The organism is Kitasatospora sp. NPDC088351 (genome assembly GCF_040685575.1).
Taxonomy (GTDB): Bacteria; Actinomycetota; Actinomycetes; order Streptomycetales; family Streptomycetaceae; genus Kitasatospora.
This window is the reverse complement of the sequence record NZ_JBFBIL010000048.1, coordinates 1-57,671: the sequence shown is the minus strand read 5'-3', so window position 1 is coordinate 57,671 and position 57,671 is coordinate 1. Positions and strand designations below refer to the sequence as shown.

46 protein-coding genes (1 of these 46 running past the window's edge) are annotated in these 57,671 nt (G+C 71.4%); 18 read left to right on the top strand and 28 right to left on the bottom strand.

The genetic code is table 11. From position 1 onward, the window contains the following. The 3 genes from AB0P06_RS27570 to AB0P06_RS27560 form a co-directional block, all read left to right on the top strand. Window positions 1–2,331 carry the 3' portion of an AAA family ATPase gene (locus tag AB0P06_RS27570; RefSeq protein ID WP_363611885.1) on the top strand. The gene continues 396 nt to the left of window position 1, outside the view, so the window shows 2,331 of its 2,727 coding nt (coding positions 397–2,727); its start codon lies beyond the left edge, outside the window; it ends in the stop codon at window positions 2,329–2,331. A gap of 157 nt (window positions 2,332–2,488) precedes the next feature. Then, window positions 2,489–3,460 (top strand): helix-turn-helix domain-containing protein, encoded by a 972-nt coding sequence (locus AB0P06_RS27565; protein ID WP_363611883.1) that lies wholly within the window; start codon window positions 2,489–2,491, stop codon window positions 3,458–3,460. A gap of 49 nt (window positions 3,461–3,509) precedes the next feature. Further along, window positions 3,510–4,550 (top strand): helix-turn-helix domain-containing protein, encoded by a 1,041-nt coding sequence (locus tag AB0P06_RS27560; RefSeq protein WP_363611881.1) that lies wholly within the window; start codon window positions 3,510–3,512, stop codon window positions 4,548–4,550. Between the two features lie 43 nt (window positions 4,551–4,593). On the opposite strand, the gene AB0P06_RS27555 is transcribed toward AB0P06_RS27560, so the two are convergent. The 6 genes from AB0P06_RS27555 to AB0P06_RS27530 all read right to left on the bottom strand — a co-directional run bounded on the left by AB0P06_RS27555 (window position 4,594) and on the right by AB0P06_RS27530 (window position 10,883). Continuing rightward, window positions 4,594–5,517, bottom strand: a complete 924-nt coding sequence (locus AB0P06_RS27555) for a glyoxalase (protein ID WP_363611879.1) — start codon at window positions 5,515–5,517, stop codon at window positions 4,594–4,596. Window positions 5,518–5,628: 111 nt separating this feature from the next. Continuing rightward, a complete protein-coding gene (locus AB0P06_RS27550) occupies window positions 5,629–6,348 on the bottom strand; it encodes a YoaK family protein (protein WP_363611877.1) in 720 nt (239 codons plus the stop codon). Next, the gene (locus AB0P06_RS27545; RefSeq protein WP_363611875.1) at window positions 6,329–6,853 is read right to left on the bottom strand and encodes a DoxX family protein; all 525 of its coding nucleotides are present in this window, start codon (window positions 6,851–6,853) and stop codon (window positions 6,329–6,331) included. Before AB0P06_RS27545 ends, AB0P06_RS27550 begins: the two co-directional genes overlap by 20 nt. A 48-nt stretch (window positions 6,854–6,901) precedes the next feature. Then, entirely contained in the window at window positions 6,902–7,564 is a 663-nt protein-coding gene (locus tag AB0P06_RS27540) for a hydrolase (protein WP_363611873.1), read from the bottom strand. A 68-nt stretch (window positions 7,565–7,632) separates the two neighbouring features. Then, window positions 7,633–9,507 (bottom strand): amidohydrolase, encoded by a 1,875-nt coding sequence (locus AB0P06_RS27535; protein ID WP_363611899.1) that lies wholly within the window; start codon window positions 9,505–9,507, stop codon window positions 7,633–7,635. Window positions 9,508–9,815: 308 nt separating this feature from the next. Then, entirely contained in the window at window positions 9,816–10,883 is a 1,068-nt protein-coding gene (locus AB0P06_RS27530; RefSeq protein ID WP_363611871.1) for a hypothetical protein, read from the bottom strand. Between the two features lie 325 nt (window positions 10,884–11,208). Between AB0P06_RS27530 and AB0P06_RS27525 the strand changes: the two genes are divergently transcribed. The 5 genes from AB0P06_RS27525 to AB0P06_RS27505 all read left to right on the top strand — a co-directional run bounded on the left by AB0P06_RS27525 (window position 11,209) and on the right by AB0P06_RS27505 (window position 19,255). Continuing rightward, window positions 11,209–13,977, top strand: coding sequence for an AAA family ATPase (locus AB0P06_RS27525; protein WP_363611869.1), 2,769 nt, complete (start codon window positions 11,209–11,211; stop codon window positions 13,975–13,977). 81 nt (window positions 13,978–14,058) lie between these two features. Continuing rightward, entirely contained in the window at window positions 14,059–14,751 is a 693-nt protein-coding gene (locus AB0P06_RS27520; protein WP_363611867.1) for an alpha/beta hydrolase, read from the top strand. 86 nt (window positions 14,752–14,837) lie between these two features. Continuing rightward, complete coding sequence (locus tag AB0P06_RS27515) at window positions 14,838–15,788, top strand: ribosome-inactivating family protein (protein ID WP_363611865.1); 951 nt, start codon at window positions 14,838–14,840, stop codon at window positions 15,786–15,788. Between the two features lie 259 nt (window positions 15,789–16,047). Continuing rightward, complete coding sequence (locus tag AB0P06_RS27510; RefSeq protein WP_363611863.1) at window positions 16,048–17,751, top strand: thiamine pyrophosphate-binding protein; 1,704 nt, start codon at window positions 16,048–16,050, stop codon at window positions 17,749–17,751. A 13-nt stretch (window positions 17,752–17,764) separates the two neighbouring features. Further along, window positions 17,765–19,255, top strand: a complete 1,491-nt coding sequence (locus AB0P06_RS27505; RefSeq protein WP_363611861.1) for a multicopper oxidase family protein — start codon at window positions 17,765–17,767, stop codon at window positions 19,253–19,255. A 57-nt stretch (window positions 19,256–19,312) separates the two neighbouring features. Here AB0P06_RS27505 and AB0P06_RS27500 read toward each other — a convergent pair whose 3' ends face one another. The 3 genes from AB0P06_RS27500 to AB0P06_RS27490 form a co-directional block, all read right to left on the bottom strand. Next, window positions 19,313–20,518 carry an FAD-dependent oxidoreductase gene (locus tag AB0P06_RS27500; RefSeq protein ID WP_363611859.1) on the bottom strand — a complete coding sequence of 402 codons (1,206 nt, stop codon included), beginning with the start codon at window positions 20,516–20,518 and terminating at the stop codon, window positions 19,313–19,315. Then, entirely contained in the window at window positions 20,515–20,712 is a 198-nt protein-coding gene (locus AB0P06_RS27495) for a ferredoxin (RefSeq protein WP_363611857.1), read from the bottom strand. Before AB0P06_RS27495 ends, AB0P06_RS27500 begins: the two co-directional genes overlap by 4 nt. A gap of 197 nt (window positions 20,713–20,909) precedes the next feature. Continuing rightward, window positions 20,910–22,112, bottom strand: a complete 1,203-nt coding sequence (locus AB0P06_RS27490; RefSeq protein ID WP_363611855.1) for a cytochrome P450 — start codon at window positions 22,110–22,112, stop codon at window positions 20,910–20,912. A gap of 230 nt (window positions 22,113–22,342) precedes the next feature. Here AB0P06_RS27490 and AB0P06_RS27485 point away from each other — a divergent pair, with 230 nt between their 5' ends. Next, on the top strand, window positions 22,343–22,888 hold the full coding sequence (locus AB0P06_RS27485; protein WP_363611853.1) for a MarR family transcriptional regulator: 546 nt from the start codon (window positions 22,343–22,345) through the stop codon (window positions 22,886–22,888). Between the two features lie 231 nt (window positions 22,889–23,119). Here AB0P06_RS27485 and AB0P06_RS27480 read toward each other — a convergent pair whose 3' ends face one another. The 3 genes from AB0P06_RS27480 to AB0P06_RS27470 all read right to left on the bottom strand — a co-directional run bounded on the left by AB0P06_RS27480 (window position 23,120) and on the right by AB0P06_RS27470 (window position 27,530). Further along, window positions 23,120–23,872 (bottom strand): hypothetical protein, encoded by a 753-nt coding sequence (locus AB0P06_RS27480; protein ID WP_363611851.1) that lies wholly within the window; start codon window positions 23,870–23,872, stop codon window positions 23,120–23,122. Between the two features lie 128 nt (window positions 23,873–24,000). After that, window positions 24,001–27,042 carry a hypothetical protein gene (locus AB0P06_RS27475; protein ID WP_363611849.1) on the bottom strand — a complete coding sequence of 1,014 codons (3,042 nt, stop codon included), beginning with the start codon at window positions 27,040–27,042 and terminating at the stop codon, window positions 24,001–24,003. Continuing rightward, the gene (locus AB0P06_RS27470; protein ID WP_363611847.1) at window positions 27,042–27,530 is read right to left on the bottom strand and encodes a DUF2690 domain-containing protein; all 489 of its coding nucleotides are present in this window, start codon (window positions 27,528–27,530) and stop codon (window positions 27,042–27,044) included. The genes AB0P06_RS27475 and AB0P06_RS27470 overlap by 1 nt, the downstream gene beginning before the upstream one ends. A 674-nt stretch (window positions 27,531–28,204) precedes the next feature. On the opposite strand from AB0P06_RS27470, the gene AB0P06_RS27465 reads away from it, so the two are divergent. Together AB0P06_RS27465 and AB0P06_RS27460 are read left to right on the top strand one after the other, a co-directional pair. Further along, window positions 28,205–32,179 (top strand): SGNH/GDSL hydrolase family protein, encoded by a 3,975-nt coding sequence (locus tag AB0P06_RS27465; RefSeq protein WP_363611846.1) that lies wholly within the window; start codon window positions 28,205–28,207, stop codon window positions 32,177–32,179. 122 nt (window positions 32,180–32,301) lie between these two features. Then, the gene (locus tag AB0P06_RS27460) at window positions 32,302–32,751 is read left to right on the top strand and encodes a hypothetical protein (RefSeq protein ID WP_363611844.1); all 450 of its coding nucleotides are present in this window, start codon (window positions 32,302–32,304) and stop codon (window positions 32,749–32,751) included. A 356-nt stretch (window positions 32,752–33,107) separates the two neighbouring features. Here AB0P06_RS27460 and AB0P06_RS27455 read toward each other — a convergent pair whose 3' ends face one another. Together AB0P06_RS27455 and AB0P06_RS27450 are read right to left on the bottom strand one after the other, a co-directional pair. Then, window positions 33,108–35,438 (bottom strand): collagenase, encoded by a 2,331-nt coding sequence (locus AB0P06_RS27455; protein WP_363611842.1) that lies wholly within the window; start codon window positions 35,436–35,438, stop codon window positions 33,108–33,110. Between the two features lie 318 nt (window positions 35,439–35,756). After that, window positions 35,757–36,338 (bottom strand): TetR/AcrR family transcriptional regulator, encoded by a 582-nt coding sequence (locus AB0P06_RS27450; RefSeq protein ID WP_363611840.1) that lies wholly within the window; start codon window positions 36,336–36,338, stop codon window positions 35,757–35,759. A gap of 85 nt (window positions 36,339–36,423) precedes the next feature. Between AB0P06_RS27450 and AB0P06_RS27445 the strand changes: the two genes are divergently transcribed. Both AB0P06_RS27445 and AB0P06_RS27440 read left to right on the top strand, forming a co-directional pair. Further along, the gene (locus AB0P06_RS27445; RefSeq protein ID WP_363611838.1) at window positions 36,424–37,101 is read left to right on the top strand and encodes a DsbA family oxidoreductase; all 678 of its coding nucleotides are present in this window, start codon (window positions 36,424–36,426) and stop codon (window positions 37,099–37,101) included. Beyond that, window positions 37,089–38,285: a hypothetical protein gene (locus AB0P06_RS27440; RefSeq protein WP_363611836.1), complete on the top strand. Its 1,197-nt coding sequence runs from the start codon at window positions 37,089–37,091 to the stop codon at window positions 38,283–38,285. The genes AB0P06_RS27445 and AB0P06_RS27440 overlap by 13 nt, the downstream gene beginning before the upstream one ends. 320 nt (window positions 38,286–38,605) lie before the next feature. Here the strand turns inward: AB0P06_RS27440 and AB0P06_RS27435 are convergent, their stop codons facing one another. Both AB0P06_RS27435 and AB0P06_RS27430 read right to left on the bottom strand, forming a co-directional pair. Then, a complete protein-coding gene (locus AB0P06_RS27435) occupies window positions 38,606–39,631 on the bottom strand; it encodes an alcohol dehydrogenase (RefSeq protein WP_363611834.1) in 1,026 nt (341 codons plus the stop codon). 271 nt (window positions 39,632–39,902) lie between these two features. Continuing rightward, window positions 39,903–40,091, bottom strand: a complete 189-nt coding sequence (locus tag AB0P06_RS27430) for a hypothetical protein (protein WP_363611832.1) — start codon at window positions 40,089–40,091, stop codon at window positions 39,903–39,905. Between AB0P06_RS27430 and AB0P06_RS27425 the strand changes: the two genes are divergently transcribed. Further along, window positions 40,090–40,827 (top strand): hypothetical protein, encoded by a 738-nt coding sequence (locus tag AB0P06_RS27425; protein WP_363611830.1) that lies wholly within the window; start codon window positions 40,090–40,092, stop codon window positions 40,825–40,827. The two genes, AB0P06_RS27430 and AB0P06_RS27425, sit on opposite strands and share 2 nt — an antisense overlap. Window positions 40,828–41,289: 462 nt before the next feature. On the opposite strand, the gene AB0P06_RS27420 is transcribed toward AB0P06_RS27425, so the two are convergent. The 7 genes from AB0P06_RS27420 to AB0P06_RS27390 form a co-directional block, all read right to left on the bottom strand. Next, the gene (locus AB0P06_RS27420; RefSeq protein WP_363611828.1) at window positions 41,290–41,787 is read right to left on the bottom strand and encodes a GNAT family N-acetyltransferase; all 498 of its coding nucleotides are present in this window, start codon (window positions 41,785–41,787) and stop codon (window positions 41,290–41,292) included. Further along, entirely contained in the window at window positions 41,784–43,109 is a 1,326-nt protein-coding gene (locus AB0P06_RS27415) for a DUF6271 family protein (protein ID WP_363611826.1), read from the bottom strand. Before AB0P06_RS27415 ends, AB0P06_RS27420 begins: the two co-directional genes overlap by 4 nt. A gap of 33 nt (window positions 43,110–43,142) precedes the next feature. Next, window positions 43,143–43,946, bottom strand: a complete 804-nt coding sequence (locus AB0P06_RS27410) for a DUF6271 family protein (RefSeq protein ID WP_363611824.1) — start codon at window positions 43,944–43,946, stop codon at window positions 43,143–43,145. Between the two features lie 652 nt (window positions 43,947–44,598). Next, a complete protein-coding gene (locus AB0P06_RS27405) occupies window positions 44,599–46,140 on the bottom strand; it encodes an ATP-binding protein (RefSeq protein ID WP_363611822.1) in 1,542 nt (513 codons plus the stop codon). A 23-nt stretch (window positions 46,141–46,163) separates the two neighbouring features. Beyond that, entirely contained in the window at window positions 46,164–47,669 is a 1,506-nt protein-coding gene (locus AB0P06_RS27400; protein WP_363611820.1) for a hypothetical protein, read from the bottom strand. Between the two features lie 236 nt (window positions 47,670–47,905). Then, window positions 47,906–48,136: a hypothetical protein gene (locus tag AB0P06_RS27395; RefSeq protein ID WP_363611818.1), complete on the bottom strand. Its 231-nt coding sequence runs from the start codon at window positions 48,134–48,136 to the stop codon at window positions 47,906–47,908. Window positions 48,137–48,414: 278 nt separating this feature from the next. After that, a complete protein-coding gene (locus AB0P06_RS27390) occupies window positions 48,415–49,218 on the bottom strand; it encodes an exodeoxyribonuclease III (RefSeq protein ID WP_363611816.1) in 804 nt (267 codons plus the stop codon). 271 nt (window positions 49,219–49,489) lie between these two features. On the opposite strand from AB0P06_RS27390, the gene AB0P06_RS27385 reads away from it, so the two are divergent. After that, complete coding sequence (locus AB0P06_RS27385) at window positions 49,490–50,263, top strand: GntR family transcriptional regulator (protein ID WP_363611897.1); 774 nt, start codon at window positions 49,490–49,492, stop codon at window positions 50,261–50,263. Between the two features lie 118 nt (window positions 50,264–50,381). Further along, a complete protein-coding gene (locus tag AB0P06_RS27380) occupies window positions 50,382–50,813 on the top strand; it encodes a hypothetical protein (protein WP_363611814.1) in 432 nt (143 codons plus the stop codon). Here AB0P06_RS27380 and AB0P06_RS27375 read toward each other — a convergent pair whose 3' ends face one another. Then, window positions 50,814–51,992, bottom strand: coding sequence for an ROK family protein (locus AB0P06_RS27375; RefSeq protein WP_363611812.1), 1,179 nt, complete (start codon window positions 51,990–51,992; stop codon window positions 50,814–50,816). Between the two features lie 377 nt (window positions 51,993–52,369). Here AB0P06_RS27375 and AB0P06_RS27370 point away from each other — a divergent pair, with 377 nt between their 5' ends. Continuing rightward, window positions 52,370–53,314, top strand: a complete 945-nt coding sequence (locus AB0P06_RS27370) for a DUF5996 family protein (RefSeq protein ID WP_363611810.1) — start codon at window positions 52,370–52,372, stop codon at window positions 53,312–53,314. Between the two features lie 15 nt (window positions 53,315–53,329). On the opposite strand, the gene AB0P06_RS27365 is transcribed toward AB0P06_RS27370, so the two are convergent. Continuing rightward, complete coding sequence (locus AB0P06_RS27365) at window positions 53,330–53,656, bottom strand: hypothetical protein (protein ID WP_363611895.1); 327 nt, start codon at window positions 53,654–53,656, stop codon at window positions 53,330–53,332. Between the two features lie 236 nt (window positions 53,657–53,892). Here AB0P06_RS27365 and AB0P06_RS27360 point away from each other — a divergent pair, with 236 nt between their 5' ends. Beyond that, entirely contained in the window at window positions 53,893–54,582 is a 690-nt protein-coding gene (locus AB0P06_RS27360) for a 50S ribosomal protein L11 methyltransferase (RefSeq protein ID WP_363611808.1), read from the top strand. A gap of 41 nt (window positions 54,583–54,623) precedes the next feature. Here AB0P06_RS27360 and AB0P06_RS27355 read toward each other — a convergent pair whose 3' ends face one another. The 3 genes from AB0P06_RS27355 to AB0P06_RS27345 all read right to left on the bottom strand — a co-directional run bounded on the left by AB0P06_RS27355 (window position 54,624) and on the right by AB0P06_RS27345 (window position 57,277). Continuing rightward, window positions 54,624–55,325: an SUMF1/EgtB/PvdO family nonheme iron enzyme gene (locus AB0P06_RS27355; protein WP_363611806.1), complete on the bottom strand. Its 702-nt coding sequence runs from the start codon at window positions 55,323–55,325 to the stop codon at window positions 54,624–54,626. Window positions 55,326–55,645: 320 nt separating this feature from the next. Continuing rightward, window positions 55,646–56,005 (bottom strand): hypothetical protein, encoded by a 360-nt coding sequence (locus AB0P06_RS27350; RefSeq protein WP_363611804.1) that lies wholly within the window; start codon window positions 56,003–56,005, stop codon window positions 55,646–55,648. Between the two features lie 15 nt (window positions 56,006–56,020). Further along, complete coding sequence (locus AB0P06_RS27345; protein WP_363611802.1) at window positions 56,021–57,277, bottom strand: helix-turn-helix transcriptional regulator; 1,257 nt, start codon at window positions 57,275–57,277, stop codon at window positions 56,021–56,023. Between the last annotated feature and the right edge of the window lie 394 nt (window positions 57,278–57,671).

Sequence of the window (57,671 nt, the reverse complement as noted above, 5' to 3'; positions counted from 1 at the left end):
ACCGCCCCCGTGCTGCTGCTCCTGGACGACCTGCACTGGGCCGACTCGTCGAGTGCGACCGTGTTCGCCTTCCTCCACCGGCGCGGTGCCGGGCTGCCACTGGTGATCGCCGGTGCCAGCCGCCCTGACGGCCCGGCCGCGCGGACGTGGTCGGCCGAAACCGTCGACGTACCGCCCCTGTCCCGGGCGGACGCGGCCCTCCTGCTGGGTACCTGCTACCCCGAACTGGCGGCGGCCACCACGGCCCGGGTCCTGGCGGAGGCGGCCGGCAATCCCCTGGCGCTGGTGGAGCTGCCCCGGCAACTGACGGGAGCCCAGCGGCGGGGGGCCGCTCCGCTGCCGGACCAGCTGCCGTTGGGGCGGAAGCTGGAGCGGATGTTCGCCGGGCGGCTGGAGGCGATGACGCCGGAGGCCGGCCGCCTCCTTCTGCTGGGCGCGCTGGCCACCGGCACGGACTTCGGCAGCGAGGCGTGGCTGCGTGCCGTCGCGGGCGAGGACGTACGGGTGCCCCTCGAACGGATGGAGGCGGCCGGGCTGGCCCGGCTCGACGCGGCCGGACGGCTGGTGTTCCGGCATCCCCTGGTCCGCACCGCGGTGATCTCGGCGGCCTCGGACGCCGAGCGGCGGGAGGCCTACCGGACCCTCGCCGGTTCCCTCGCACCGGAGGACCCCAGACGGCTGGTCCACGAGGCGTCGGCCGCGCTGTCACCGGACGACGGCCTCGCGCGCCGCCTTCAGGAGGCCGGCCGCGACCTCGCCCGCCGCGGCGGCGACGCGGAGGGCGCGCTCCTGCTCGAACGCGCCGCCGTTCTCAGCACCAGCTCCTGTGATCGCGCCCGCCGGCTCACCTGGGCCACGGTGATGGCGGCCCGCGGCGGGCAGCTGCGCCACGCCGTCTCCCTGGTGGGGGAGTTGAAGGCCAGTACGGTTCCGTCGGACGTCGCGCCACTGTTCGCGTACGCGGTGGTCTACGCCGACCAGAGTCACCACGTCGGCTTCGAGTCGTCCGCCGCACTGCTGCCCGAAGCCCTCGACACGCTGACGGTACCGGGCGCCGATCCCTTCGGCGGGCTGGTGGAGCAGGTCTACTTCAAGCTGCTGCTGGCCGCCACCTACACGGATGATCCCTGCGCGTGGCGGGCCCTCGAACGGCACCGGGAGAACGTGTCCGAGGCGGGCCGGCTCTGCCTGCGGGCCTGGACCGATCCGGGCCCGGACATGGCGGCCGCGCTGGTGGCGGTGGCCGAGGGCATGACGGAGGAGCAGGAGGCCGGTGTGGCCTGGCTCCTGCTGTGGACCGCCTCGGCGCTGGACTGCCCCGAGGGCGATCTGTGGCAGCGCTTCGCCGGACTGCACGGCTACGCCACCCAGGGCGCGGTGGCGAAGGCCAAGTGCCACCATGACTTTCTGCTCGGCCGCTGGGACCGGGCGGCCGTCTGTCTGCGCGAGGCCGAGGCGGCGGACGAACTCGGCTACCACTGCAACGCCCTGATGTTCCGTCAGTACTACGCCCACTTCCTCGCGGGCCGGGGCGACGAGACCGGGCTGCGGGAGATCGACCGGATTATCAGGCCGACCGCCACGCGTGCCCGGATGCGGTTCGTCCTCGACCGCCTGACCCACCTGCGTGGCCTGGCCGCACTCGCCCACCGGCACTACGAGGAGGCGTACGCGCACTTCTGCGAGATCACCCCGCCGGGGCGGCTGCCCAGTGGCCCGCCCTGGCATCACGCGCTGGTCTTCGACCTGGTGACGGCCGCCGTGCACACCGGCCGGCGCGAGGAGGCGCGGGCGCACGTCGCGGCGGGGCGGGCGGCGCGCTCCGCAGAGATCTCCGGTCACCACGCCTTCCTGCTCGCGGCCGCCACCGCCCTGGCCGCCGAGGACGACGAGGCCGAGGCCGCCTACCGTGCCGCGTACGACGTGCCGGGCGCCGAGCAGTGGGCGTTCGACCTCGCCCGGCTGCGGCTCGCCCACGGTTCGTGGCTCCGCCGGCGCCACCGGTCCGGGGCCAGGACGGTGCTGCGGGTGGCACACCACGTGTTCCGCCGTCTCCGGGCGGATCCCTGGGCGCAGCGGTGCGAGGAGGAGCTGCGGGCCGCGGGCGACCCGGTCGCTCTGCCGCCGGGTGGACCGGGCACGGAGCCGTCCGGGTTGACCGGACAGGAGCTGCGGATCGCCCGCCTGGCCGCGACCGGCCTGAGCAACAAGGAGATCGGCCGACGGCTCCAGCTGTCGCCCCGCACCGTCGGGGCCCACCTCTACAAGATCTTCCCGAAGCTCGGCATCACCTCACGGGCCGCGCTGGCCCATGCCCTCGGTACCCGCTGACCCGCCGGGCTGCCCGGCCCCGCCACTCCCGGGCACCGGGCCGGTCCGCGGCACACCACCGCGACCGAGGCAGGACGAGGCAGTCAGATGACCTAACGGGCCGCCCCGCCCGGGGGCCAGGCTGACTGCGGAGGGCTTCGGGAGGAAGGGCGGTCAGGTGGACTCGCAGGTGACGGCCGCGTCGGTGCCGGACGACGGGAAGGCGGCGTTCTGGAGTGGGGCGATGTCGCGGACACTGGTACCGGTCGAGGTGGTCCCGCTCTCCGGGCGGCCCTTCGACGGACTTCTGGTGTCGCACCGGCTCGGGTACGTGGGGATCTCGACCCTGGAGGCGGACGCGGCCAGGGTCTCGCGCACGGCGGCGCTGATCGCGGGAGCCCCGCGGTCCGAACCGCGGGTCGGGGTCGGGGTGCAGGTGGCGGGCCGGGCCGTACTGGAGCAGGACGGGCGCCGGGTGGAGGTGCCGGAGGGCGGGCTCGTCCTGTACGACACGGCGCGACCGTACTCCGTCGACTACCCGGAGCGGTTCCGCACCCACCTGTTCCACCTGCCGCGCAGGCTGCTGGGCGTGCCGGAACGCGACCTGCGGCTCGCGGCAGGGGCGGCCGTCGGCCCGGCGGAGGGCTGCGGGTCGGTGCTGCTGCCCTTCCTCGGCACGCTCGCCGTCTCCGCGCACTGCTACTCCGCTCCGGTCGGCGACCGGCTGGCCGGCAGCGTCGCCGACCTGCTGAGCACGCTCGTCGCCCAGCTGGCCGTCGGACGGGTGGCCGACGGGCGGGGCGGTCCGAACGAGCACCTGGTCCGGCGGGTACGGGAGTACGTCGACCGGCACCTGGGTGATCCGGAGCTGTCGCCCGAGCGGATCGCGGACGCCCACCACATCTCCGTGCGGTACCTGCACCGGCTCTTCGAGGGCGAGGGGGTGACGGTGAGCCGGTTCATCCAGCGGCGCCGGCTGGAGGCGTGCGCCCGTGAGCTGGGCCGTCGCGGCCGTACGGCGCCGACCGTGTCGGCCGTCGCCCAGCGGTGGGGCTTTGTCAACCCGACACACTTCAGCCGGACCTTCCGGGCCGCCTACGGCGTCTCGCCGCGGGAGTGGCGCGCACTCCGGACCGACGAGGCCGGCTGACGCCGGGACAGGACCGGCTGTCCGGGTGGCAGCCGCTTGAGGAGGACCGATGTCCGTCGTTGTCGACACCGCGGGGGTACCGCCCGCCGACCGCGCCGAGTACTGGCACGAGGCGGTCTGCCGCACCTTCATCCCGCTCGACGTGGCCCTGCTCGAAAGCGAGCCCGCCCCCGCGACCATCACCAGCCACCGCCTGGGCTCCCTGCAGGTCTCCCTGGTGCGGGCCGGCCCGCAGCGGGTCGAGCGCGGCGCGGGCCTGATCGCCCGCGGCGGCGAGGACCACCTCACGCTGGCGCTCCAGCACCGCGGTACCGCCCGGCTGGTCCAGGACGGCCACCAGGTGGAGCTGCGGCCGGGTACCTTCGCGATCTCCGACGCCGGGCGGCCGTTCGCCAAGGAACTGCCGGAGCCCTTCGTCTTCACGGCCTTCCACTGGCCGCGGTCGGCCGTGGGCGTCTCCGAGGAGGACCTGCGGGTGCTCACCGGGACGGCCTTCGACACCGGTGGCGGCACCGCCGCGCTGGTGGCCGCCTATCTGGAGGGCCTCTCCCGGTCGGCCGACTCGCTGGAGCCATGTCTCGCCGGCCGGCTCGCCACCACGGCCCTGGACCTGCTCGCCGTGCTCGCCCACGAGCGCCGCGGCCGGTCGGTCCCGGAGGCGCCCGAGGCGGCCCTGGCCACCCTGGCGCGGGTGAAGGACCACATCCTGCGCCACCTGGGCGACCCGGACCTCTCACCGGAGCGGATCGCGGCCGTCCACCACGTGTCGGTGCGGTACCTGCACAAGCTGTTCCGGTTCGAGGGGGTGACGGTGGCCCGCTGGATCCAGCGTCAGCGGCTGGACATGTGCCGGCGGGACCTCGTCGGTTCGACGGCGCGGCGGGCGACCGTGGCGGCGGTCGCCGGGCGTTGGGGGTTTGTGAGCGCCAGCCACTTCAGCCGGGCCTTCCGGGCCGTCTACGGGATGTCCCCGCGCGAGTGGCAGGCCGTCACCTGGGCGGGCCCCGCGCCGGGCCCCGTGCGCCTGCTGCTCGCGGGTCCCGCGCCGGGGCGGAACCCCTCCTCGTCCGGATTCGGCGTCGCGGTGTGACCCGCCGGCCGCGCGGCTGTGCGGGGCCGGCGGCGGTCGCCTCTCACCGGTCGGTGTGGATCTCCGCGACGTAGCCGCCCGGGAACCGCACCATCGCGCTGTCCCGGCCGCCCGCCGAGACCGGACCCCAGAGCACCGACGCGCCGGCGGCCCTGGCCCGGTCCAGGGTGGCGCCGAGGTCGGGCACGCCGTAGCCGGTGAGCTCCCGGCCGAACGGGTACGGCAGGTGGCCGTCCGTCACCGTGACCGTCGTGGTGCCGAAGCCGGAGGTGAGGCGGAGGAGCCGGTACGTCGTCCCGGGCAGACCGGTCGAGGCGCCGTCGGCCTTCCGGTCGTCGGAGACGATCCGGCCCCCGGTGAAGGAGAGGTAGCTCCGCAGGAAGGCGCCGACCGCGTCCGGCGACAGGTAGAGCCGGTTCTCCGGCACGTCGGCCAGATCGGGGTAGGACGGCGGGGTGGTGTGCACGTAGAGCTGGGCGCTGATCCCGCCGGGGAACTGGACGACGGCGTCCCGGCCGATCGGGTCGGCGAACGGTGCCACGGTCACGGCCGCGCCGTCGGCCCGGGCGGTCCGGACCGCCCGGTCGAGGTCGGTCACCAGCCAGCCGGTGCGCTCGGTGCCGAACGGGTACGGGACGGGCGTGGTGTAGTCGAACACCGACAGCGTGCCGACCGGGGAGAGCACCAGCTCGGACAGGGTGCGGCTGGGCGTCGGGGTCACCTGGGTGGAGACCGGCCCGATCGTGGTGCCCCCGAAGGTGGACACCCAGCTCGACACGAACTCCTGCTCCGTGCCCGGTGCGACGTACACGTGGGTGGAGTCGTACTGCGGGCCGACGGCGAGCTGCCGGTGCGGGCCCGGCGGCCCGGTCGGGGCACTCTGGGCCACCGAGGCGGTGGGGACCGCCGTCAGCGCGGCGATCGCGGCCACCAACGGAACCACCCGTCGGACGAAGCCCTGCGTCATGGGGGACCTCCCGGTCGTCGTTCGCGCCCGGCGTCCGCTGTGCCGGGCACCGGGCGCGGGTCTGTCGCTGGTCGGAGGAGTCGATCGATGGTGCGGGCGGCGCGGAACCGCTCAGGTCGTCGGCGGGGCCCAGTGGGCATCGGGGGCCGAGACCCGGTGGGCGATCAGCGCCGTGGTCAGGAGCAGCAGTGAGGCCAGCCCGAGGGCCACCGCGAGGTGCCCGTGCAGGACCAGCGCCGCGCCCGCGGCGCCGCCGAGCAGCATGGCCAGCGTGGAGAGGATCCGACGCCCCCGGCGCGGTGCCGCGCCCCCGGCCGGTGTCGGGTCCGCGGCCAGGCCGGTCAGGGTGAGGGTGAGCACGGTGGTGGTCAGGTCGGGCACCCCGAGCCGCCGGGCCACGGCGTTCTGCAGTCCCATCCCGAGGCCCAGCAGGACGATCAGGGCGTAGCCGGCGCCCCCGGCCGCGGCGGTGGCGGTCGCCGCGGCCGTCAGGACCGTCTGGAGGCCGGTGGCGAGGGCCAGCAGGCGTCCGCGGTGGGCCGCCGGCCGGCTGCCGAGCCGCCCGCCGGCGAGCGCACCGGTCAGGAACGCCGTCAGCGAGACGAGCGAGGCCGTCGCCGACAGGCCCGAGGCCCCCGCCAGGGCGAACCCCAGGAAGACCACGTTGCCGGTCATGTTCGCCACGAACACGTGCCCGAGGCCGAGGTAGCTCACCGCGTCGACCACTCCGGTGGCCACCGTCAGCAGCAGCATCAGCGGCGGCAGCGGTCCGTGCCGGTCGGTGCGCGGTGGGGCGAGGGTCCGGAGGGCGTCAGTCAGCAGGGCGCGCAACGGCTGCCGCCTCCTCCGACACCGGCGGACGGTGCAGGACCGCCCGGGTGAGCAGCCCGCCGGCCGGACCGAGCACGGCGGCCGCGGCCGACAGCCAGAGCGGCCAGACGGTCAGGCCGACGGCGTGGTCCACGGACCAGCGGCCCGGGCCGGTGAGGGCGAGCGCTCCGGTGGCGGCGACCAGGACCAGCGGGTACTCGTAGCCGTCGTCCTGCACCCAGAGGCCGTGCGGCAGCTTGACGGTGATCGCCACCGTCATCACGCCCATGGCGACCATGGCCGCCGGCGGCGTGAGCGCGCCCAGGGCCAGGAACAGGCCCGAACCGATCTGCCCGGCGCCCGCGGCGAGCGCGGTGAGCGTCCCGCCGCGGAAGCCGTCGTGCCGGAACTCCTCCGTCCCGCCGGCGAGGCCGTGGCCGCCGAGGCGGTGGCTCACCTTCTGTGTTCCGTGTCCGGCGATGAGCAGGCCCACCACCACCCGGAGGATCAGCAGTCCGGTGTCCATCGTGTCCTGTCCCTGGTCCCTGTCCTGATGCGGTGTCGGTGGTGCCGGTCAGCCCGCGGCGTGTTCGCCGATGACGGCCTGGGCGTAGACGATCCCGAGGCCGTACGCGCCGCCGTGCTCCTTGACGATCTCCGTGACGACGCCGTAGGTCTCCGTCCGCGCCCAGTCGCGCTGGAGCTCCAGCAGTACCTGTACCCAGGTGACCGGTACCGCGCCGGCCTGGCTCATCCGCTGGACGGCGTGCTCGTGGGCCTGCGGGGAGACGCCGCCGGAGGCGTCGGCGACGACGTAGACCTCGTAGCCCTGGTCGATCATGGACAGCACGGGCATGACCAGGCAGACCTCGGTCCACAGGCCGGCTATGACGACCTTGCTCCGCCCGGTGGCCCTGACCGCCTCGACGACCGCCTCGTCCTCCCAGGCGTTCATCGAGGTGCGGTCGAGGATCTCGGCCTTGGGGAACACCGCCGCCAGCTGCGGCAGCAGCGGGCCGGAGAAGGACTCGGAGGCGACGGTGGTCAGGACGGTCGGCACGTCGAAGGCCCGAGCGGCCTTGGCGAGGCCGACGGTGGCGTTGATGATCGCGGTGCGGTCGCCGCTGCCGGTGCCGAAGAACATCTGCGGCTGGTGGTCCACGAACAGCACCACGGCGTTGCCGGGGGTCAGCAGGTCGGGGCTCGGGGTGGCGCTGACCTGGGTGAGGTCGACCATGACGGGGTCCCTTCGGATTGTCGGTAGCTCCTTCGCGCGGTGATCCCGCGCGGGGCCGGGGGAGGAGGTCAGAGGAGGAAGCAGGGGTCGAACGGCTGGTGGTGTTCGGTCGCCTGGCCGCGCGCGACCCGCCACCGGTGGTGCAGCTCGGACTCGGCGACCACCTGCCCGAGCAGCTCCGCCTGGCGGGCGCCCGTGCCGGAGGTACGGCCGGAGACCTGGTAGCCGCCGAAGTGGGCGACCGGGCTCCAGGCGGGGCTGACCGGCGGGAGTTCCTCGTCCATGCCCTCGTACTCGGCCGCCGCGTGGACGATCCGGCCGCCGACGACCGTCAGCAGGGACTCGATGTGCGGGATGTCCTGCTCGGGCACCGTGAAGTAGTCGTCGGTCAGGACGGCCAGGTCGCCGTAACAGCCGGTCCGCAGCACACCTTTGACGTTCTGCTCGCCGGTGAGGGCGGCGCCGGCCGTGGTGTACATCGCGAGCGCGGTCGCCCGGTCCACCCGGTTGTGCGGCGGCCGGATCGCCGGGCCGCCGACCGTACGGCCGGAGACCAGCCAGTGCAGGGCGACCCAGGGGTTGTACGAGGACACCCGGGTGGCGTCCGTGCCGGCGGCCACGGTCAGGCCGCGCTCCAGCATCGCGCGGACCGGCGGTGCCTCGGCGGCGGCGCCGAGGCCGTAGCGGCGGGTGAACACCTCGCCCTGGAAGGACAGCCGGTTCTGCACCGAGAGCGCGCCGCCGAGCGCCGCGATCCGGTCGAGGCTGTCCCGGGAGACGGTCTCCGCGTGGTCGAAGAGCCACCGGTTCCCGGCGGGGAAGAGCCCTTCGGCGGCGAGTTTCTCGAAGACCGCGAGGTCGCGCCGGATCGTCTCGTCGTACGTCGCGTGCAGCCGGAAGCCCCAGCCGTGTTCCATGAGCAGGCGGACGGCCTTCTCGAACTCGACCTCGTAGGGCCCGAGTTCGGGGTGAGGCTCGGCGAAGTTCTCGAAGTCGGCGGCGGCCCAGGTGAGGTTCTCCCCGGCGCCGTTCAGCCGCAGCCACGCGTCGCCGTCCCCGGGACGGACCGTCTCGGTCCAGCGGGTGAGGTCGTCCAGCTCCTGGCCGGGGGTCTGCGGGAACAGGTGGTAGGCGATGCGGAGCGTGAGCAGGCCGTCCCGGGCGAGTTCGGTGACCGTGGCGTAGTTCTCGGGGAAGCTCTGGAACCCGCCGGCGGCGTCGATCGCGGAGGTCAGCCCGAAGCGGTTCAGCTCGCGCAGGAAGTGCCGGGTGGAGGTCGCGCGGTCCTCGCCCTCCAGTGCCGGGGCCCTGGCGAGCGTGGAGTAGAGGACCAGGGCGCTCGGCGCCGCCAGCAGCATGCCGTTGGGCTCGCCGCCGCGCCCCCGGACGATCTGCCCGCCCTTCGGGTCCGGGGTGTCCCTGGTGCAGCCGGCGGCCTTGAGCGCGGCGCGGTTGAGGATCGCCGACTGGTAGAGGTGGAGGACGAACACCGGGGTGTCCGGCGCGGCCTCGTTCAGTTCGGCGGGCGTGGGGAGCCGTCGCTCGGCGAACTGCTCGGCGGACCAGCCGCCGACGACGCGCACCCACTGCCCCCTGGGGGTGCGGGCGGCCTGCTCGCGCAACATAGCCAGGGCGTGGCGCAGCGAGGTGACGCCGTCCCAGCGCAGCTCCAGCACGTAGTTGAGGCCGCCCCGGATCACGTGCAGGTGCGCGTCGTTGAGGCCGGGCACCACGCGGCGGCCGAGCGCGTCTACGACGGTGGTGGACGGTCCGGTCACCGGGGCGACGTCCGCGTCGTCCCCCACGGCGGTGATCAGGCCGTCGCGAATGGCGAGGGCGCCGGCCCGCGGACGGCGGACGTCTCCGGTGTGGATCCTCGCGTTGCGGACGACGACGTCGGCGGCGTCCCCGACGGCGCGGGGGACCAGCCCGCCGACCGGCATTGCAGGCACCTCGAAGCCTCCTGTGATGGGGGGTCGGACCGCCGCACGGCGAGGGCGGCGGGGCAAGGAGTTCGAACCGGACGGGCCCGACGGATTCCTGACGAAACGTTAGGTGTATGACGGGTGCCGGACTTGGCCCACAGCGCACCGGCTCCGGTCCCGGAGCGCACCGGTCGGCCGGAGCGGCGACCGTGCACGGGCGGTCGCTTCGCGAGGAAGGCCGCCAGCTCCGGGGTGGCCTCCTCGGCGTGGGGAACGCTGCCGAGTGAGGGTGGGCCTCGGGTGCCGAACCCGGCTCTGGGCGGGTGTCACATGACGCGCTTCATCACGATCATGTGCCGTTTGAAGGGCGCGGTTTCGCTGCCCCAGGACAGCACGGCGAAGACCTCGCCGCCGGGGAAGCCGTGGATCTCGGGCGCGGCGCCGGAGGGGGAGGGGCCGCCGGAACTGTGGGCCCAGCCGGACCAGTTGTTGCCGCCGTCGGAGGAGCGGTTGAGGTAGAGCTGGTGGTCGTTGGGGCTGATGCAGCCGATCGCCATGTTCTGCTGGGCGGCGTAGCCCGGGTCGAAGGCGCTGGTCGCGAGGTGTGCGGGATCGCCCCCGCGGCCGATCGCCACCGACTCGCACTCCCCGCCGCCGGGCAGTTCGGTGTAGTGGGCGTTGGCGCGGTTCCGAGGGGACGTACGGGCGAGGTAGACGCGGTTGGTCAGGCCGCGTGCGGCGTAGAACTCCTGCTCCCCGGTGGTGAAGGTGAAGTTGTTGGTGGAGTCCAGGGACCAGACGCGGGGCTCCTGTTGCGGCATCCAGCCCGTGAAGTGCAGCTGGCCGAGGGAGCCCCGTATCTCCTGGTCGTAGACGCGGTTGTTCACGACGGTCGACAGGAGTATCTGGCCGGGGCCCCTGATCACCCTGATCTCGCCGTAGGTCCTGAGGGCGCTGTCGATCCGGGTCCAGCCGGACCACCGGTTGGCGTTCAGGTCCTGGACGACGTTGTAGTACACGAAGCCGTCGTCGCCGACATGGAAGGCGATGAGGCGCCGGGTGGGGCTGTCCCCGGCGAAGGACACCACCTCGGGCCGGTGCCGCGTGTGGGCATTGCCCGGCACCGGTTGCCAGGCCCCGCCCCCGTAGCGCGACCAGATCCGGTTGTCCTCCCCGCGAGTGACCTCGAAGACCTGGCCGCCGTACCAGACGGCCGACAGCGCCTCGGGAGACCTCGCGGAGCCGCCCTCGTTGATCCAGTTGCCCTCGGTCGCCGCGGCGGCCGGCGAGGCCGAGAGACCGACCGCCAGGGCGAGCCCGGCCAGCGCCGTCCCCACCGCGCGCGGCGTGCGAGCGGCTACGGCACGGAGGTTCCGGGTGCGTTCCGATCCCATCGGACCATCTCCCTCATCGGTGCGCGCCGGGGCGAGGCCTGGCCGGGGCGCGGGGGGACGCCGTGGTGGGGATTTCCGCCCGGCACCCGGCACGCTATCGACGCGCGGCGCCCGCGATGGTGCTGAGAGCGCACGGAGGCTTGCCTCCGCAGGCACGCGGCGGCCGTCCGGGCGGTCACCGCTTCGCGCCCGACGACCATGAGCTGCTGAGCACCTCCGAGGCCCTTGGCCGCCGTACGTCGACTCGCCGGGTGCCAGTGACGATCGACGCCCCTCCGTGCCCGATTTCCCGGTGGCGTCGTCCTCCGGGCGATTGACTTGGGGGATGAACGAAACACTGGTCGGTCGCGAGTACGACGTGGGGCGGCTCGGCGAGTTCCTGGCCGATCTCCCGTGCGTCGGCGGGGCGTTGGTGATGGTGGGGGAGCCGGGCGTCGGGAAGACGGCGCTGCTCGCCGAGGTGGCCCGGGCAGGCGAGGCCGCCGGGATACGGGTGCTGCGGACCGCGGGCGCGCAGTACCGGGCGCAGGTCGGCTACAGCGCCCTGCGGCAGTTGGTGACATCGACGCCCGAGTGCCGGGCGGCGGCCGCGGACTCACCGGACCTCGCCGCGGCCGTCGGCCTGGAGCGGGGAACGGCGCCCGGGCATGAGGAGGTGGCGCGGGCGCTGCTGCGCCTGGCGGTCTCCCTCTCGGCCACCAGGCCCACGCTGATGGTGCTGGACGACGCGCAGTGGCTCGACGGGGCCAGCGCCGTCGTCCTGGGGCGGGTGGCGCGCCGGCTGCCCGGAACGGGCGCAGGGATGGTCTGTGCGGTCCGGCCGGGGGAGGAGAGCTTCTTCGACCACGGCGGACTTCCCCTGCACGAACTGGGTCCGCTCAGCGAGTCCGCGTCCGAGGAGTTGCTCACCCGGCGCTTCCCGGCGCTGGCCCCACGGGTCCGCCGGCGCCTGATGGCCGAGGCCGAGGGCAATCCGCTGGCGCTGCTGGAGCTTCCGACCACCCTCACCGACGCGCAACGGGCCGCGTCCCGGGCTCTGCCGAACCGCCTTCCGCTGACCCAGCGCCTCCAAGCCGCGTTCGCCTCGCGGATCAGGGGCCTGCCGGCGGTCACCCGGCACCTCCTGCTCGTGGCGGCCCTGGAAGGCACCGGCAACCTGCTGGTGCTGCGCCGGGCGGTGGCCGGGCGGTGCGACCTGAAGCACCTGGCCCCGGCGGAGCGCGGACAACTCGTCCGCGTCGACGAGACGACCGGCCGGCTGGAGTTCCGGCATCCGCTCGTGCGATCGGCGGTCGTCGACCTGTCGACCAGCGATCAGCGGCGTCATGTGCACCGGGCGCTCGCGGAAGCGTGGAGCGCGGTCCCCGAGCAACGCGTCCGGCACCTGGCACAGACCGCGGTCGAGCCCGACGAACGCATCGCGGCACTCCTGGAGGAGACCGCCGACGTCGGTGCCCGCCGCGGCGACGGCCCGAACGCGGTGGCGGCCCTGGTCCGTGCCGCCGACCTGAGCCCGACCGGGGCGGAACAGGCCCGACGGCTCGCGAAGGCCGCGTACGTCGGCGCGAACCTCACCGGCGAGCTGCGTGAGGTGCCGCGGCTGCTGGACACCGCCCGGCAGGCCGCCCCGGAGACGGCCTCGCCGGCCGCCGCGGTGGCCACCGCGATGTACCTGCTCAACAGCTACGGGGACATCGACACCGCCCACCGCCTGCTGCACGGCGCGATCACGCTGCTGCCCGAGCCGTACGACCTGAGCGACGCCACGCTGCTGGAAGCGCTGTCCACGTTGCTGATGGTGTGCGTCCACGGCGGCCGGGGCGAGTTGTGGGCGGACTTCGACGACACGGTGGCGAAGTGCGTCGCGGTCCCCGACACCCTGCGCCTGCTGCGGGCCACCTTCGCCGACCCGGCCCGCGCCCGCCCGTCCGACTGGGCCCGGCTCGACGCCGCCATCGCGGCCCTGCCCGGCACGTCCGACCCGGTCCGGATCGTGCGGATCGCCACCGCCGGCGCCTACGCGGACCGGCTCGGCGCCATGGACGAACCGCTGCGGCACACCGCTCGCGGCGGTCGCACCGGGGAGAACAGCTTCACCGCCATCCAGGCGTCGTTCCTGTGGGGCAGCCACGCCTGGTTCACCGGGCAGTGGCCGGAGCTCCGCGAGGTGGTCGGCCACGGTCTGGACCTGTGCGACGAGTTGCAGTACCCGCTGCGCTCCTGGACCGGGAAGTTCCTGCTCGCCTGCGTGTCCGCGGCCTGCGCCGACTTCACGACGGCCGGGAGGCTCGCGGACCGGCTGGACCAGTGGGCCGGATCCCGCCGCGGCCACGCCGTCCGCTGCTACGCCGCCCACGTCAGGACGCTGATCGCGCTGTCGCAGGGCGACTTCGACGGGGCCTACCACCATGCGTGCGCGATCTCGCCGGCCGGATCGTTCGCGCCCTTCGCCGGGCACGCGCTGTGGGCGGTCCTCGATCTGGTGGAGGCCGCGGCGCGCAGCGGTCGACGCGAGGAAGCCCTCGCCCACGTCGCCGCGGCCCGGGAGGCCGGCCTGGCGGCCGTCTCGCCGAGACTGGGCATGGTCCTCCTCGCCTCGGGCGCGCTGGCAGCCCGGCACGACCACGAGGCCGCCGCCGGCTTCGAGCAGGCCCTGGCCGTGGACGGCGCCGAGCGCTGGCCCTTCGATCTGGCCAGGATCCACCTCTACTACGGTGAGCACCTGCGCCGCGCGAGGGCGGCGGCCCTGGCCCGGTACCACCTGTCGGCCGCGGCCGACACCTTCCGGCGGCTGGGTGCGACCCCGTGGGCGGAGCGGGCGGCTCAGGAACTGCGCGCCACCGGCGGCCACCGGGACGGCGGGTCGGCCGGTTCCGGCGTCCCGCTGACGCCCCAGCAGCGGGAGATAGCGCACCTGGCCGCGGCCGGCCTCACCAACAAGGAGATCGGCGAGCGGCTGTTCCTGTCCCCGCGTACCGTCTCCACCCACCTCCACCAGCTCTTCCCGAAGCTCGGCGTGACGTCCCGGGCCGCCCTGCGTGACGCGCTCGACCGGCTGGAGACGCCGGGGCCCGGGCCGGACTACGTCGAATGACGGAAGCGACCGCCCGGGGGCCTGCTCTAACGTCGGCTGGCGCACCGTCACGTACTCGGCGACGACAGGAGAACCGAACCGATGAGTGAGCAGGAACACCGCAAGAACATCGTCCTCGTCCACGGAGGCTTCGTGGACGGCTCCGGCTGGCAGGGGGTGCACCGGCGGCTGACCGAGGCCGGGTTCCGCGTGAGTGTCGTGCAGAACCCGACGCTGTCGCTGGAGGGTGACGTCGCCGCCACCCACCACGTCCTCGATGCGCTGGACGGGCCCGCCGTCCTGGTCGGCCACTCCTACGGCGGCGCCGTGATCACCGAGGCCGGCAACCACCCAAGGGTGACGGACCTCGTCTACATCGCCGCGTTCGCCCCCGACAAGAGCGAATCGGTGAGCACCCTGATCGCCGACCCGGCGCCGGGCGCCCCGGTGCCGCCGATCCTGCCGCCCCGGGACGGCTTCCTGTTCCTGGACCGGGAGAGGTTCGCCGCCTCGTTCGCCGCCGACGTCCCCGCCGAGACGGCCGCCTTCATGGCCGACTCCCAGGTCCCCTGGGGCGTCGACGCCCTCGGCGGCGCCGTCTCCCAGCCCGCCTGGCGCACCAGGCCGAGCTGGTACCTGGTGGCGTCCGACGACCGCATGATCCCGCCGCCCGCCCAGCGCGCCATGGCCGAGCGGGCCGGCGCCCGTACCGCCGAGGTGCCCGGCAGCCACGCCGTCTACGTCTCCCGGCCCGGCGAGGTGGCCGACTTCATCCGGCAGGCCGCCGAGCACTGACGGCGTGGCCGCCCGGCCCGGACCATCCGACGCGCGGGCGGCGAACGGTCGTCCGTCGCCCGCGCCCGACCCATCGAGGAACCGCCATGAGTTCGGAAACCCCCCGTTCGTCCGCCGCTCTTCCGCTGCACCGTCGCGCCGTCGCCCTCGCCGTGCTGCTCGTGGCCCTCGCCGCGTCCTTCCTCGCTCCGGGTCCGGCCAGGGCGGACGTGAACGATCACGACATCGGGCACGTCTGGCTCAACGTCGGTACGCCGGGAGCCTCGGCCCAGAACGCGTACGCGACGTTCATCAACAGCCTGCGCCAGGCCGCCGGGCACGAGTTCCGCAACGGCGTCTGGCAGACCCAGTCGCAGCCGACCAGTCGGCTGATCCGCATCGACCTCACCTCGCCCAACGGGAACACCGTGTGGTTGTGGGTCACGCCGCACGACCTGTACCTGCGCGGGTTCACCAGCATGGCGAACGGGACGACGTACTTCTTCAACGACTTCGCCGACTTCCCCGCCCTCTTCCAGACCCTCAGCGGCCACCCCCTGCTTCCCCCGAACCACAACCTCAGCCAGCTCTCCTTCGGCTCCAACTACAACGCGATGCGGCAGGCCGCGGGCCGGGGCCGCGAGTCGATGCCCATCGGCTGGTACGACCTCATGGGATCGATCGACAACCTCGCGACCATCGGCTACCCCTACGGCGCCAACCAGCAGAACGTCGCCAGGTCGCTGATGTTCATGATCCAGTTCACCTCCGAGGCCGCGCGCTTCTGGGACGTCTACGGCGTCACCCGCGACATCCAGGGCGGCAACACGCCCTTCTACAACGGGCTCCCCCTGCCGCAGCAGTACCTGGAGAACTCCTGGGACCAGATCTCCCAGTACGCCTACGACGTCACGAACAACCCCAACACCCCGCCCGCCAACGTCACCGGCGTCGGCATCTTCTACAGCTACGGCGACGTCCAGCGCTGGATGGCGATGCTGATCGGCTCCACCAGCCAGGTCAGCTCCACGGGCGACTGGAGCCGCGCCGAACTCTGACCCGAGGGTGCGGTCGGCTGTTCGCCTTCCCGTGCGTCCGGTGCGATCGACCGCCGACCTGTCCACGCGTGCGTGACGCCGACCGCCCCGTCCCGGCCCGTCCGTCCCGCAGAGCCCCTCCCGGCTCGAAGCGGTCATGGGACCACGCCCGCCCCACCTGGTCACTCCGGCGGCTGCCTCCCGGTCGCGGGGGTGCTCCGGGCGGGTTTGCCTGGGAGGGGCACGAGGGGGCTCGGGAAGCCGCGAGACAGGGAACCACATGACGATCACGACCGCGCGTTCGACCATGACCATCGGCGACTTCCTGCTGCGCCGCCTGCGGGAGGCGGGCATCTCGCACCTGTTCGGAGTGGCCGGCGACTACAACCTCGAGTTCCTCCTGCAGATGGAGAACCGCGACGAGTTCACGTGGGTCGGCAACTGCAACGAGCTGAACGCCGCCTACGCGGCCGACGGGTACGCGCGGCTCAACGGCATCTCGGGACTGGTGGTGACCCGCGGCGTCGGCGCCTGGAGCGCCATCAACGGTGTCGCCGGCGCCTACAGCGAGCGCGTTCCCGTCGTCTGCGTCTGCGGGTCGCTTCCGCTGAAGGCGCTGGACCGGAAGCTGCTGATGCACCACACCTCGGGCGACACCGACCACGACGACGTCATGCGCGGCTACGCCCAGGTCACGGCGGCACAGACCAGGCTGACGCCGCGGAACGCCGTGACGGAGATCGACCGGCTCATCCTCACCGCCTGGCAGCGCAAGCTCCCCGTCTACCTGGAACTGCCCTCCGACATCGCCTACCTGGACGTCGAGGTCCCGCCGGAGCCGCTGGAGCTCGTCATGCCACCGAGCGATCCCGAACGGCTGAGCACGTGCGCCGACGCGATCGTCGCCCGGCTCACCAACGCGCGCTCGCCCGTGATCCTCGTCGACATCGACGCGGACCGCTTCGACGTGACCGGCGAACTGCTGGAACTGGTAGGCAGGATGCGGCTGCCGATCGCCGCCGTCAACACTGTCAAGGGGCTCATCGACGAGACCAGCCCGTACTTCCTCGGCCTCTACGCGGGAGCGGGCAGTAAGCCCGAGATCCGCGAGACGGTGGAGAACAGCGACTGCCTGCTGGCGATCGGCGTACGGCGCGTGGACACGACGTCCGGGGGGTTCAGCGACGCGCTCCCCGCCGGACGGATCGACGCCCGCGGTGACGCCGTGGACATCGGCCCGGACAACTACCAGGCCGTCTACCTCAAGGAACTGCTCCGCCGGGTCGCCGACAAGGCCCCGGCCAGGACCTCGGGATACTTCCGGCAGGCCGGGACGCCACAGGAGCCGAGCGCGGTCGTGATGTCCGACCCGCTCACCCAGGCGGCGTACTGGAGCATGGTCCAGGACTTCATCCGCGAGGGCGACGTGCTGATCGCCGAGGACGGCACCTCCGAGGCGGGCTGCTGGGGGCTGCGGCTGCCGCCGAAGTGCTCCATCGTCACCCAGGCCGTCTGGGGCTCGATCGGCTACAGCGTGGGATCGGTCCTCGGCACGCTCCTCGCCGCGCCGAAGCGGCGGCACCTGCTCTTCGTGGGCGACGGGTCCTTCCAGCTCACGGCGCAGGAGGTGTCGACGATCCTCCGGCACGACCTCAAGCCCGTCATCTTTCTGATCAACAACGGCGGTTACACCGTCGAGCGCGCCATCTGCGGCAAGCAGGGGCACTTCAACGACATCGCCAACTGGGCCTACGCCGAACTGCCGAAGGTCCTGCACCCGGGAACGACCGCCCGGACGTTCGTCGTGAAGACGCCGGCCGAACTCAAGGAGGCGCTGGCCGCCCCGCACGACAGCATGATCTTCATCGAGGCGGTCATGGACAAGTACGACGCCCCGCAGCTCGTCATCGACTCCGGTCACGGTATGGCGGAGGTCGACTACGGCCCCCGCGGCCCGCAGCACCGGCCCGGCGTCCAGCTCTGACGGGAGACAACCCATGCGGCCCCGTGCGTCCCTGTCCTTGCTCGCCGCCGGTCTGGTGTTCATCACGGCGGCCGCCACCGGCGGTGCCGGCACATCCTGGGCCGTGCAGTCGGTCAGACCCGCGGCGCCGCCGTCCGCGGACCCGCCGCACTCACCCGCGGCGTCCCCCACCGGTACCGGCCGACCGCTGCAGGACCCTCCGCAGCTGGTGAGCCATGACGGCGTCCTCAAGGCGCGGATCACCGTCTCCAGGCGGAAGGTGGCCGTGGGGGACAGCGAGCTGTTCGCCCTCACCTACAACGGCTCCTACATGCCGCCCACCCTCCGCATCCGTCCGGGCGACCGGGTGGAGCTGGACATGGTCAACGAGTGGACCGAGGACACCAACCTCCACGTCCACGGGCTCCATGTCTCACCCGAGAGCCCGTCCGACGACATCTTCATCGAGATCAAACCCGGTGGGACCTTCCACTACTCGTACCGGATCCCTCACGACATCACTCCGGGGACCTACTGGTACCACTCCCACGCCGACATGCGTTCCGCCCCGCAGGTGGCCGGCGGCGAGTCGGGCATCATCATCGTCGACGGGCTGAGGGAATACCTGCCCCACCCCCTGAAGGACATCACCGAGCGCGTCATCGCGCTCAAGGACGACCAGACCGAGGGTGACTCCGTCAAGATCGAGAACCTGAGCATCGGCGCGCCCACCAACCGCACGATCAACGGTCAGCAGAAACCCGTCATCAGCATCGGGCCGGGCGAGACCCAACTGTGGCGGCTGGCCAACATCGGCGCCAACATCTACTACAAGCTGCACCTGCCGGGCCGGCAGTTCCATGTGATCGCCCAGGACGGCTACCCCGTCGAGCGCGTCTACTCCGCGGACTCCCTGGTCGTCCCGGCCGGTGCCCGCTTCGACGTGCTGGTGCAGGGCGGGTTGCCCGGCCAGGCCCCGCTGCAGACGCTGGCCTACGACACCGGGCCCGCCGGGAACCAGTTCCCCCAGGTGGATCTGGCGACCGTGGTCACGGAGGGCAGTCCGGTGCAGCCGGAGCGGCTGCCCGACCGCTTCGCACCGAACGAGGACCTCAGCGGTGCCGCCGTCGCCGCCCGCCACGACATCGTCTACACGGAGAACACGGCAGGCACCGAGTTCTACATCAACGGCCGGAAGTTCGACCCGAACAGGGTGGACATCACCTCCGGGCTGAACACCGTCGAGGAGTGGACCGTCGTCAACAACACCGGCGAGGAGCACTCCTTCCACGTCCACACCAACCAGTTCCAGCTGATGAGCGTCAACGGCCGGCCCACCGGGAGCGGGCACCGGTGGTACGACACCATCAACGTCCCGGCCGGGGGAAACGCCGTGCTGCGCATCCGCTTCGCCGACTTCACCGGCAGGACCGTGCTGCACTGCCACATCCTCAACCACGAGGACAACGGCATGATGGCGGTCCTGGACATCGTCCCCGGCAGTGCGACGGAACAGCGGCGGTAGGGCTCGGCGGCCACCAACCGCAGACCGTCGACTCACCGCGGCCGGATCGCCCCGGGCTCAGCTCACGCCGGCCCCGGTCGGCCACGGGCTGAGCGCCGCCACCCGCGCGCGCAGCCCGCGCATCGCCCTGGCGGAGGCGATGCCCACCGCCCCGCAGACCAGCCCGTCCCGCACGCAGGCGGCGGCGAACCGCCGCTCCGCGAGGCTGCCGTCGACCACCTCGAACCGCTCGGCGCCGCCCGGCCTGCCGAAGGCCTGGACCCGCAGCCCGTACTGGTCGGTCCACAGGTACGGGACCGGCTCGTAGGCCTGCCGGGCACCGTCCGGACCGGCCAGCAGGTTCCGGGCGGCGCACAGCGCCTGCTCGGTGGCGTTGGTGCGCTGTTCGAGGCGCCGGTGACGGCCGGTGCGCGGGTCGGGCCAGGAGGCGGCGTCACCGGCCGCCCAGACGCCGGGGCCGGCGGCGCAGTAGGCGTCGCAGACCACGCCGTCGTCCAGCCGGACGCCGCTGCCGGCCAGCCATTCGGTGGCCGGCTCGGATCCGACGGCCATCAGCACGGCGTCGGCGGCCAGTTGGGAGCCGTCCGCCAGCCGTACGCCGGAGGCCCGGCCGTGCCGTTCGGTGACCGCGGCGGCCACGCCCCGGCGGATCCGCACCCCGTGCTCGCGGTGCAGGCCTGCCAGCAGCGCGGCCGTCTCTCTGCCCAGTACCCCGGCCAGTGGTGTGGCGGTGGAGACCAGCCAGGTCACCTCGGCGCCGAGTTCGACGGCGGTGGCCGCGGCCTCGGCCCCGAGCAGCCCGCCGCCGACCACCAGCAGCCGTACGCCCGCGCGTAGTTCCTCGCGCAGGGCGAGGGCGTCCGCGAGGGTGCGCAGCACATGGGCCCCGGCCAGCGGCGCTTCGGCGCCGGGCAGCCGGCGCGGGCGGACCCCGGTGGCCAGGATGACGGCCTCGCAGCGCACCCGACCGCCGTCGGCCAGCCGCACGGTCCGGTCCCGGCGGTCCAGGCGCTCGGCCCGCACCCCCAGGCGCAGATCGATGGCGAGCCGGTGCAGCGCCTCCGGGCCGCGCAGCACCAGGCGGTCCGGCTGCCACCTCCCGCTGAGCAGGTGCTTGGAGAGCGGCGGCCGGTCGTAGGGCGGCTCGTCCTCGGCCCCGATCAGGGTGAGGCGGCCGTCGTAGCCGGCCCGGCGCAGCGCCTCGGCGGCGTGCAGCCCGGCCGCGCCGGCCCCGACGACGGCCACCTCCCGCAGAGCGGTCACAGCTGTTCCAGCCGGATCGCCGCGGCCGGGCAGACCGCGGCGGCGTCCCGGACGGCCTGGTGGAACTCGGCGGGCGGCTCGGCATCGAGCAGGACGACGATGCCGTCCTCGTCCCGCTGGTCGAAGACCTCGGGGGCGGCGAGCACGCAGTGTCCGGCGCCGCAGCACTTTTCCTGGTCGATGTGGACGAGCATGGCTTTCCCTTCGGAACATGACTGGTTCGGACCCGGTGGAGGGCGAACCGTGGTGGGGTGGATCTCACAGGTGCGAACGGTGGCGCCGGGCTGGTCCCGTCGGTGTGTGCGACCGGCCCGGGGTGACCGGCCCGGGGTGGCGGGGCGGTGGGGCATGGTGACGGCCGGTCAGCAGGGCCGGCCGCGGTGATGCCGCGTCACCAGGCGAGCGGCAGCTCGTGGACGCCGTAGATGAGCATGTCGCCCCGGAACCGGATCTCCTCGAACGGTACGGCCAGACGCAGTTCGGGCAGCCGCCGCAGGATGGTGTTCAGTGCGATCTGCAGTTCCAGCCGGGCCAGCGGCTGTCCCAGGCACTGGTGGACGCCGAAGCCGAAGGCCAGGTGCAGGCGCGAGTCGCGGGAGAGGTCGAGCTCGTCGCCGCCCGGGAACCGCCGCTCGTCCCGGTTCGCGGTGCTGATCATGCAGATCACGCCCTCGCCCGCCTGGATCCGGACGCCGCCGACGGTGACGTCCTCGGTGGCGACCCGGGTCAGGCCGGAGTGCACGATGGTCAGGTAGCGCAGCAGTTCCTCGACCGCGCCGGTGACCGACTCCGGGTGCTCGCGCAGATGGGTGAGCTGGTCGGGGTTCCGCAGCAGGGCCAGGACGGAGAGCGCGGTCATGTTCGCCGTGGTCTCGTGCCCGGCGACCAGCAGCAGCCGGCCCATGGCGCCGATCTCCTCGGTGCTCAGCTCACCGCGGGCCACCAGCCGGCTGAGGATGCCGTCGTCGGGCTCGGTGCGCTTGGAGTCGGTGAGCTCGGTCAGGTAGTCGGCCAGGCTCTTCTGGGCGGTCCGCACCTCCTCGGCCGAGGAGTCGTGGCGCAGCAGGACCCGGCTGCACTCCTGGAAGAAGTCGTGGTCCTGGTAGGGGACGCCGAGCAGCAGGCAGATGACCAGGGACGGCAGCGGCAGCGCGAACCCGCGGACCAGGTCGCCGGAGGAGCGGCCGGCGGTCATCTCGTCGAGGAGCTCGTCGGCGATGCGCTGGACCTCGGGACGCAGCGCCTCGACCTTCTTGATCATGAACTCGCTGGTGAGCATCCGGCGCAGCTGGGCGTGTTCCGGGTCGTCCATCCGGATGAGGGTCCGCTGCCCCGTGCTCAACTGCCGGGCCCCGGCGCTGATGAACGGGAAGCCGGACCGGTCGGCGTCCGAGCTGAAGCGGGCGTCGCTGAGCACCGCCTTGATGTCGTCGTGGCGGGTGACCAGCCAGCTGGGGGCGCCGTCCCAGAGCGCGATCCGGCTGATCGGTTCCTCCTGCCGGGCCTGCTGGTAGGCCGACGGCGGGTCGAACGGGCAGCCGCCACGGGCGGCGGGGTGGGTGAACCGGGGGGTTTGGGCGGTGGTGGCCATCATGGGCTCCCTTCTCGGAGCGGGATCTGCCGGTGGCGCCGAGCGGATGGGCCTGCGGTGCCGTGGAGTAGCGCCCAGGACCATTACATGCCCTAAGCAACTAACTCACCGTCACGCTAACTCGCGTTCCGTGGCGGCGAAAGAGCCCATCCGGTGACGACCGAATCTGTCCGAAAACCGGGCAGGGGCCGACACGGGAGCCACTCCCCGAACGGGGTCGCTACAGTTCCCCCATGCCGGACGCGACAGACAATCCGACCGCCACCTCCGAGCTGGAGGCGGTGCTGGCCTCGCTGGCCTACCTGCTGACTCGTTCGCAGGAGCACGAGCGCCAGATGGCACGGGCCGGCATCAAGGCGGCGCGCTCGGACGTCTACCTGCTGCGCGCGCTCGCCGAGGCCGAGGAGGCCAGCCGGGTGGGCGACCTGGCCGCCCGGCTGATGGTCAAGCCCTCCCACGTCACTCGGCAGATCGACCGGCTGCAGAGCCAGCAACTGGTGGAACGCACCCCGGACACGCTGGACCGCCGGGCCCGCCAGGTGGCGCTCACGGCCGAAGGGCGGGCGATGCTCAACCGTCTGAAACAGGCCAACATCGCCAGCCTGACCGGCGCGCTGGACGGTATTCCGGCGCCGGACGTCGCCGCCACGGTCAGCGTGCTGCGCCACCTGGTGGACCGGTACGTTCGGCAGGTCCGGATCACGATGCTGTCCGAGGAGGCCACGCCCCCGGGCCGGGCGGCCGGGAGTGCCGACTCGGGCCCGCCCCACCGCACCTGACACGGTCGCCCCGGACGGGGGAGCGGGCGTACGCGGGAAAGGCGGGTGCTGCCACGCTCACCCGCCGGCCGCGCTCTGCGGTCCGGGCCGGCTTCTTCGGCGACGGCGCCACCAGCGACGACCAGTGGTGGTCGCCGCCGGACGGCGAGGGGCAGCAGCGCTACCTCTGACCGCCGGCCGGCGGTGCCGGGAGAGGGGCCGCGCTCCCTCCCGGCGCGGCGGGCGGCGGGTTCACGGCCGGGGTGCGTCGGAGAATATCTCCAGTGACGCGTACTCCGCCGTGATGCTGAGGCCGGCGTTCAGCCCTCCGGCGATCAGCCGGGGGACGGCGGGCTGGGCCGGGCCGGCGCCGGGCCGCTGGCTTGCGAACTGGGCGTTCACCCAGGACTTCTGATCCTCCGTCGCCTGACCCTTGAGGACGATGTCCAGGGTCTCCGTCAGCTCCGTCGCCGACGCGTCGTCGGCCTGCCCCCGGGAGACGGCGAGGATCATACGCGGGTTGCCCTCGTGGTCGGCGCGTATCTCGATGGCGAGGGTGTGGCCGTCGGGGAGCTTCTTGAGCGCCTGGTAGCAGACGTGGTCGGGCAGGGTGCCGGGGACGCCCTTGATCTGCTGGGTGATGAAGTCGAGGCCCCAGTGGTCCTTGAACCGCTGGAGCAGGTCGGTGTCCTTGACCGAGGTGATCGCAGCGCTTCGCCAACTGGGCGGCTGCAGCCCGTCCGTGGCCGGTGCGCTCGGCACCGGCTTCCCGTCCGCGGCCGCGCCGCCCTTGCCGTCCTTGGTCGCGCCGCCGCCGTCGGCCGGGGCCACCGGGGCCGAGGGAACTGCGGCCGGGGTCCCCGCCCCGCTCGCGGCCCCGGTCGCGACCGGCCCCGACGTCGCTGCGGTCGCGGACGGCTTCGGGTCGGAGGCGCAGCCGGCGAGGGGAAGCGCCAGGGCCACGGCCAGGACGGGCAGGACGGCTCGGCGCCTGGAGTGAGTCACGTGAGAGGCCTCTCGATTGACGAGCCGGGGTGACGGCGGCGCCGCCCCGGCGGTGGGACCGACCGGCCGGGGGCGGGAGCCGCCCCCGGCCGGGTATTACGGTGCGGGTGTTCCTCCGTCGTCGTCCGTCACGGGGTGAAGGCGATGGCGTCGAACGCGATGTCCGGGCCGCTGAAGTCCGTGCCGTCCACCAGGTTGCTCACCTGGACGCGGGCGCCGGAGCACAGGATCATCCTGGCGTCGCCGAGCTGGAACCAGCCCTGTCCCGCGGTCTTGGTCTGGGACTGGTCCAGCTTGGTGACGGTCGGCACGAGGCCGTTCGAACCGCAGCCAGAGTAGATCAGGTACGACAGGTTGGGCACCTGGGCCCCGTGGGTGGGCAGGTGGACGAAGATCCGGTTCCCGCTCACCTTCAGGTCGGGAGACCAGGTGGCCACCACACGGTGCGAGATGTTGATGGGCACCTGCGGGGCCTGCGTCAGGTACTGGTAGTACTGCGGCTGCGTCCCCGTGTTGTTGGAGTACACGTGCGTGAAGTACATGCGGCCGCCGTAGCCCGCGCCGAACTGGTGCAGGTCGATTTGGGCGAGGTAGACCGCGTGCGAGTAGTTGTCGCCGGTGCGGATGGTGAACTTGCCGCCCTTCTCCTGGTCGCCGTTGCAGCCGTAGGCGTTCTTCCAGGGGTAGAACTGCGTGTACACCACCGACGTGTTGGCGGCGTCCCAGCCCGATGGCAGGGTGCAGTCCGGCTTCGGGTAGCGGGCGACCATCGCCGGCTCCGGGTCGGAGGCGGAGTACGCGAGCTTCTGCGTGGACGCGTTCAGGTCGCTGGCGTTGTCGATCCAGGAGACGGCCGGCCCCGGGTACCAGCAGCTGCTGTTGAGCGCGGGGCAGCCCGTCCCGGGGGTGCAGTGGTTGGTCGGCCCGCAGAACAGCGAGTAGTTGCTGGGCAGGTTGAGAGAGTGGATGTAGCCGAAGTTCGGCTGGACGTAGGCCATCTTGCCGGTGTAGTCGTTCTGCGGGCGCTCCGCCCAGCCGAGCACCTTCTCCTGGTACGGCCAGTTGGCCGGCTTGGCCGCGTCCCCGTAGGAGGCCCGCAGGAAGCCCTGGCGGTTGGAGGGGTAGATCGGGTTGGAGGGGTTGTTGCGGTAGCCGAGGCCGTAGTAGCCGCTCGGGTCCCCGCCCGGCTGGTAGAAGCCGGAGTTGTAGGTCCACAGCGCGAGGTACCAGTTCTCGATGAACCGGGGGTCCCCGCCGTTGGGCAGCAGGCCGGCCGCGCGGACGATCTCCCACTTGTTCTCGAGGATCTGGAGGGCGGCGGCGATGTTGGCGGCGTAGTCCGTCGCGATCGCGGTCTTCTGGGCCGGCGTCCAGGTCGTCTTGTCGGCGGCGGCCATGCCGTCGGTGATCTGGGCGATGCCGTAACCGCAGTCGCCCTTGCTGTAGTTGATGGCGACCGGGGTGGTGCGGTTGGCGGCGGCGTCGGCGGCGGTGCGCAGGAGGTTGTCGTTGCCGTAGTAGACGCCCATCAGCGGGTTCCCGGCGTCACCGGCGACGGCGTGCCAGGTTGCCTGGGACAGGTTGCTCTCCTGGGCGACCAGGCCGAGCAGCACCTGGGCGGGGACGAGGCCCTTCTGCTTGTTCGGGCCGATGCCCGGCTCCGGGAACATGGCCTGGATCGAGTAGGCGGGCTGCCCGGTGCCCAGGTAGTCCTTGGGCCGCTGGATGTCCAGGCTGTTGGTGACCGCCCGGTCCACCGCCCACTGGACCATGGCCGGAGTGGGCTGCATCGCCTGGTTGTTGGGGTCGTTGCGCTTCACGGCGCACTTGGGGGTGGACCAGTTGGGCTCGGCGGCGGGGTTGGCGGTGGCGGGGCCGCCGGTGACGTCTCCCCAGGAGCTGATGTCCCCGAGGGCCGTGGACTGGAGGGACTGGGCCGTCTGGGCCTTGGCCGCGGCGGCCGGTGCCTGCTCGGCTCCGCCGGCCGCGTCGGTGAGCAGCCTCGGCGCCGACGGGTTCGTGGTGACCGTGCCGGTGAGCCGGGCACCGCTGTGCATGGCGCGCACCCGGGCCGTCACCTGGGGCACGTCGGCCTCCATGCCGGCGCCGAAGTTCACCGCGCGGGTCACCCAGGCGGGCTGGATGTCCTCGGCGGCGAGGTGGCCCTGCTGGGACAGGGCGGCGACCGGCTTCTCCGCCGGGAGCGCGACGGGCGCCTCGGCGCCCTTCTTCAGCCCGCCGGTCTCGCCGACCAGGGCGTTGCGCCCGTCACCGAGCCGGAACAACTGCAGCCGGTCCAGCGGGGCGTCGCCCAGCCCGGTCAGCCCGTTGGGGGTCCAGTGCTCCGCGACGGCCCGCTGCTCCTTGGCGGACAGCAGGTCGAGGCCGCCGTCGGGGGCGGCGTTCAGGGTGAAGACCCGGCCGGCGGGCGCGGCGACCTTCTCGGTGCGCCCGTCACTTCCGATGCGCACCACGGAACCGTCGGCCACGCCGAAGTCGCCCTGGGCGGACGGCGCCAGGTTGGTGATCTGCTGCTCGCTGCGCACCGTCGAGGTGACCTTCGCGGTCTCCGCGTCCACCGCGATGACCTCGGTCGTGCGGCCCTCGGGGCCGCTGTAACGGCTGAGCAGGACACGCTCACCCGCGCCGCAGGCCGGAGCGAAGTAGGCCAGGGAGACCCGGCCGGCGATCTGCCGGGCCTGACCGGTGGTGGTGTCCACCACGGCGGCGTAGCCGCCGGCGTCCACGCCCTCGGCCCGGTTGGCGGCCGCCGTCGGTGCGTAGACGGCCACCGCGTACCGTCCGGAGCCGGTGACGCAGAGGTTGCCGCTCCAGGAGCCGCCCTCGGGCAGCGGGGCGGTCAGGGTCGAGAGGGTGTCCCAGGCGAAGGCCTTGTTCTCCTGGGCGCGGTAGATGTGGAAGCCCGTCTCGTCACCGGCCGAGGTGATCAGCTGGTCCGTGGACGTGCGCCAGCCCTTGCCCAGGTTGCCGTCCGGGGACGGCACGGCGGCGTCGGCCCCGGCCACGGCGTTCGGGCCGGAGGGGGCGGGGGTCGGCTGGGCGCCGGCCTGGGGGAGTGCGGTGGTGGCGAGGACCGCGGCGGTCAGGGCGCCGGTGGTCAGGATCCGGCGGGAGCGCCGGATCGGCGTGCGGAAGGGGTGTCGGGCCATCAGAACCACTCCCCGCAGATCGAGCCGCTGTCGTCGTCGGCACCGGTGGGGCTCGGGGGGTTGAAGCGGTCCCGGTCCTGGTCCAGGAACTGGTCGCAGACCCGGACGGACTTGCGGTAGTCCCTCATGATCGACCTGGCGGTGTACGGGTAGGTCGCCTTGTACTCGTAGGTCAGGCCCCAGCTGGTCTCGACCCCGCCCTCAGGATCGACGCTCCACAGCCTCGCGAACCAGCTGTTGCTGCCCTGCTGCACCTCCGCTTCCTCCCAGACGGCGCCGCAGGCCCGCGAACGCATCAGCCGCACTTTCGCGTTCGGGCCGGAGATCTCCTGGAGGAGCTCCTCGTCGGCGGTGCAGCCCGAGGCCGCCGGGTCACCGCCGTCGCAGGCGCTGTACTTGCAGTCCGGGGCCGCGTGGGCGGGCGTCGCCGGCAGGACGGCGACCATGGCCAGGACCACACCGGTGAGTGCTCTCGCTAATGAGCGCACCAAACCACTCCTTATTCAGCTGATTCGGGTAATGGCGTCGGACCCGGCGGCCGAATCGACTGGTTGACGTTTTTGTCAACCGATTTTTCAATGGCAGTCGGGTCGCGTGCATATCTTTGTGGAGTTGGTCATCGGCCGTCAAGGATGACTATCGGTCAGGGGTCGGCCGAATGTCACCATCCTTTTTCTCCGGATCGGCATGAACGGTCGAGGTTGCCCGCCTTCGGTCCGAGTGCAAAGGAATCCGTGGATCGTCGCCATTGCCTCGAATGTCCGTTTGTGGACCGTCTGATGCCCTCTGTGGTGCCCGGCCGGCGGTGAAGCGAAAGGGTACGTTCCGCTAGTTTCCCGATCGTTACCGAACCAGTTTCCGCCGCGGCCGCCACGCCCCCGAGTCGGGTGCTGTAATGATCGGCGGGCTTCACGGGGGGGGTTTATTCAGCGATTTCTTTTTCCGCCGCTGACGGAAAGTCGGGAACAGGCCTCCCCGGCCGTTGCCCGGCCCGGCCGAGGGCCGCATTTCGAGGTGTCGGATTTCCGGGCGCTCGACCGACCGGTGCGTGTTGCAGCCATCGTCGAGCGCCCCGTCGGCATGCGCCGGAACGCACCCGGGCGCGGCCTCCGCCGGGCGGTTCGCCCTCAACGACCCGAGACACGAGAGACCGGGAGGTTCCGTGGTCCACCGACCACGCAAGGCCGTCATCGCGGCCGCGTTCACCCTGTTGGCGGGAATAACCGTCGCGGCACCCGCGACGGCCGCGCCCGACGCACCGACCCCGCAGCAGCAGACCCCGGCGTTCGCCGACCCGCCGCGCACACCCTCGAAGGTGACCGACCCCGACACCTCCCTGCCGCCCGGCTGGCGCGGCTCGGACGACCGGGCGGTGACGCTCGCGGGCGACGGCGGCGGGCTGCACGTCCTGGCCGCCGAGAGCGGTCAGGCCTACCAGTGGCGCACGGTGGCTACGCTGTCGGAGCCGGGCTTCAACACCGACCTGTGGATCGGCAACTCCTGCGTCACCGGCTCCGGGCAGCGGGCCGTCGTGGTGTACGCCCCGCGGCAGTTCGTCAACAAGCCCGAACTGCTGCAGCGCGGCGGCTTCGCGGCGGTCGTGGACCTCGCCTCGGGCGCGGTGACCAAGCTGCCCGAGACGGTCTCGCTCGCCTACTTCGACCCCGGCTGCGGCGTGGACGAGACGGCGGTGCTCACCCAGAACGGGGACAGCGACCTCGGCTCGACGCGGCTGCTGACCGTCGACACGGCCGCTGGCACGATCGTGAAGACGGTCACCGTGAAAGGGCAGGTCACCTCGGCCGTGCCCACCCGTGACGGGCTGGTCGGCGCCTCCGGCGCGAAGCTCAGCCGGATCGACGACTCCGGGAACGCCACCGAGCTGGAGACCACCTCGGGTGCGGCGAGCAGCGTCCACCCCGACACCGACGGCGGCATCGCCTTCATCGACCACGCGGACGGCCGCGCGGCGGTGAAGCGCCTCGCCGACGGGAAGGTGTCCACCCTGGCGCAGGCCCCGACCGGTGAGGTCGCCCTGCAGCCCGGCGCGGGCGGCAAGCTGTTCGTCACCGGCAAGCCGGAGCAGGTCGTCCCGCTGCCGGGCGCCGTCACCACGTTGCCCGTACCGGTGGACGCCGTGGTGTCCACCAAGGGTGCCATCGCCGTCGACCAGTCCGTGTCCGGCAGCGCGCGCGGCCTCGCGGCCCACCCGCTGCAGGCGCCGGAGGAGGGCGCCCCCTCGGGGATCGAGGTCAAGGCCGAAGTCCCGGCCACCGGCAAGAAGCTGACTTTCTCCGTCGCGCCGGACGCCGCGGCCGGTGGCAAGGGCGCCGCCGGCTCGCCGGCCCTGGAGAGCGGCGCCGCCGCTCCTGCCGGCACCGGCAAGCAGCCCAAGGCGCTCGCGGCCCCGGCCGTCGGTGAGGGCAACAACGCCTACGACCCGGTCGACGAGGACCGCACCTGCTCCGTGCCCCGCAACGACCCCGCCCAGCAGGCCTACCAGCCGACCCCCAACCAGGTCGAGTGGGCCGTCGACATGGCCGTGCGCGGCCAGCTGACCGGGAGCTGGGTCCGTCAGGGAGGCTGGCGGACCGAGACCGGCCTGGGTTTCGTCGACCCGCAGGCGATGTTTCCGCTGCCCGCCCTGACCGGCGCCCCCAGCGCCCACATCCCGCCGCAGGTTCTCCTGGGCGTCCTCGCCCAGGAGTCCAACCTCTGGCAGGCCGAGGGCGGCGCGATGCCGGGCCAGACCGGCAACCCGCTCACCGGCGGCTTCTACGGCCACCCCAAGGCCGACCCGGCCCACCCGCAGGACGTGTGGCAGATCAAGTGGGACAAGGTCGACTGCGGCTACGGCATCGGCCAGCAGACCGACGGCATGCACGGCCCGACCGGGCTGCGCACCGGTGACGTCGTCTGGCCCTACGACAAGCAGAAGGCCGTCGGGCTGGACTACACCTCCAACATCGCGGCCGCGGCCAGGACCCTCGCCGAGAAGTGGAACGAGCTCCACGACCCGACCCTGCCGGCCTCCATGAAGATCAACGACGACGACCCGTCCGCGATCGAGAACTGGTTCACCGCCGCCTGGAACTACAACTCGGGCTTCAACAAGTACGACCCCGCCACGCCGCTCACCCGCTGGGGCCTGGGCTACCTCAACAACCCGGCCAACCCGATCTACCAGCCGGACCGCAAGCCCTTCCTGGACGGCAACCACTACGCGGACGCCGCCCACCCCCAGTACTGGCCCTACCAGGAGAAGGTCCTCGGCTGGGCGGCCTGGCCGATCGACACCGGCCGCTCCTACGACGACAACGGCAACCAGAACAAGGGCAACACCGCCGGCTACTCGGCGGCCTGGTGGACGAACGAGTTCCAGAAGTCCGGCGTGAAGCCGCCGCTGGAGGCGTTCTGCAACACGAACAACAGCTGCGACCCGAAGAACCCGCCGCGCTGCGAGATCGACCACCTCGGCCCGTCCTGCGACCCGCCGTACTGGTACCACGGTCCGGCGTCCTGGAAGACCTGCTCCGACGGCAGCTGCGGCCACGAGTACCTCACGTACAAGACCCTGCGCGCGGAGCCGGGCAACGGCAACTCCGGTGCCCCGAACTGCGCCGCGCCGCCCTCCGGTTCGCTGGTCATCGACTCGGTCTCGGGCCAGGTGCCGCCCATGCGCGACGGCTGCACCCGGACCTGGACCAACGCCGGGACGCTCAGCTTCAACTTCCAGGCGGACTCCGCCGGCCACTACGAGGCCAAGGCCGACCTGCACCAGATCGGCGGCGGCTACGGCGCGCACTTCTGGTACGCCCACACGCGCAGCTCCGCCACCTCCGTCAGCCCGTCGACGACCTCCCTGGAGGCGCCGCCGAACCCGTACGGCACCATGGCGATCACGGGTACCTGGCAGCTCAACCAGCGGACGAAGGGGTGGACCAGGGTCTTCGTCCACGTGCCCGACACCGGCTCGCAGACCCAGCAGGCGATCTACACCGTCCACACCGGCAACGGTGTGACCCGCAACCGCATCCTCAACGTCGTGTCCAACAGCAACCACTGGGTGAGCCTGGGCGTCTTCGAGTTCGTCGACGGGAGCGACTTCCAGGGGGTCCAGCTGTCCAACTACACACCGGACGGCGACGCCGTGGAGGACGTCGCCTGGGACGCGGCCGCGTTCCAGCCTCTGCCCGGCAAGCCGAAGGACGTCGTCGTCCAGATGGGCGACTCCTACTCCTCCGGCGAGGGCGCCCAGCCGTACATCTACGGCACCGACATGGGGCCGTACGCCGACATCGACTCGCAGACCTCGCCCGGCCGGTCCTGGAACGCCTGCCGTCGCAGCGTCAACTCCTGGGTGCGCCAGACCGTCCTCCCCGGCCGGCCCGCCGGCATCGGGTCCATGGCGGACAGCCTGGACACCAGCCTCGACTACCACTCGGTGGCCTGCTCGGGTGCCTACACCTGGCAGATGGACACGATCGGGAGCAGGAACTGGGGGACGCTGGGGCAGCACCACGAAGTCACCCAGCTGGACTCGGGCTTTCTTGACGAGAACACCACGCTCGTCGTCCTGAACGCGGGCGGCAACGACTCCGGTTTCGCCAGTACCGTCAAGAACTGCGCCCTGCTGAGCTGCCCCTCCGACGCGAAGGTCAAGGGCGACATCGACAACACCGCCGCCCCGCTGAAGGACCTGATCAAGCACATCAACGAGAAGGCCCCGAAGGCCAAGATCATCCTGCTCGGCTACCCGAAGCTCTTCGACGTGGCCGGCGTGATCACCAGCGTGTGCTCGGTCATGAACGAGGGCGCGGCGATGTCCCTGAACAAGTGGGCCGACTACATGAAGGACTCCCAGCAGAAGGCCGTCGACGAGCTGCGGAGCGGGGACAATCCGCTGCCGGTCACGTTCTACTCACCGATGGTGGAGTTCGAGCACCGAGGTGTCTGCGGTTCGGTCCCGGGCATCAACGACCTGGTGGCCGCGCCGACGACCAAGGGCGGCGGTGACTTCTCCTGCCCCGGAAGTGCGCTGCCGTGCCCGAGCATGGAGTCCTACCACCCGAACAACTCCGGGACGAAGCAGTACGCCCTGGCCCTCACCAACGCCCTGAAGGCGGCCGGGTACTAGGGTCTGTCGTCAGGCTCCCGCCGCCACGCAGGCGGGAGCCTGACGACAGGCCCCTGCATCCCGACAGGCCGTCCGACCCGCCGGGGCCCCGTACGGGCCCGGCCCTTTCCCGATGGGATCAGATGAAAGCCGTCCGCTGGGTGATGACCGGGCTCGCCGTCCTCGTGGCGCTGGCGATCGCGGCCGTTGTGGTGATCGTCCACCGCGACCGGGTCGAGACCGAGGAGCGCCGGGCGCGGGCGGCGGCCGGGGCGGAGGCGAGTGCCCGGACGTACGCGGCCAGGCTCGCCCCGGCCTTCGAATCCGGGCCGCAGACCGTCGATTCGCTGGAGGCGCTCGCCAAGGGCACGGCGGTGCACGTCGTCACCGCGGCCAGGGAGGGAGCCTTTGTCCAGGTCGGTGTGATGGCGGACGTGCTGTACCCGGGCGGGTGGAGCTCCGCCCAGGAGACGGTCTGTCTGCTGGCCGAGCTCTCCCGCAACGGCGGCCCGGTCACGGCGCAGGTGTCCGTCGTCCCGTGCGCGCGGATTCCCGCCGTCACGACCCGCGCCGAGACCTTCAGCGTGGGCTGAACCCGCCGCTGCCGGGGGCCTTCACCCGGCGGCGTGCCCGGTCGATGTGCTTGCGGGTCGCCGCCGGTGTTTCCGAACCGGTGTGCCAGGCAGTCACACACGAGGGTGACCGGGCCGGACTCCCCGGCCGCGACTGCGAAAAACCGCGAAAGCAGGGCCTCCTGGATCGCTCGTTGGCGTAGACGCCCTCCGAGCTACCAGGAGGCCCTGCTTCCATACCGCTACCGACCGTGATCACCCGATCGAGACTCCCGTTCGATCGGCAGGCTCCTTGAGCGGTACGACAACGGCTACTTGTACAGGAACCCTTACACGCTCGGGCCCTTCACCGCTCGCCCGAGGTCGTGGGTGTGCGGTTACTGGTACTGCGTGGTGACGCTGGCGCCGGTGAAGTCCTGCTGGGCGGCGAGGCTGAAGTAGACCCAGCCGGACGGCGGGTTGTTGATGGTCAGGGTCTCGTTGTTGCCGGCGTTGGTGGACTTCGCCTGGTAGCTGCTGGTGGTGGCCCAGCTGCTGCCGCCGTAGTACAGGTCGGCGTTGCCGGTGCCGCCGCTGCTGGTGATGGTCAGCTGCTTGACGCCGGCCGGCAGGTACAGGAAGTGGAAGCTGTAGTTGCCGGTGGTGGCCGCGAGGTCGTCGCGGCGGCAGTTCTTGTCGAACTGGCGCGGGTCGGCGATGGTGCAGAGCGGCGCGGCCGGGGCCGGGGCCTCCGGCAGGGGGCCGCACTCGTTGGTCGCGCAGGTGGTCTTCAGCCAGGTGGCGAAGCCGGCGTCGTAGCTGGTGCCGATGGTCTGCTTCAGGAAGGTGCGGGCACCGTTCCAGTCACCGGCGCGGTACTTGGTGAGCACGGTCTCGATGTCCGCGCGGTGCTCCTGGAGCATGTAGCGGACCGCCAGCCAGCCCCACCGGTAGACCCGGTTCGAGTTGACGTCGGCGTCCGCCTCCTGGCCGTAGACGGTGTCGAACAGCTCGCTGAGCTTGTAGGTGTTCTTACTGGCCTCGTTGATCGCGGCGGTGTTGCGCTCGTTGCGGTAGCCGTACGAGATGTTCTCGGCGATGCCTTCGACCCACCAGATGGTCGGGGTGGTCTGGCTGGCCTCGAAGTCGCCGTACATGTTGTAGCGGCCGTCGAGGTAGTGGGTGTACTCGTGGTTGAGGTTCCAGATCTGGAAGTCGGGGCGCAGCCAGCTGGCCTCGTGGGCGATGAAGCGGGCCTGGTTGCCGGGCTTGGCCGGGTCGCCCTCCTCGTACATGCCGCCGTTGTCCACGTCGATGTCGTAGAAGGCCCAGGCGTACAGCGAGTACTGGGTGTAGTCGTCGAAGACGACGACCTCCAGGTTGGTGTTCACGTCACCGGGGATCGCGCCCTTGTCGCCGATCACCTTGTGGAAGTAGGCGTCCTGGTTGATCAGGCTGGTGCAGGTGGTGGCCAGCTGCCCGGGGGACATGTCCTGGGCGCGGATCTTCAGCCCCGGGTTGCAGGTCTGCTGGATCGGCAGGATCACCGGGAGCAGACGGTCGTTCAGGTCGCAGATGGCGTAGGCCGCGCAGTTGCCCTTGTCGAACTGGCGGGTGGCCCAGCCCAGGTTCATGGTGATCGGGGCGGTGGGGCCGACGTTCGGGTAGCGGTTGATCAGGTCCTTGAGCAGGGGCCGCAGCCGGTCCTTGAGCTCGGGGACGTCGAGGGCGTAACCGAGGTAGCGGCCGATGTTGCTGACGATGTCCAGGCGGTTCAGCTGGGAGTCGTTGCGGGTGATGAAGCCGGCCCAGGTGTCGAGGATGCCGGGATCGGCCTTGAGGGCGGCCTTCCAGCCCTGGCTGTCGGTCTTGGAGTCGAAGCCGTCCTTGATGACCCACTCGAAGTGGTCCAGGGAGAGGGTCATCAACTGGGGCCAGGTGCCGTTGTAGTTGGCGAGCACCCACTTGGCGACGCCGGCGTACCGGCCGAGCGTGTGGGTCTGGCCGATCACCGTGACGACCTCGTTGAGGGTCTCGCCGTTGGCGTCGGTGACGTCCTTGCTGTGCGGGGCGGCGAAGAAGGCGTCCAGCGCGCCGCGGGCCGCGGTGTCCAGGGTGGCGCCGTAGCTGCCGACCTCGTTCGGGCGGGTCTCCTGCACGTAGTAGCCGGCGCGCAGGAACATCACCAGCTGCCCGATGGACGTGCTGTTGTCGCCCGGGTAGGTGGCGGAGGTGTCGCGCAGCGCGTTGGCGACGGTCACCATCTGGGACTCGCCGAAGGCCTTCCCGGCGTCGGCGCCGGTGAGGTTGAACAGCGGGTAGGCGCAGGGGACGTTCGGCAGTGCCTTGAGCTGCTGGACCAACGCGCTGCCCGTGGCGTTGATCACTCCGGACAGGTTCGGACAGGGCTCCCCGGCGGTGGCCGAGAACTGCTTGGCCGCCTTGGCGGGCTCGCTGACCGGGGCGCCCGGCGCGGTGGCCTCCTCGGCGTGGTCCTGGGCGAAGAGCTTGAAGGGGCTGTTGTTCCTGGCGTCGGGTGACTTGGGGACCGGGATCGACCGCGGCGCCTGCGCGGCGGGTCCGGCGGCGTTCGCGCCGGCCGGGGCCGTGGTGCCGACGGGGGCGGCCTGGCTCTGCGGCGTGAACAGGCCGAGCGCGATGAAGAAGGCCGCGCCGAGCGCGGGGAGTCTACGCGCATTGACCTTTGATATCCGGGAGGGACGCGTCATCTGTGGGGGCCTCCGGGGCCGTTGTGACCGCGTGTTGGGGACGCGGCCTCTCGATGTGTGACATGTAAAATGGCACATGTCGCATAGCGTCGGGAAGGCCCAGGGCGGGATTGCCGTCCGCCGCAACCGAAACGTTGTCAGACCGGGCGGCTCAGGACCTGCTCCTGCCGAGACTCCACCGGCGCCACCGCGTCCCGCTTGAACTCCCCCGAGTGCCTCGCAGCACTCATGAGGACATCCTCTCCGCGGACCCGAAGATCCGCTTCTCGGAAGTGTCCACAAACAGGGGTGAAGCCCGGGCCTGCGCCTGACCCCTCGTCACGGGGCGGTGGTGCCCGCCGGGCCGGCCGACAACAGTCGTGCCGCTGCCCCGCGCGCGGTGCGGGCGGCGTCGGTGTCACCGAGACCGACCCGGGCGCATACGGCTCCATCGGCGAGCATGAGTACCAAGGCGGCGGCACCCTCAGGTACGTCCGTTCCCGCGGCGGCGGCGAGGCCGGTGAGGTAGCGGAGGATCTCCCGCTTGTGGTCCCGGATGGCGACCCGCACGGGGTGGTCGGGGTCGGGGTACTCGGCGGCGACGTTCACCAGGTCGTTGCCTCGGTAGGCGGGATCGGCGAACTCCTCGCCGAGCAGGTCGAGGATGGCGAGGAGCCGGTCGGCCGGCGCCTCGCGGCTCTCGGCGAGCGCGCGCAGCCGCGCGCACCACGCGTCGTTGCGCCGGCGCAAGACCGCCGCCACCAACTCGTCCTTCGACCGGAAGTGCTGGTAGAGCGTCGACTTGGCGACCTCTGCCGCACGCCAGATCTCGTTGATCCCCACCGCACGCACTCCGCAGCGGGTGAACAGATCGGCAGCGGCCTCGACGATCCTGGCACGTGTCGTTTCAGGAGTGGTCATCGGTTGCCTCCGACGGGCGCGGGAATGGGTACAGCTCGACTGCTGTTCGGATCGAACAGACTAGTCGGTTCGATGAGGAGGGCACATGTTCACGATCGACGTGTTCAGCGATCTGATCTGCCCCTGGTGCTACATCGGCGGACGCCGCTTGAAGCGGGCGGTCGACATCGTCGAAGGACGCACCGGCGCCGAGTTCCGGATCCACCACCGCGCGTTCGAGCTGAACCCGACCATGCCCCTGGCAGGGATGGACCGGCGCGCCTACCGGAGCGCGAAGTTCGGCAGCTGGGAACGGTCGCGGCAACTCGACCAGGGCACCGTCCTGGCCGGCCGCAGCGAAGGCACCGCCTTCGACTACGAGAAGATCACCAGGACACCGAACACCCGGGCCGGACACCGCCTGATCGCCCTGGCGCAGCGAGAGGCAGGGCTGGGTGCCGTGATGGCGGACCGGTTGTTCGCCGCCTACTTCGCCGAGGGACGGGACATCGGCGACCCGGCCGTGCTGGCCCGGCTGGGCGAAGACGACGGCCTCGCCGTCGGCGTGGCGCAGCGCCTGGACGACCCGGCACTGGAGAGGGCCGTGCGTGCGGACGAGGAAATCGCCGAGCAACTGGGGCTGCGAGGCGTGCCGCTGTTCATCCTGGGCGAGCGTGCGATCAACGGCGCGGTCGAGATCGAGCGACTCATCGAAGCCCTGGAACGGCGGGCGACCAGGCCACAGGCCGGAGCCGTGTGCGATGAGGGGGCGTGCTCGCAGTGACCGCGACGCCCGACATCACGTCGGTCGGCATCGTGGGTGGGTCGCTCGCAGGCCTGTTCCACGCGGTCGCGCTCACGGAGCTCGGCCTGGACGTCGACGTCTGGGAACGCTCCACGGGCCGCCCCGACGACCGCGGCGCCGGCATCGTGCTGCAACCGGGCGTCGCCTGGTTCCTGCGCGGGTTCTGCGGCGTCGACCCCGACCGCGTCAGCGTCCCCGTCACCCACAGACAGTTCTTCACCGGGGACGGGAACGTCCGGATCGTGCCCATGCGGCAGCAGATGATCTCCTGGGGAACGATCTACAAGGCCCTACGGGACACGCTGCCCGCCGAGCGCTACCACGACGGGCAGCCGGTGACCGCCCTCGTGCCCGGCCCCGCAGGGGCCACCGTCCACGTCGGCGAGGCGGCACGGGCGGTCGACCTGGCGATCATCGCGGACGGATCCGCCTCCCGGCATCGCGGACTCGTCGCACCGGACGGTGCGCCGCGCTACGCCGGCTACGTCGCCTACCGCGGTGTCATCGACGAAGCCGACCTCCCCCAGGAGCTGGTGACGCGCTTCGGCGACCGGTTCAGCTTCTGGGACGGGGAGCGCGGCCAGTTCCTGTGCTACTTCATCCCGGGTGACTTCGGCACGACCGCAACGGGCCACCGCCGGATGAACTGGGTCTGGTACACACGGGCGGACCCGCCCGAACTCGCACGCATCACCACCGACCGAAACGGCACCCGCCACGGACTGTCACTGCCGCCGGGACTGCTCGCACCCCAGGTCCGCACGGACCTTCTGGCCCGCGCACGCTCGACACTGCCACAGCCCCTGCGCTGGCTGGTGGAACACACCACGGAACCCTTCCTGCAGGCGATCCTCGACGCACGCGCCACCAGGATGCGCAACCACCGGATCCTGCTGACCGGGGACGCCGCCTTCGTGGTCCGGCCCCACACCGCCGCCAGTACGGAGAAAGCCGCCGCCGACGCCATCACCCTCCTCCACGCCCTGCAGCAGGCGCCGTCCGCGGACACCGCCCTACAGGCCTGGGAACGGCTCCGCCTCGCGGAGGGAACCGCCATCCACCGCCAGGGAGTCAGCCTCGGGCGCAGGCTGGGCCTCAGCGGCCCGGAGACAACCGCGGGCACCGACGATCGGACCTGGTGGGGCGCGGAGCGGCGCAGTTGACCGTGCACCGGTAGGTAGCCGGTATCGGCCCTTGCCCGGGCGGGTTTCCAGGGACGGAAGACGCAGTACTCCTGAACCGTGCCAGGGTGTTTTCGACAGGGTGAACGGTGAACGGGAGCCACTCGGGCAGGGGGAGTGGGAGCCACGATGCTCCGAGCCCGAGTGGCGCGGCGTGGCGAGCGCCGTCATCGGCGACTCGCCCCACCGCGCGCACCCGGCCCGCATGCCGTTCCCCGGCCACGGCCGGTGCACGCGTTCCCCGACGAGCAACGGCCGGCCGGTGATACCCGAAGGGGCGGATGCGTCAGCGGGTGGCGAGGTCAGCGGGTGGCGAGCACCATCCGGAAACGGGCGGCGCCCGAGAGCATCTTCTGGTACGCCGCAGCGGCCTGGTCCAGCGGCACGACCTCGACCGTCGGGCGGATGCCGTGCAGAGCGCTGAACGCCATGGTGTCCTGCACATCCTGCGCGGTGCCGGACGGATGGCCGCGCACGATCTTGCCGCTCATGAGCAGCTGGACCGGGCTGATTCCCAGCGGGTCGGCGTCCGCGCCGATCACCACCAGCTCGCCCCGGTGTGACAGCCCGTCCACGGTCGCGGTGATGGCGCTGGAGTTGGCAGCGGTGGCCAGGACGACTTTGGCGCCACCGAGGGACTGCAGCGCGTCGGCGACGGTGGTGTCCGCCGTGCTGTCGATGTAGTGGTGAGCGCCGAGCCGCTTGGCGAAGTCGGCCTTGTCGGCTCCGCGGGCGATGGCCACGGTCTCGAAACCCATCGCGGCCGCGTACTGCACCCCCAGGTGGCCGAGGCCGCCGATGCCGAGGACGGCGACCAGGTCGCCCGGCCGGGCGGAGCTGCGCCGCAGCCCGTTGTACGTGGTCACCCCCGCGCACGCCATGGGCGCCGCATCGGTCGCCGCCAGCGCGTCGGGGATCCGGGCCAGGGCATCGGCCGGTGCGATCACCGTCTCGGCGAAGCCCCCGTCGTATGCCCATCCGGGGACCTTGAGGTTCTCGCACACGATGAAGTCGCCCTGTCTGCAGGGCGTGCAGTGGTGGCAGCTGCCGCCGAACCAGCCAACGGCCACTCGGTCGCCGACCTTCCAGTCGGGGTGGTGTCTCAGTTCGCCCAGCGCCTCGATGCGCCCGGCGATCTCATGGCCGGGTACCAGCGGAAACCGGACGCCAGGTAGCCCGGCCTCCACGAAAAGGGCGTCGCTGTGGCAGATCCCGCAGGCGTCCACGGCAACCCGTACGTGGCCGGGGCCCGGCTCCGGTACCTCACGCTCAACGATCTCGAATGGCCCGCCGGCGGTGGCGACCTGTGCAACTCGATATGTACTCATCTGGCTCTCTCCCGGAAGAGCGCGACGGCCCCCTCAATCCAGCAGATCAGCTGCGACCCGATCGCGCGCGCCGAAAGGGGAACGGGCGCGAGCGAGCCCACCGCCATGCCCGACAGGTTGACCTGCGGGCGGAGTGGGCCGGCGAGCACGACGCGGGTCCGGCCTCCTTGAGGCGTCCCATTCCCCGGAGGCCACTCACCTCATCGCGTCGGCAGTTTCAGGCGCCCCGCCGCCGGAGGAGTGAGCAGGCGCCATGTATCACTCAGAAGGATCAATCGAAAGTCAATTCTCGCGTCTTGTAAATAATATGACTATTTGTCAGTTCTTCAAATCCTTGCTCTGCCACCCGTTCGGCCCCCCAGCGGCGACCCTTCCATATGCCCGATATGACCGCCGTCCGTACGTTCAAATCACGCGTCGGCGGCTCAACCGGCCGCTCAAGGACCAGGAGAAGTTCCATGCAGATCACCCGCACCACCGTCATCACCGCGGCCGTAAGCTCCGCCGCGGCCCTGGCCGTGACCGGCCTCACTTACGCCTCGGGCGCCCCCCAGTCGACGACCCAGGCGGCCCCGGCCGTCCAGCAGGCAGCCCCGGCCGTCCCGCAGGCGGCCCCGGTCGTTCAGCAGGCAGTTCCGGCCGTTCAGCGGGAGGCCGCTCCCGCACAGGCGTCCTTCGTCAACGAGAGTGAGGGCAGGGGTGACGAAGGCAGGGGCGGCGAGGGCAGGGGCGGCGAGGGCCGGGGTGGCGAAGGCCGGGGCGGCGAAGGCAGGGGCGGCGAGGGTAGAGGCGGCGAGGGCAGGGGCGGCGAGGGCAGGGGCGGCGAGGGCAAGGGGCACCGGGGGCACCGTGAGGAGGGCCGGATCCACATCAACGAGCGGACGTACTCCGCTCGCTGGGACGGCTGCATCACTGTGGTCAGTGGCCTGGGCGCCAGGAGCCTGAACATCCGCAACGAAAGCCACCGGACCGTCGAGGTCTTCCGCGGGGCGGTCTGTGACGGCGGCGCTGCCATCGCCACCGTCGGGCCCCGCAGCTCCAGCGACGGTGTGGACCCGCGTTGCACCGAGGGCGTCTTCGTCGAGAACGGAGTGGTGGCCAGCTTCCGGGTCGTCCGGGGTCACGAGGGCGGCCGCGAGCGTGGCCGCGAGGGCGGCTACGAGGGTGGCTACGAGGGCGGCTACGAGGACTACTGATCCAGGCCTTCTTCAGGAGGCCTGAATCGCAGCCCTCGGATACCCCGATGGGGTCGGGAACGCGCTCGGTCCAGACCTTTCTCCGTGAGCGGCAAGAGCCTGGTCCAGCGTCGCGATACGGTGGTCTGAATCCTCGTGACCGTCCACTTCGTCGGAGTCGGCCCGGGCGCCGCCGGCCCGTGAGGCCGAAACACCGCCGGAGAGCTGGATCACGCCGCGATCGGCGTTGTGCCGCCTCCCGGACGCCCTCGCCCGGCTCTTGCCGGGCGGGGCCTCCGGGAGGCCCGCACCTTCCGGGGGCGCCGTCGCAGGACTACCTCCGGCGACCGGTCCGCTCCTCAAGATCAACTCAAATGAACAGTGTGAGCGGTCGACTGGCTCAAGGCGGCCCGGTCGCCTCACCACATCGGACTCATTCATCCGGGCCGAAGGAGTGGTGATTCGTCCAGGTGCCCCCGCAGGTCAGCGCACCGGCATCGACATGTAGACCGCACGCCGCCCGTAGGACGCGGGGACGGCCACCTCCCGGTGTGCGCGGTAGCCGATGAGCCGCAGCAGGATGTCCGCCCCGCGCACCGCGACCATCGAGATCCGCTCGAAGCCCAGCTCCTCCGCCCGCGCCCGGAAGTACCGCATGAACCCCAGCGCGACGTCCCGGCCGCGCAGGTCCTCGGCGATCACCAGGTCGTGCACGTGCAGGTTGCCCGACTCGAACACGGCGTCCTCCGCCTGGGCGAGGTCCGGGCAGCGCAGCGGCGGGTACGGCAGGCTCAGCAGGTAGCCGCGGACCGTGCCGCGTTGCTCCAGCACGAAGCAGGTCTCCGGCGAGCCGAGGGCGCGGGACTGCAGTGCCTCCCGGCCCTCCGACAGGCCGTCGGCCGCGTAGGCGTCGTGTTCCAGCGCGACCACGGCGTCCCAGTCGTTGTCGGTCAGCTGCCGTATCAGGATGTCCTCGTTCACCCGGCCGCCCCGTCCACGCCGGGGCGGAGTCCCTCGGCGCGGGCGGCGGCCGCCATCCCCGCCCAGGCGTCGATCAGCACCGCCCAGCGCTCGGCGTCCTCCTGGGCCTCGTCCAGGAGCTGCTGCCGCTGTCCGGCCACCACGTCCGCGAGCTCGGCGTACTTGCCGCCCAGCTTGCGGTAGGAGCGGTCCAGGACGTCCAGGCAGTGCTCGTTTCCGGCCCGGTCCCAGTCGACGCTGCCCCGCACCAGGTCGAGGATCGGCTCGACCTTCAGCCCGTGCCGCTCGTCCAGCAGCCCGCGGCCGAGGTCGATCATTCCGCCGTAGACCGGGTAGAGGTACAGCATCGAGAGCAGGAACTTGACGAACCGCATCTGGTAGGAGATGAAGCCGGCGCCGATGCGGCGCTCGGGCGTGTAGTAGTTGACGATGTGGCGGTTGTGGACGACGCCGGGCAGCCGGGCGTGGACCATGGCGTGCAGCAGGGCGTAGTCGCAGCCGATGGTCTCGATCGAGGGCAGCAGCGGCAGCACCTCGTAGGCCCGGTGGTCCAGGGCGATATTGCACATGTAGACGTCCCAGATGTCGGGCACGCCGAGGACGGATTCGTCGGTGCTGAACGGCTCGGAGCCGGTTCCCTTGAAGGAGACGTCCACCATCGCGTCCCTCTCCTCCTCCGACCACACCGGCGGGGTCCACAGGCGCACCAAGTCGCGGTAGACGGCCGGGTCCATCTCGTGGATCTCGCCTATGTCCACGTTGAGTTCGCCGATGAAGGAGCCGCTGACCAGCATCACCGGCTTGTCCGCGTCGGCCGGGTCGAGCTCGGAGCGGGACACGCCGGCCACCGCGTCGCCGGCCGGCCGGCCGATCGAGAGCAGCTCGTGGTGGATCGGGAAGATCTTCTGACCGTCGACGACCTGGAAGTCGGCGTCGTCGTTGCGCAGGTGCGCCGAGGTGCAGCCCAGGGCGGCCGCGCCCAGGAAGAGCCGGTTGACGCAGGAACCGTACGCGACGGCCTGCGGGAGCATCAGGTCGAGCAGCAGCTCGGGGTCGGCGGCGCCGGAGCGCTCGGCCACCCGGCGCAGGAACTCCCGCTGCTGCGCCTCGCCGAGGTGGTGGACGAAGACGCCGGGAGTGGGGGCCAGTGAGGCCACGGCGTCCGCGTTCTTCGCGAATTCGGCGGCGTCGGTGGTGTCGAGGACGAGGAGGTGCACCTCGACCCCGAAGTTCGCGACGGCGTAGGCCGCCTCCTCGGCGAGGTCCACGATGGTGCCGGGGCAGGAACGCATGGTGGGCAGGGCGAGGCAGACTCGTTGCATGGTGTGGGATTCTCCGTCTGATCGTCAGATTCGTTACAGCAGTTGCCAGTTGAGTGCAGGATGGTGCACTGGACGGCGGCTCTGGCCGGCCCGTCGTGCCACCATGGACCAGGCCGCTTGTGATGTCAGAGATCCACAGCGGGGCCCGGCGGGGGTGGAATGCGCCCCCTCCGCACGATCGGCCGCAGACTCTTCCACCCTCGCCGAGGTCGGGGCAGGCCGCCTCCGCCAGAGGTCCCCGGGCCCGGATCGGGTGGGCGCATTCTTCGGCGTCGGCCTGGGCCTCGTCGGGCAGGCGCTCCCGCGGCGGCGCCGGATGGCCGGCGAACCCGGCGTACTTGCCGCCCGGTTTGCGGTAGACGCGTCGAGGGCGTCGAGTCGGCGGACGTTCCGCGCCCGGTCGCCGCCGATGCCCGTCGTCTCGCCGTAGACGGGGTGGAAGTAGAGCATCGAGAACGGGAGCCTCGTCAACCGCACCTGGTGGGCGATGAAGCCGCTACCTGAACGGCGCCTCGGTGTGCAGTAGTTGACGATGGGTCGATTGTGCGCGACGCCGGTCAGGGCGGCATCGAGGACGACGTACGGGAGGAAGTGGTCGCTGCCGACGGTCTCGGTGGCCGGTGGCGGCGGCACGCGCTCGTACACGTTCGGTGCGGGGAGAAGCTCGCCGACGGTCTTGGCGTGGTCGGTGAAGGTGGTGTCGTCCGAGGAGTCCAGGGGCAGGAGGCGGACCTCCACGCCGAAGTTCCCCGCCGCGTATACGGCCTCCTTGCCCATGGCCGCGATCGAGGCGGGACGGGCCCGGCTGGTCGGCAGGGCCAAGCAGGTTCTGCGCATGCGGGCGTCTCCAATCGATCGTCAGATCCATGTGCCCGTCCGGGGACCAAGGCACGGCAATGCCACATGGCTCACTCAAGGCCGCGGTGAAGTAGTTGAGTCAAGGGAGTCGATGAGTCCCGAGCGGTGTCAGTGCCGGGTCGCGCGGCTCCGCCGGACTCATGTGGACGACCTTGCTTCACCAAGGTGGACTAGACCAACTTTGGTGTCAACGGGATGCTTTCAGGGATCGGGCGGCGCACGCCGACACTGCCCGATCGGGCAAGCGCCCCTGCCCTCGCACGGACTTCGGCAGGGCTCGCCGGGCGGGGTCCGAGGATGCGGTCCGCGCATCGGTGGTGCGCGGCGACCGAGGGCAATGCGCGGATCGGCTCGCGTGCAGGGGGGCTACAGCTCCCGCAAGATCCGCACCTACCTGCGGTGACTCGGGCACAGGGTAGGACGCAGCACCCCATCAGCGCCCGTGGAGAGCGTCAGTCACGACCGTTCATGATCGCGGTTCCGGTGACGCTCCGTGGCTCCGGCACGGAAAATGATCCAGAACCCGTTCTGAGCCGTTGCCGACAGACGTCTGCAGCGTAGAAATCGGATCGTTCCGATCACGGCCGGGCGAGCTGTCCCGATACCTGATGAGGAGGCGGTGCGCTTGGGGTTATTCCCGGTCGAGCGCGCCGATGGCGTGCGCCGCGTGGTCGATCTGCCGCTGCTCCGCCTGAAGAACTCCGTGGCGTGCGGCGGCGGTCAGGCGTCGACGTACGTATCGGGTCATCGCGTCGCTGTCACGTCCTACGCGGACGACGGTGGCCGTGTCCGCTACGGCGCCCAGAGCGTCCAGGAGATACCGGTCGTCGGGCTGCGACAGGTCAGGGCCTTCATGCGGTGACCGGCGGGTCCCCACGATGACGCGGGTCATCGGCAGTGCGGCGAGCCGGCGCAGGATCCGGTCTGCTGTCGCCAGAGGTGAGTACGCTTCGTCGAGGGCGTCCACCAGCAGCGTGAACGGCTGGCCGCGTCCGCGCATGCCGTTGATCAACCAGTCGCTCTGAACGTTCAGTTCCTCACTGGCGGGCGGGGTCTCAAGTCCGGCCGCTCGGGCGATCCGTGCCACCAGGTCCCGAGGAGTGGCGCCGGTGAGGTGGACAACGGCGTGGAACGGGTCGCACGGCTGGGGCGAGGCGGCCGGGAGCGGGGTCAGCTGGCCGGCCGCTTCAAGGACTCGCCGCAGTTCGGGCTGGGTGTGTACGAGAATGTGTCCGAGCAGTGCGGACTTGCCCGAGCCCGCTGCTCCGGTGATCACGAGCAGGCCCCTGTGCACAGTGTCGAGCCAGGTAAGAATCTGGTGGCGTTCTTCTTGCCGACCCTCGAAGTACCAGGCTTGTTCGCCGAGTTCGGCACCGCTGGCTTTGGGGACGAAGTGGCGTCGTTCGTCGTCGGAAAGCTTGTCCAGGACGGTTTCGATCTCGGCCAGCTGGTCCAGCGACGTCTGAGTGAGCACGGGCACTCTGCGGTGGAGCATGGCACGGCCCGGAACGGTTTTCACCTCCACCGGACATCCGTCGAGGTTCCGGCGGAGCTCTGTGGCAAGGTGCCACAGGTCGATGCTGTCGTCGGCACGGAAGGTCACGGTGAGGACCGTGGACAGGACCTTGCGGAACGTACCCAGGTTCGCGGTACCTTGCCCGGACGTGGCCACCAGCAGGAAGTTGCGCGCGCCGGCGGGGTCCCGGTTCACGTCCGCACTCATCAGCTCGACGAATCGGGCGGATTTGCAGGCGTCGATGATGACGATCGCCCATCCGTCTTTTCCCTTACGATGCGCCTCGCGGGCGGTCAGGTAGCTCACCAGCTGTTGCGGGGTGATGCCGCTCGTGGCGAGGGGGCGGGGGCTGAGGGCATGAGCGAGCAGTGCCCTTTGGTCCCCGTCGCTCTCCCCGTGCCCGGTCCAGTACAGGATGGTGTCCCCGGCGTTCTGCGGCTCGGACCACTCCCGCAGCCGCCCGTCGACCGCGTCCAAGCCCCGGTCGATCTCCTCGACTTCCCAGTCACGGGTCTCGGCGCCGAACGGTGCGAGCAGTTCAGCGATGCCGGCGACCTCGGTCTTGGTGTCGAGCGGGGGGTGATCGCGGTACTGGCCGATGGCGACCGGGAAGAATTGCAGCGGTCTTTCGGCGTTCCCGCCGATGGCGGCATTCATGCTGCGGTGTTCCACGGTGCGCGTCAGCTGTCGTCCGGCTCGGCCGCCAGGACGAGCTGGGTGACCGGGGCATTGCCTCCGCTCTCGACCCGCAGCCGGTACAGCCCCGGCGCGGGCAGGGTCACCCGAGCGCCGATCGTATCGTCCTGCCAGCCGAAACGGGGCGTGGCAATCCGCCGGTCGGTCTCGGCGTCGTGGACGCTACAGGTGACGCCCGCGTGCGTGTCCGTACCCGTCAGCCGCACGTTCCAGCCGGCCCCGGCTTCTACGGCATCCGGCACATCGAGACCGATCTGACTCTCGCCCATGGGCGGACCGAGAGGCTCGTCCGGAGAGGTGATCACATTCCGCACGTGACGGATGACGTCACTGTCCCTGGACATCGGACCGTGCTGCAGCGGGAGATGGGTGACCGCAGGACCGCCGAGGGAACCGGAGTCGCGATACACGGTCCCGTCCCCCGCTAGGTCAACGCGTTGCGGCACACCAACGGCGTCACGAACCAGTTGACCGTCGGAGTGCGTCCGGAAAGTAACGTACTGCGCGTGGACCACCCCCTCCTTCAACCTCATGCTCTGCACGGTCGGCTGAGCCACTCCGACGACGGCCCGGTGGCCGGGCAGTGAGCGTCCGTTGAGGCGCATCCACTGCTGGAACTCCTGCGACCGGGCGGCGAGCTCCCTGTCGCCGCCGAGTGCCTCGATATCGCTCGGGGTGAGGCGGCGTACCTCCCGGCTGTCGTCGACGCACCGGAAGCCCGGGAGCAGGTCATGTATACCGGGCAGCGTGGTTGCCAGTGCCTGCATGCGGCGCCGGAGAAGCGCGCCCGGCCCCCGCGCGGCGCGACCGCCTTTGCCGCGGTGACCGTTGAGTATCACGGCAGCTTTGACCGCGCCGTGGAAGGGAGTGCCGAGGGTGATGACCGCGCGGGTGTCCGGTTCAAGATCAGGGGTGTGAGTCAACGCAGCACGGGTCACCAGGCCGCCCATGGAGTGAGCGACGAAGACCAGCTGGGCCGGGCGTTCGTCGGCCCGAAGCCGCCGGATCCGGTCGTGGGCCGGATGCGCACGCCATGCGCTGAGGTGGCGGCGGGCGGCCTCGGCGAGGAGCGCCGCGTTGACGCCGACCGGCAGTCTCCAGTCGTAGGCGAACGCCAGTACCGCCTTGGGATGTGCGACGACCTCACCCACACCGCGCACCAGATCGGTATACGGCTCGAAACCCTGCAGAAACGGTGCCCAACCAACCCGCTCCAGCAGCCCAGTAGCCCGCACCCGGCCGAACCGGCCGTCCTGTTCGTCGGGCGTGAGGTGCAGGGGAAGCATCCCATCGGGTCCTAGCCAGGTATCCGCCATTGACTTGACGCCCAAGCCCCAAATCCGAGCACCTGTCACCGTGTCCTGCAGCGTGCTGCCCATGATCCCGGGAACCACGATCACGGCATCCTGGCTCGTGTCGCGGCCGACGGGCGGAACCGCCCACAGCTCGTCGGATGCGCTGTGGGAGCCGGGTGGCAACTGTCGCGTCATGCCCCAAGACAATAGCCAACCATGCAAGGGAAGTTGGTGAGTTGCGCCGGTTGCCCATCGCTGTATCGGCGCAACCGACTCCCTGCTGGGGCTGCGGCGAACGAGGCCCGATAGAAGGCACCGGCCAGCACGGTGTTGTGGTTGCGTACTCGGCTCACTGGCCTGGGTGCGCGGCTTGGGCGGGACCGAGTGCTTGGCCGGGTTGTGGCGCAGCTGCCAGGAGCGGACCGCAGCGTTCAGCGCGTTGCGCGGGGTGGCCACGACCCGGTAGACGGTGACGCGCCCCGGCTGGTTTTCTGCTGGACGGTGACCCAGTCGTCGATCTGCCTCGGGCGCAGGTCCAGGATTCGGCAGCGGCCGAAGGCCGGGATCAGGTCCCGCTCGACACAGTCCTCGTACCTGGCACAGGCGTTCGGCGCGAGCACCTTCTTCTTCGCCGCCAGCCACTCCCGCAGGCAACTCGTCACGGGGGTACGACTGACTTCATACACCCCGCGGCTCACCATCGACGAGGTCGACCGGGGAAGACATGTTCAAGACGGCACGCCGCTTTCAGAGCACGCTTCGCGGGTGGTGAGTAGGCGGCCTCGATCAGCCTGCGGCGATCTGGGCGGCCAGAGGCCTGCGGCCCCGGCTGTGGTCGCCGACTGCAACGGATGCTGACGGGCCGCCGGATTGGCGCTGCGCGCGTCGGTCCCGGCCGGGCTGCTGATCAAGGACGGGCAGCCCGGCTTCCTGATTGTGGTCAGGACTTGAGGTCGTAGGCCACGGTGACGGGGGCGTGGTCGGACCAGCGTTCGGCGTGCGTGTCGGCGCGCTCGACGTAGGCCTCGACCGCCTTGGCGGCGAGGCCGGGGGTGGCGACCTGGAGGTCGATGCGCCAGCCGGAGTCGTTGTCGAAGGCACGGCCGCGGTAGGACCACCAGGAGTACGGGCCGGTGCGGTCGGGGTGGAGGGCGCGGACCACGTCGACGTAGCCGGCCTCGTCGTAGACCCGGCTGAGCCAGGCGCGTTCCTCGGGGAGGAAGCCGGCCGACTTCTGGTTGGCCTTCCAGTTCTTCAGGTCCTCGGGGCGGTGGGCGATGTTCCAGTCGCCGCAGACCACGACCTCGCGGCCGGCGGCGGCCGCCCGGGTGCGCAGCTTGCCGAGGTGGACCAGGAACTCCGCCATGAAGCGTTCCTTCTCCTCCTGGCGTTCGGTGCCGACCTCGCCGGAGGGGAGGTAGAGGCTGGCGACGGTCAGTCCTGGCAGGTCGATTTCGGCATACCTGCCCGAATTGTTGAATTCCGCCGACTCGAAGCCGATCGCCGTACGCTCCGGCTCCCGCCGTGACAGCACCGCCACTCCGGCCCGGCCCTTGGCGGCGGCCGGCGCCCACAGCGCGTGCCAGCCGTCCAGGTCGCGCAGTTCGGCGGGCAGTTGCCCGGGCTCGGAGCGCACTTCCTGCAGGCAGACCACGTCCGCCTCGGTGGCCGACAGCCACTCGGTGAAGCCCTTCTTGGCCGCCGCCCGGATTCCGTTCACATTCACACTCGTCACCACGATCACCCGAGCAGCCTATCGAGCGCCACGGCCCCGTCCGACGACCGACGCGTCGGATGTGGAGCTGTCGTGAACGCGGCATGAATCTGCGCGACAACGGCACCAACCCGGCCATTGGTCTTGACCATCTCCGGACGCAGCCCCTAGGGTCGCTTACTGCAAGGACCTTTAATAAAGAAGGACGGATAAAGCCCGCTCTCCCACCTGCCGCAACAGCGGACAGCGGGTCGGGTCCGCCCTCCTGCGGCAGGGCGAAAGAATCAGGGTGGAGGACACGGTGGGGACGACAGGGCAGCTCACGGCAGTTCCGGAACCGAAGTACTGGCACCTGCGCACGGTGCTGCTCCGCGCCATCGGCACGGAGTTCTCCACCGGCCAGGTCCTTCCCAACGAGCGTGAGCTCTCCGCCCGCTTCGGCGTGGCCCGGGCCACCTTGCGCCAGGCGCTCGACCAGCTGGAGCTGGAGGGCCGGCTGGTCCGCCGCCGCGGCATCGGCACCCTGATCGCCGCCCCCCGGGTCGGCGTCCCGGTCAACCGGCACGAGGAGGGCTGGCCCGGCACCGCCCGCAGCCAGGCCTGGCGCAGCGTGGACTGCACCACCGCCCCCGCCTCCGCCCAGCTCGCCAGGAGCCTGGGTATCGCCGAGGGCGCCACCGTGCACACCGTCCGCCGGGTGCGCATCGTCCAGGGCCAGAACATGGCCACCGAGTCGCTGCACGTCCCCGCCGCCGTGCTGCCGCACCTGCCCGGTTTCCGTGCCGAGAGCGACCGCGCCCGCTCGGTGCTGCGCCAGCTGGAGCGCCTGGAGGTGGACGGCGAGTCCCGCTCGGTCGAGCTCGGCGTCGCCGAGGCCGAGCAGGCCGCCCTGCTGGAGCGCCCGCCGGGCTCGCCGGTCCTGGTGATGACCACCCAGTACGCCTCGGCCGGCCGACTGGTGGCGCTCGCGGTCTCCACCTACCGCGCCGACACCTGCAAGCTGACCTTCGGCGAGACCGGCCTCGTCGAGGTCACCCCCGTCGGTGCGACCGCCGAGGTCCGCACCGCTTCCTGAACCACTTTTCCGAACACCCTCAGGCCCAGGCCCGGACGCTCCTCGAGCGCCCGGGCCTGGGCCGTTTGTGCGGGCGAAGGCGCCGGGACGACAATGGCCGCGGGGAGAGGGGGTGGTGATGAGCCGACTTGACGACCTGTGGGCCGAGGGTTGGGCACCGGCCTGGGAGGGGTTGTTCCGGGCGGACGGGCGGTCGAGGGACGCCGACGTCGCAGGCCCGGACCTGGACGGCTTCGAACTCGGCGAGGAGGTCGACCTGGAGGAGCTGATGGAGGAAGACTCCGAAGCCCTGACCTCGGTCAGTGTCTTCGTCGAGGCTGTGTTGCCGGACGGCTCGGGCTCCCTCTGCGGTGGAGGGGGGTCGCACGGGTCGGAGGGCCTCTTCGCCCGGTTCGATGTGGACCGGAAGCTGGTCTGGCTGCTGCACCTCGGCGAGTCCAACGAGTTCGTCCGGATCACCGTCGACTGGCCGATGGCGAGCTTCACCAACAATCTGGGCAACTCGATCACCATCGACCTCACCGGCCCCGACTATGCGGTGGGCCGCTGATCAGCTCCGGCCGCCGCCGCTGCTGGGCGGGTCCACGGCGAAGAGCTGTTCCTCGACGTGGTCCAGGCCCACCCGGAGGGCGCCCATGGCGACCACCTCGGAGCCCAGGGCGGCCAGGGCCACCTCGGGGGCGCGCAGGGTGAACTGGGCGAGGCGTTCGCGCAGGGGCTCCAGGACGCCGTCCAGACCGGCGGCCCAGCCGCCGACCACCACCAGCTGCGGGTCGATCGCCAGCACCAGGGCCGCGACGCTCTGCACCAGCCTGGTCAGGAAGCGGTCCATCGCGACCTGCGCGACCTCGTCGCCCTCCCGGGCCAGCCGCAGCACCCGGGCGACGGCCGCCTCGTCCAGCGGGTTGAGCGGCTTGCCGGTGGTGGAGAGCAGTCGTTCGGGCGTGACCTCCTGTCCGAGCAGGTGCAGCGCGCCGATCTCGCCCGCGGCGCCGCCGAAACCGCGGTGCAGCTTGCCGTTGATCAGCGAGCCGGCACCCGGGCTCAGCCCGGCCATCACGAAGACGACGTCGCCCATGCCGACCGCGGCGCCCTGCCAGTGCTCGGCGATGGCGGCCAGGTTGGCGTCGTTCTCGATGAGGACCGGGCAGCGGAACGAGCGGCGCAGCCGCGCGCCCAGGTCCAGGCCGGTCCAGCCCGGCATCGCGGTGCCCAGCCGGACGGTGCCGTCCCGGTCGAGGATGCCCGGGGTGCCGACACCGACGGCCCACAGGTTGTCCCGGGAGATCCCGGCCTTGCGCAGCACCTCGGCGACCACGCTGCGGACGGCGGTCAGCCGGTCCTCCGCCTCCAGGGTCTCGTCGACGGGTCTGAAATGGCTGCCCACCACCTCGCCGGTGAGGTCGGCGAGGATGACGCGGATGTCGTGGACACCGATCTCGATGCCGAGGATGTGCCCGGCCTCGGCGCGGAACCGGAACCAGCGGGCCGGCCGCCCCCGGCGGCCGCCGCCGGGCTGGCCGCCGTTCTGCGGCTGGTCGACCTCGGCCACCAGGCCGGTCTCGACCAGTCCCTCGATCACTCCCTCCACCGTCGGCCGGGACAGTCCGGTGTCCCCGACCAGCTGAGTGAGGGTCACCGCGTGGCCGGTCCGCAACGCCCGGAGCGTGACCGCCGCGTTGATCCGTCGCAGCAGTGAGGAGTCTCCTCCGGTGAGCCGATCCGCCAAGACGATGCCCTTCGCCGTGCGCGCGACAGCCCTGGCGCGCGTTGTCGAGTGCGCGGTGACCACCCTGATGGCCCGCGTGAGTCCGCCGCCCGGAACGCGGGCACGACAGCGCTGGGCCGCCTGCGCCAGGGCCGGAGGGCATGTGCCGGATGCTACCCGGGCCCGGGCCGGGTGGGCGAGCATCTTCGCAGCTCACCCGGGCTTCGGTATCGAAATGGTACGCATCGGGTGGCAGCGCGTAATCCAGCTTTCAACCAGGACCAGGCCCACCGGGAGGCGGGCGGCACCCGGGCAGGACCCGGGCGGGTGAGCCCCGCGGCGCGTGGGCGGGACGCCGGGGCCATCATGGGACGGGGCGGACAGGAAAGGGCTGTGCGATGGAGCTGTTCCCGCCGATTCCGCTGGCCGAGTGGCAGGACACCAAGGAGACCTTGCACCGCTTCGCGCAAGTGGTGGGCAAGATCCGGCTGGCCGCCAGTGTGCGCCGCAACCACTGGTGGAACGTACCGTTCCATCTGACCGGCCGGGGGCTCACCACCCGGCCGACCGGGCGGGCCGACGGCGGCCCGGTCTTCACGCTCGACTTCGACTTCGTCGGCCACCGGCTGGTGGCCACCGCGCCGGACGGGCGGGAGGTGTCCTTCCCGCTGCCGGGCCAGTCCGTGGCCTCGTTCCACCGGAACACGCTGGCGGCCCTCGACGCGCTGGGCGCCCGGGTGGAGATCGCGCGGCCCCGGCCCTTCGGCCTGCCCGACGCGGGCCGGCCGTTCGCCGAGGACACCGAGCACGCGACGTACGACCCGACGCACGCCAACCGCTACTGGCGGGTGCTCAGCCAGGTGGCGCTGGTCCTGGAGGAGTTCGCGGCGGGCTTCTCCGGGAAGTCCAGCCCGGTGCACCACTTCTGGCACACCTTCGACGTCGCCCACACCCGGTTCTCCGAGCGCCACGTCGAGCCGCCGCCGCAGGCCGACCCGGTGACCCGTGAGGCGTACTCGCGGGAGGTGATCAGCTTCGGGTTCTGGTTCGGGGACGACAGCTTCGCCGAGCCCGCCTTCTACGCGTACACCGCGCCCGAGCCGTCCGGGCTGGACGCCGAGCCGCTCAGCCCCCCGGCCGCCCGCTGGGTACCGCGCAACGGCAGCCATCTGGCCGTCCTGAGCTACGAGGACGCCCGCGCCGAACGCGATCCGAGGGCGGCGGTGCTCGCCTTCTACGAGAGCGCGTACCAGGCCGGGGCCCGCCGCGCGGGCTGGGACGTCGCCGCCCTGGCCTGCCCGGGCGGGATCACCGACCCGCGTCCGCCGGCCCCGGGGTGCTGAGGCCCGGCGGGACGGCTACCGGGTGCTGCGGCCGGCCCCGCCGAGCAGAGCGGCGGCGGCCACCGCCGTCAGCACACCGCCGACCAGCACGCCGCGCCGGGAGCCGCAGGACAGCACCGACCACCGGGACCGGGCGGACAGCAGCGAGCCGAGGCTGAGCCAGGACCCGGCCGACAGCAGGGAGAGCGCCGAACCGACGGAGCCGACCGACAGCACGCTGCCGACCGAGCCCACCGACAGGACGGACCCGACCGATCCGATCGAGAGGGTCGAGCCGACCGAACCGATCGAGAGGGTCGAGCCGACCGAACCGATCGAGAGGGCCGAGCCGACCGAACCGATCGAGAGGGCCGAGCCGATCGAACCGATCGACAGCAAGGAGTCCGTGGCGCACGGCGCCGACGAGGTTCCGGAGCAGGCGGCGAACGCGGAGAGCTCGGAGAGCTTGGGGAGTTGCGGCATGGGGTCGATCCTAGGGCGTGTCTGACGATTCCCGCCGGGTGCCCGAGCGGGAGGCGGGCTCCGGGAGCTGGCACTCCGTCACCTCGGGCGGTCCGGCGAGGTCCTATGCTGCGGGCATGCCGAACGAGATCCGCACCCTCCAGCCAGGCACGACCCTGGCGTCGGACAGCGGCTTCGTGCGACGGGAGACCGGTCTGACGGCCGTTCCCTTCGTTCCCGAGGTCCGTCTGCACATGGCCGACGACGCCATCGCCCTCTGGGAGACGACGGAGGCTGCGCGAGGTGAGATCGGCCTGCCGCCGCCGTTCTGGGCGTTCGCGTGGGCCGGCGGCGTGGCCGTCGCCCGGTATGTCCTGGACCATCCCGAATCGGTGGCCGGGAAGACGGTGCTCGACCTCGCGGCGGGGTCCGGTCTGGTCGGCATCGCGGCCGCGATGCGCGGCGCGACGGCCGTCCGGGCCGCCGAGATCGACGCCTACGCGGTGGCCGCCATCGGGATCAACGCCGAGGCGAACGGCGTCCGGATCGACGCGGCGGTCGAGGACCTCCTCGACGGTGACGGCGGCCCGGCCGAGGTGGTCCTCGCGGGGGACGTCTTCTACGAGCGGGCGATGGCCGCGCGCTTCCTTCCGTTCCTGGAACGGGCCCGGGCCAGGGGCGCCCGCGTCATCGTCGGCGACCCGGGCCGGGCGTACCTCCCGCGCGACCGCTTCACCGCCCTGGCCGCCTACGACGTACCGGTCGTCGCGGACCTGGAGGACGCCGACCTCAAGACCACGACCGTCTGGCAGCTCGCCCCGGTGTGATGCCCGCGCGCCTGACGCCCTCGCGGGGGTGAGGGCCGGGCTCAGGGCAGGAGGGAACGGGCGACGCGGAATCCCACGTCGTCGACCCGGAAGGTGGGGTGGCTGCGGCGCCGCACGGAGGCCCGGCAGCTCCAGTGCTCGTCGAACCAGCCGCCGCCGCGCAGCACCCGGTAGGCGCCGTAGACCTCGGCGTCGTAGACGTCCCAGCACCAGTCCCAGGCGTTGCCGAGCATGTCGTGGAAGCCCCACGGGTTGGGCCGCTTGCCGCCCACGTCGTGGATCCGCTCGTCCGAGTTGCCGCGGTACCAGGCGATGTCGTCGAGCGGCCCGTAGCGCGGTCCCGCCGTACCGGCGCGGCAGGCGTGCTCCCATTCGGCCTCGGTCGGCAGCCGGTAGCCGTCGGCGGACGCGTCCCATTCGACAACGTCACCGCTGCCGTCGCTCTCGCCGCCCCCGCCGTCGGGGCCCAGGAGGTAGGCGGGCGTCAGCGCGTCGCGCCGGGACAGGGCGTTGCAGAACCGGAGCGCGTCCCACCAGGAGACACCCTCGACGGGCAGCCGGTCGCCCCGGGCGGTGCCCGGCCGCAGGCCGGTGATCTCGGCGTACCGGGCCTGGGTGACCTGGACCGCCGAGAGCTCGTAGGGTGCGAGGTCGACGCTCCAACTGCGTTCCGTCCGCCGGTCGGACAGTGTCACCCGCCCCGGTGGGACGGAGATCATCTCGGCTTCTGCGCGCGCGCTCATGAGCAGGTGATCCTATCGGGTCGGCTGGACCCCGGCTCCGTCCGGAGCGGTCAGGCCGAGGCGCCGATCGGGACCGCGTGGGGACGCAACCACTCGGCGAGAGCGGTGAAGTCGGCGTCGGTGAGGCCCCGGTGGGGGTCGACGCGGTGGAGCTGCGATGCACTCGTTCGCGTCGTCGAACCACCCTGAAGGACACGCATGCAAAAGACATTCCGACATAGACCCCTACGCCGAGTAGTCCACTCAACCACCCTGAGTGACCTGAACCCGCCCCCGCCCCTTCCCCGCACTGGATGGGGGTGGGGGCGGACGCAGACCGCTCAGGAGTGTGCGTGCTCGATCGCCTCGAAGATGTCCGCATCGGTCTCTCGCTGCCAGGAAGGCAAGTCACTCCAGTCGGCGACGTAGCCCGGCTTCGGGTTCTCGATGTGCTTGTGGATTTGAGCAATCCAGCACGTCGCGACGAACCGGCCCTTCTGCTCCCGGGTGAGCTTTGACGTATTCCCACCGCTCACGCTGATGAATTCGCGGACCTGGCCGTAAACGGCGGCGGCGCACTCGCGTTCCCACTCCGGTGTCGCGTCCCATGGGGCAACGTAGCCGGCCTTTGGTTCGCCCGGGTAGTGCTTTGTGACGCCCGCGATCCAGGCTTCGCGGAAAATTCGCCCCTCGGACGACATGCATCGCTCCTTTGGTCAGGCGGCGCTGTCGAGCGCCGAAATCTGCTGGTGTAGCGCTGAGGCCCGGCCATCGGCCATGAGCGGGACAAGGCGGCTCTTCACGCCCTCCAGCTTCCTCCCGATGTAGCCCGATCCGGTCTGGCTGGCCAGCTCCAAAGCAGCGCGAGTGTAGTGACTCGCCTGTTCAAGATCGCAGCGCTCGGCACCAAGAGCCGCCAACTCCGCGAGTACCGCCCCCTGGCGGCGCAGTGAGAGCTGCTGCGAGAGCGCGGATGTCAGCGCTTGCTCTGCCAAATCCGGGCGGCCGAGTGCGAGATAGCATGTCCCCCGCTCCTCATCGAGGCGTGAACCATCGAACCGAAGCCAGCCATCATTGTGAAGCTGCCCGGACAGGCCATGTACCTTCTCGGCGTCGTCAAGCGCGCGCTTAGTCGCATCAAGGTCGCCGAGGCCGGCGTGTACCTCTGCTTGGACCGCCGCCACCCAGTATCGGGTCGAGAGTTGACTGTCACCTCGTTCTGCTACCTGAGACGCCGCTGACAGAATCGGAGCCGCTACGGCAAAACGGCGCTCATAGAGCTCTGCAAAAGCATGCCTCGTCAACGCACAAGCCCACATGTCGAAAGCTCCTGCTTCTTTGCTGGCGCTGGCGGCCAGTGTGTAGCAGTGCGCAGCATCGGTGTATCTGTTGGCGTCGAAGAAGATCTCACCAGCGAGCTGATACAGGTCTCCCGCCAGTGCACAGAGCTGCTGGCGCGAGGCATCGTTTTGGCTCTCCCCCAGCCCCTTGGCCAGGAGACCCAGTTGGTGCCGAACCATCGGGTACACGGCCTGCTTGGAATCGGAGAGGCCGAACACCTTCCAGAGGCACGTGTTCAATTCAGGCCCGGTTTCTGCCAGGGACGCAGCCGTTCCGGGGCGAGACGAGGGCTTGTCGGAGCCCGGCAGGGCAATGAGCGCACCGGTCACGGCGAGCAGGCTCAAAACATCGCGGCGCTTCATGTCGTCAGTATCACCAGAAGGAGGAGCAGCGGCGTAGGCCACCGAACGGTCAGGAACTCTCACCTCTGGTGCGAGGAGGTCCGCCAGCCCTTCAGGGGTGACCTTGAGGACCTTTGCCATCTTGGGGTGCACGTACCCGTGGGGGTCGGTCGCGCCGGCCTCCCAACGGGTAACCGTGGAGACTGCCACCCCCAGCTCGTTGGCGAACGACTCCTGACTGTAGCCCAGCGCCTTACGGCGCTCCGCGAGACGCTTCCTCCTCGAAGCCACAGGCGCCTCCGCTCAGATCGAAAGGCCCGAGGCCAGGCCGGACAGTGCGTTGATTATGCCTGATAGGTGCTCACCTTCTGCTCTGGTTCGGGACAACTCCTCGGCCGTTCACTGGATGCAGCTACTTCGAGCGGCGAAGGAGGACAGAGCGATGGCGAGGCGTACCACCCACGGGTGTACCGCGAAGTCATGACGGACCCCGCAAAGGCGGAGCGGGTCAACCCCCTGGTCGGCTGGAATCCGCTGGACGACTGACCCCAGGGCGAGGAGTACGCCGAGGACAGGACCGAGGGCTACTTACTGATCGTTTCAGAATGAGGTTCGGAGCTTTCGCAGGCAGATGATGCTGCAGGCGAGTTGGAGCAGGCCGAGGTGGAGGTCGGCGCGTATCTCG

Bases quoted from the DNA above. Each gene is read 5' to 3' on its own strand.
- AB0P06_RS27560 (WP_363611881.1), top strand. From the start codon at position 3,510: ATGTCCGTCGTTGTCGACACCGCGGGGGTACCGCCCGCCGACCGCGCC.
- AB0P06_RS27555 (WP_363611879.1), bottom strand. From the start codon at position 5,517: ATGACGCAGGGCTTCGTCCGACGGGTGGTTCCGTTGGTGGCCGCGATC.
- AB0P06_RS27545 (WP_363611875.1), bottom strand. From the start codon at position 6,853: ATGGACACCGGACTGCTGATCCTCCGGGTGGTGGTGGGCCTGCTCATC.
- AB0P06_RS27540 (WP_363611873.1), bottom strand. From the start codon at position 7,564: ATGGTCGACCTCACCCAGGTCAGCGCCACCCCGAGCCCCGACCTGCTG.
- AB0P06_RS27535 (WP_363611899.1), bottom strand. From the start codon at position 9,507: ATGCCGGTCGGCGGGCTGGTCCCCCGCGCCGTCGGGGACGCCGCCGAC.
- AB0P06_RS27530 (WP_363611871.1), bottom strand. From the start codon at position 10,883: ATGGGATCGGAACGCACCCGGAACCTCCGTGCCGTAGCCGCTCGCACG.
- AB0P06_RS27525 (WP_363611869.1), top strand. From the start codon at position 11,209: ATGAACGAAACACTGGTCGGTCGCGAGTACGACGTGGGGCGGCTCGGC.
- AB0P06_RS27520 (WP_363611867.1), top strand. From the start codon at position 14,059: ATGAGTGAGCAGGAACACCGCAAGAACATCGTCCTCGTCCACGGAGGC.
- AB0P06_RS27515 (WP_363611865.1), top strand. From the start codon at position 14,838: ATGAGTTCGGAAACCCCCCGTTCGTCCGCCGCTCTTCCGCTGCACCGT.
- AB0P06_RS27510 (WP_363611863.1), top strand. From the start codon at position 16,048: ATGACGATCACGACCGCGCGTTCGACCATGACCATCGGCGACTTCCTG.
- AB0P06_RS27505 (WP_363611861.1), top strand. From the start codon at position 17,765: ATGCGGCCCCGTGCGTCCCTGTCCTTGCTCGCCGCCGGTCTGGTGTTC.
- AB0P06_RS27495 (WP_363611857.1), bottom strand. From the start codon at position 20,712: ATGCTCGTCCACATCGACCAGGAAAAGTGCTGCGGCGCCGGACACTGC.
- AB0P06_RS27490 (WP_363611855.1), bottom strand. From the start codon at position 22,112: ATGATGGCCACCACCGCCCAAACCCCCCGGTTCACCCACCCCGCCGCC.
- AB0P06_RS27485 (WP_363611853.1), top strand. From the start codon at position 22,343: ATGCCGGACGCGACAGACAATCCGACCGCCACCTCCGAGCTGGAGGCG.
- AB0P06_RS27475 (WP_363611849.1), bottom strand. From the start codon at position 27,042: ATGGCCCGACACCCCTTCCGCACGCCGATCCGGCGCTCCCGCCGGATC.
- AB0P06_RS27460 (WP_363611844.1), top strand. From the start codon at position 32,302: ATGAAAGCCGTCCGCTGGGTGATGACCGGGCTCGCCGTCCTCGTGGCG.
- AB0P06_RS27455 (WP_363611842.1), bottom strand. From the start codon at position 35,438: ATGACGCGTCCCTCCCGGATATCAAAGGTCAATGCGCGTAGACTCCCC.
- AB0P06_RS27450 (WP_363611840.1), bottom strand. From the start codon at position 36,338: ATGACCACTCCTGAAACGACACGTGCCAGGATCGTCGAGGCCGCTGCC.
- AB0P06_RS27445 (WP_363611838.1), top strand. From the start codon at position 36,424: ATGTTCACGATCGACGTGTTCAGCGATCTGATCTGCCCCTGGTGCTAC.
- AB0P06_RS27435 (WP_363611834.1), bottom strand. From the start codon at position 39,631: ATGAGTACATATCGAGTTGCACAGGTCGCCACCGCCGGCGGGCCATTC.
- AB0P06_RS27425 (WP_363611830.1), top strand. From the start codon at position 40,090: ATGCAGATCACCCGCACCACCGTCATCACCGCGGCCGTAAGCTCCGCC.
- AB0P06_RS27430 (WP_363611832.1), bottom strand. From the start codon at position 40,091: ATGGAACTTCTCCTGGTCCTTGAGCGGCCGGTTGAGCCGCCGACGCGT.
- AB0P06_RS27415 (WP_363611826.1), bottom strand. From the start codon at position 43,109: ATGCAACGAGTCTGCCTCGCCCTGCCCACCATGCGTTCCTGCCCCGGC.
- AB0P06_RS27410 (WP_363611824.1), bottom strand. From the start codon at position 43,946: ATGCGCAGAACCTGCTTGGCCCTGCCGACCAGCCGGGCCCGTCCCGCC.
- AB0P06_RS27405 (WP_363611822.1), bottom strand. From the start codon at position 46,140: ATGAATGCCGCCATCGGCGGGAACGCCGAAAGACCGCTGCAATTCTTC.
- AB0P06_RS27400 (WP_363611820.1), bottom strand. From the start codon at position 47,669: ATGACGCGACAGTTGCCACCCGGCTCCCACAGCGCATCCGACGAGCTG.
- AB0P06_RS27380 (WP_363611814.1), top strand. From the start codon at position 50,382: ATGAGCCGACTTGACGACCTGTGGGCCGAGGGTTGGGCACCGGCCTGG.
- AB0P06_RS27370 (WP_363611810.1), top strand. From the start codon at position 52,370: ATGGAGCTGTTCCCGCCGATTCCGCTGGCCGAGTGGCAGGACACCAAG.
- AB0P06_RS27360 (WP_363611808.1), top strand. From the start codon at position 53,893: ATGCCGAACGAGATCCGCACCCTCCAGCCAGGCACGACCCTGGCGTCG.
- AB0P06_RS27355 (WP_363611806.1), bottom strand. From the start codon at position 55,325: ATGAGCGCGCGCGCAGAAGCCGAGATGATCTCCGTCCCACCGGGGCGG.
- AB0P06_RS27350 (WP_363611804.1), bottom strand. From the start codon at position 56,005: ATGTCGTCCGAGGGGCGAATTTTCCGCGAAGCCTGGATCGCGGGCGTC.